This is a genomic window from Microcoleus sp. T2B6, from assembly GCF_036700475.1.
Lineage (GTDB): Bacteria > Cyanobacteriota > Cyanobacteriia > Cyanobacteriales > Microcoleaceae > Microcoleus.
In genome coordinates this window covers 1-43,437 of record NZ_JAUBOZ010000066.1, presented here as the reverse complement: position 1 = coordinate 43,437, position 43,437 = coordinate 1, and the positions used below count along the sequence as shown (strand labels likewise).

40 protein-coding genes and 1 other RNA gene are annotated in these 43,437 nt (G+C 45.9%); 19 read left to right on the top strand and 22 right to left on the bottom strand.

The features are described 5' to 3' along the window. Nucleotides 1-330 precede the first annotated feature (330 nt). Both QUA00_RS24495 and QUA00_RS24490 read left to right on the top strand, forming a co-directional pair. Nucleotides 331-474 carry a hypothetical protein gene (locus QUA00_RS24495; RefSeq protein WP_333103829.1) on the top strand — a complete coding sequence of 48 codons (144 nt, stop codon included), beginning with the start codon at nt 331-333 and terminating at the stop codon, nt 472-474. Between the two features lie 360 nt (nt 475-834). Beyond that, on the top strand, nt 835-2,880 hold the full coding sequence (locus QUA00_RS24490) for a sensor histidine kinase (protein ID WP_333411435.1): 2,046 nt from the start codon (nt 835-837) through the stop codon (nt 2,878-2,880). Nucleotides 2,881-2,918: 38 nt separating this feature from the next. On the opposite strand, the gene QUA00_RS24485 is transcribed toward QUA00_RS24490, so the two are convergent. The 3 genes from QUA00_RS24485 to rnpB form a co-directional block, all read right to left on the bottom strand. Next, the gene (locus tag QUA00_RS24485; protein WP_333411434.1) at nt 2,919-4,166 is read right to left on the bottom strand and encodes a Gfo/Idh/MocA family oxidoreductase; all 1,248 of its coding nucleotides are present in this window, start codon (nt 4,164-4,166) and stop codon (nt 2,919-2,921) included. Between the two features lie 219 nt (nt 4,167-4,385). After that, on the bottom strand, nt 4,386-5,090 hold the full coding sequence (gene rnc / locus QUA00_RS24480; protein WP_333411432.1) for a ribonuclease III: 705 nt from the start codon (nt 5,088-5,090) through the stop codon (nt 4,386-4,388). Nucleotides 5,091-5,382: 292 nt separating this feature from the next. Further along, nucleotides 5,383-5,816, bottom strand: an RNA gene (gene rnpB, locus QUA00_RS24475) — RNase P RNA component class A. A 147-nt stretch (nt 5,817-5,963) separates the two neighbouring features. Between rnpB and QUA00_RS24470 the strand changes: the two genes are divergently transcribed. Continuing rightward, complete coding sequence (locus QUA00_RS24470) at nt 5,964-6,128, top strand: hypothetical protein (protein WP_333310120.1); 165 nt, start codon at nt 5,964-5,966, stop codon at nt 6,126-6,128. Nucleotides 6,129-6,264: 136 nt separating this feature from the next. Here the strand turns inward: QUA00_RS24470 and corA are convergent, their stop codons facing one another. The 3 genes from corA to QUA00_RS24455 form a co-directional block, all read right to left on the bottom strand. Beyond that, on the bottom strand, nt 6,265-7,446 hold the full coding sequence (gene corA / locus QUA00_RS24465) for a magnesium/cobalt transporter CorA (RefSeq protein ID WP_333411430.1): 1,182 nt from the start codon (nt 7,444-7,446) through the stop codon (nt 6,265-6,267). Between the two features lie 76 nt (nt 7,447-7,522). Beyond that, entirely contained in the window at nt 7,523-11,758 is a 4,236-nt protein-coding gene (locus tag QUA00_RS24460; RefSeq protein WP_333411429.1) for a PAS domain-containing protein, read from the bottom strand. A gap of 10 nt (nt 11,759-11,768) precedes the next feature. Then, nucleotides 11,769-11,897: a hypothetical protein gene (locus QUA00_RS24455; protein ID WP_333411428.1), complete on the bottom strand. Its 129-nt coding sequence runs from the start codon at nt 11,895-11,897 to the stop codon at nt 11,769-11,771. Nucleotides 11,898-12,467: 570 nt separating this feature from the next. Between QUA00_RS24455 and QUA00_RS24450 the strand changes: the two genes are divergently transcribed. Both QUA00_RS24450 and hemG read left to right on the top strand, forming a co-directional pair. Beyond that, nucleotides 12,468-12,593 (top strand): hypothetical protein, encoded by a 126-nt coding sequence (locus tag QUA00_RS24450; RefSeq protein WP_333146462.1) that lies wholly within the window; start codon nt 12,468-12,470, stop codon nt 12,591-12,593. 25 nt (nt 12,594-12,618) lie between these two features. Further along, nucleotides 12,619-14,079: a protoporphyrinogen oxidase gene (hemG, locus tag QUA00_RS24445; protein WP_333411426.1), complete on the top strand. Its 1,461-nt coding sequence runs from the start codon at nt 12,619-12,621 to the stop codon at nt 14,077-14,079. A 118-nt stretch (nt 14,080-14,197) separates the two neighbouring features. Here hemG and QUA00_RS24440 read toward each other — a convergent pair whose 3' ends face one another. The 5 genes from QUA00_RS24440 to QUA00_RS24420 all read right to left on the bottom strand — a co-directional run bounded on the left by QUA00_RS24440 (nt 14,198) and on the right by QUA00_RS24420 (nt 19,617). Beyond that, nucleotides 14,198-14,890, bottom strand: coding sequence for a response regulator transcription factor (locus QUA00_RS24440; RefSeq protein ID WP_333146457.1), 693 nt, complete (start codon nt 14,888-14,890; stop codon nt 14,198-14,200). A 105-nt stretch (nt 14,891-14,995) separates the two neighbouring features. Next, nucleotides 14,996-17,266 carry a hypothetical protein gene (locus tag QUA00_RS24435; protein WP_333411424.1) on the bottom strand — a complete coding sequence of 757 codons (2,271 nt, stop codon included), beginning with the start codon at nt 17,264-17,266 and terminating at the stop codon, nt 14,996-14,998. A gap of 589 nt (nt 17,267-17,855) precedes the next feature. Beyond that, entirely contained in the window at nt 17,856-18,023 is a 168-nt protein-coding gene (gene psb34 / locus QUA00_RS24430; protein WP_333103838.1) for a photosystem II assembly protein Psb34, read from the bottom strand. A 69-nt stretch (nt 18,024-18,092) separates the two neighbouring features. Continuing rightward, on the bottom strand, nt 18,093-18,899 hold the full coding sequence (locus tag QUA00_RS24425) for a thiazole synthase (RefSeq protein WP_333146476.1): 807 nt from the start codon (nt 18,897-18,899) through the stop codon (nt 18,093-18,095). A gap of 199 nt (nt 18,900-19,098) precedes the next feature. Next, nucleotides 19,099-19,617 (bottom strand): CdiA C-terminal domain-containing protein, encoded by a 519-nt coding sequence (locus QUA00_RS24420; protein WP_333146453.1) that lies wholly within the window; start codon nt 19,615-19,617, stop codon nt 19,099-19,101. A 45-nt stretch (nt 19,618-19,662) separates the two neighbouring features. On the opposite strand from QUA00_RS24420, the gene QUA00_RS24415 reads away from it, so the two are divergent. Next, nucleotides 19,663-20,358, top strand: coding sequence for a Crp/Fnr family transcriptional regulator (locus QUA00_RS24415; RefSeq protein ID WP_333411422.1), 696 nt, complete (start codon nt 19,663-19,665; stop codon nt 20,356-20,358). A gap of 255 nt (nt 20,359-20,613) precedes the next feature. Here QUA00_RS24415 and QUA00_RS24410 read toward each other — a convergent pair whose 3' ends face one another. From QUA00_RS24410 to QUA00_RS24400, 3 genes are all read right to left on the bottom strand, one after another. Continuing rightward, complete coding sequence (locus tag QUA00_RS24410; protein WP_333411421.1) at nt 20,614-20,949, bottom strand: cupin domain-containing protein; 336 nt, start codon at nt 20,947-20,949, stop codon at nt 20,614-20,616. A 99-nt stretch (nt 20,950-21,048) separates the two neighbouring features. Then, nucleotides 21,049-21,828, bottom strand: coding sequence for a methyltransferase domain-containing protein (locus QUA00_RS24405; protein ID WP_333411420.1), 780 nt, complete (start codon nt 21,826-21,828; stop codon nt 21,049-21,051). 425 nt (nt 21,829-22,253) lie between these two features. After that, nucleotides 22,254-22,442 (bottom strand): hypothetical protein, encoded by a 189-nt coding sequence (locus QUA00_RS24400; protein ID WP_333411418.1) that lies wholly within the window; start codon nt 22,440-22,442, stop codon nt 22,254-22,256. Nucleotides 22,443-22,473: 31 nt separating this feature from the next. On the opposite strand from QUA00_RS24400, the gene QUA00_RS24395 reads away from it, so the two are divergent. From QUA00_RS24395 to QUA00_RS24380, 4 genes are all read left to right on the top strand, one after another. Further along, nucleotides 22,474-22,884: an MAPEG family protein gene (locus QUA00_RS24395; protein WP_333286386.1), complete on the top strand. Its 411-nt coding sequence runs from the start codon at nt 22,474-22,476 to the stop codon at nt 22,882-22,884. A 196-nt stretch (nt 22,885-23,080) separates the two neighbouring features. Continuing rightward, a complete protein-coding gene (locus tag QUA00_RS24390; protein ID WP_333286388.1) occupies nt 23,081-23,263 on the top strand; it encodes a hypothetical protein in 183 nt (60 codons plus the stop codon). Continuing rightward, nucleotides 23,232-23,591: a hypothetical protein gene (locus tag QUA00_RS24385; protein ID WP_333411417.1), complete on the top strand. Its 360-nt coding sequence runs from the start codon at nt 23,232-23,234 to the stop codon at nt 23,589-23,591. Before QUA00_RS24390 ends, QUA00_RS24385 begins: the two co-directional genes overlap by 32 nt. Before the next feature lie 36 nt (nt 23,592-23,627). Beyond that, nucleotides 23,628-23,828, top strand: coding sequence for a hypothetical protein (locus QUA00_RS24380; RefSeq protein ID WP_333300975.1), 201 nt, complete (start codon nt 23,628-23,630; stop codon nt 23,826-23,828). Between the two features lie 143 nt (nt 23,829-23,971). Here the strand turns inward: QUA00_RS24380 and murD are convergent, their stop codons facing one another. Together murD and glyS are read right to left on the bottom strand one after the other, a co-directional pair. Beyond that, nucleotides 23,972-25,318 (bottom strand): UDP-N-acetylmuramoyl-L-alanine--D-glutamate ligase, encoded by a 1,347-nt coding sequence (gene murD, locus QUA00_RS24375; protein ID WP_333411416.1) that lies wholly within the window; start codon nt 25,316-25,318, stop codon nt 23,972-23,974. Between the two features lie 596 nt (nt 25,319-25,914). Then, entirely contained in the window at nt 25,915-28,077 is a 2,163-nt protein-coding gene (glyS, locus tag QUA00_RS24370) for a glycine--tRNA ligase subunit beta (protein ID WP_333411415.1), read from the bottom strand. A gap of 178 nt (nt 28,078-28,255) precedes the next feature. On the opposite strand from glyS, the gene QUA00_RS24365 reads away from it, so the two are divergent. Both QUA00_RS24365 and QUA00_RS24360 read left to right on the top strand, forming a co-directional pair. Further along, nucleotides 28,256-29,383 (top strand): HetZ-related protein 2, encoded by a 1,128-nt coding sequence (locus QUA00_RS24365; protein WP_333411413.1) that lies wholly within the window; start codon nt 28,256-28,258, stop codon nt 29,381-29,383. 505 nt (nt 29,384-29,888) lie between these two features. Next, nucleotides 29,889-31,046, top strand: coding sequence for a GspE/PulE/PilB domain-containing protein (locus QUA00_RS24360; protein ID WP_333411412.1), 1,158 nt, complete (start codon nt 29,889-29,891; stop codon nt 31,044-31,046). Between the two features lie 535 nt (nt 31,047-31,581). Here QUA00_RS24360 and QUA00_RS24355 read toward each other — a convergent pair. The 5 genes from QUA00_RS24355 to QUA00_RS24335 all read right to left on the bottom strand — a co-directional run bounded on the left by QUA00_RS24355 (nt 31,582) and on the right by QUA00_RS24335 (nt 34,543). Further along, entirely contained in the window at nt 31,582-32,214 is a 633-nt protein-coding gene (locus QUA00_RS24355) for a ribonuclease D (protein ID WP_333411411.1), read from the bottom strand. After that, on the bottom strand, nt 32,180-32,389 hold the full coding sequence (locus tag QUA00_RS24350; protein ID WP_333411410.1) for a hypothetical protein: 210 nt from the start codon (nt 32,387-32,389) through the stop codon (nt 32,180-32,182). The genes QUA00_RS24355 and QUA00_RS24350 overlap by 35 nt, the downstream gene beginning before the upstream one ends. Continuing rightward, nucleotides 32,373-32,879, bottom strand: a complete 507-nt coding sequence (locus QUA00_RS24345; protein ID WP_333411408.1) for a CAP domain-containing protein — start codon at nt 32,877-32,879, stop codon at nt 32,373-32,375. The genes QUA00_RS24350 and QUA00_RS24345 overlap by 17 nt, the downstream gene beginning before the upstream one ends. Before the next feature lie 204 nt (nt 32,880-33,083). Next, the gene (gene trpB, locus QUA00_RS24340) at nt 33,084-34,322 is read right to left on the bottom strand and encodes a tryptophan synthase subunit beta (protein WP_333411407.1); all 1,239 of its coding nucleotides are present in this window, start codon (nt 34,320-34,322) and stop codon (nt 33,084-33,086) included. A gap of 29 nt (nt 34,323-34,351) precedes the next feature. Then, entirely contained in the window at nt 34,352-34,543 is a 192-nt protein-coding gene (locus QUA00_RS24335; RefSeq protein ID WP_333411406.1) for a hypothetical protein, read from the bottom strand. Nucleotides 34,544-35,096: 553 nt separating this feature from the next. Between QUA00_RS24335 and QUA00_RS24330 the strand changes: the two genes are divergently transcribed. The 6 genes from QUA00_RS24330 (at nt 35,097) to recR (ending at nt 39,567) form a co-directional block, all read left to right on the top strand. Then, entirely contained in the window at nt 35,097-35,756 is a 660-nt protein-coding gene (locus QUA00_RS24330) for a TIGR00266 family protein (RefSeq protein WP_333411405.1), read from the top strand. Nucleotides 35,757-35,792: 36 nt separating this feature from the next. Then, nucleotides 35,793-36,473 carry a TIGR00266 family protein gene (locus tag QUA00_RS24325; protein ID WP_333411403.1) on the top strand — a complete coding sequence of 227 codons (681 nt, stop codon included), beginning with the start codon at nt 35,793-35,795 and terminating at the stop codon, nt 36,471-36,473. A 123-nt stretch (nt 36,474-36,596) separates the two neighbouring features. Next, on the top strand, nt 36,597-37,427 hold the full coding sequence (locus QUA00_RS24320; protein ID WP_445305760.1) for a TIGR00266 family protein: 831 nt from the start codon (nt 36,597-36,599) through the stop codon (nt 37,425-37,427). A 68-nt stretch (nt 37,428-37,495) separates the two neighbouring features. Continuing rightward, nucleotides 37,496-38,308 (top strand): M48 family metallopeptidase, encoded by an 813-nt coding sequence (locus QUA00_RS24315; RefSeq protein WP_333411402.1) that lies wholly within the window; start codon nt 37,496-37,498, stop codon nt 38,306-38,308. A gap of 144 nt (nt 38,309-38,452) precedes the next feature. After that, nucleotides 38,453-38,821 (top strand): translation initiation factor, encoded by a 369-nt coding sequence (locus tag QUA00_RS24310; protein WP_190737631.1) that lies wholly within the window; start codon nt 38,453-38,455, stop codon nt 38,819-38,821. 152 nt (nt 38,822-38,973) lie between these two features. Continuing rightward, entirely contained in the window at nt 38,974-39,567 is a 594-nt protein-coding gene (gene recR / locus QUA00_RS24305; protein ID WP_333036394.1) for a recombination mediator RecR, read from the top strand. 101 nt (nt 39,568-39,668) lie between these two features. Here the strand turns inward: recR and QUA00_RS24300 are convergent, their stop codons facing one another. Then, nucleotides 39,669-40,781: a flagellar assembly protein H gene (locus QUA00_RS24300; RefSeq protein WP_333411400.1), complete on the bottom strand. Its 1,113-nt coding sequence runs from the start codon at nt 40,779-40,781 to the stop codon at nt 39,669-39,671. Nucleotides 40,782-41,038: 257 nt separating this feature from the next. Here QUA00_RS24300 and QUA00_RS24295 point away from each other — a divergent pair, with 257 nt between their 5' ends. After that, nucleotides 41,039-43,150, top strand: a complete 2,112-nt coding sequence (locus QUA00_RS24295; RefSeq protein WP_333411397.1) for a prolyl oligopeptidase family serine peptidase — start codon at nt 41,039-41,041, stop codon at nt 43,148-43,150. Nucleotides 43,151-43,437 lie beyond the last annotated feature (287 nt).

The window sequence follows — 43,437 nt, the reverse complement described above, 5'->3', positions numbered from 1 at the left end:
GGGATACCACCATACTCTGGGACCTGTCTGATGAGTGTGCTATATTCAGATTGTTGCCGATTGTCGGGGATTGTCTGAATTAAAAGTATCAGATATCAAATATGCGTGATGATATCTCGGACGGTTGTTTGTGTAATAATACGTATAATTGCTAAAGTTTTTTTTCATCGATTAAGCTATGGAGATTATTGCCGAGACCGCGAATTTAGGGAGCGTGGGTGCACTGTTTGGGCCAAGGTTCCCCACATTAGGGTTGGCAGAGTCGATCGACAGCTCGATCGTCTCATTCTTTTTGTTTGACCGGTGAATTATTGTCACCGAATCAATCGGATGGCAAAAGAAATCTTTGACAGGATGCCAAATCTCGCATCGCCCATCTCTGGCCCATCTCTCGAAGGCATTCGGAAAGAAAAAGTCCGATCGAGCAGAATTCTCTCTGTGTACTACCCGGAGACAGAACTTTTTGCCCGTTAATTTAGGTGTCAGAGTGCATCTATGCGATTCTAGCTTCAAGCAACTGCGGTATGTCCACCCGACGCTTTTTGCAGCCTGAAAAATTGACACCGGGGCGATGGGGCGCAAGTCGAGCCAAGAATTGAAGAGGGAAGTGTGACCTAGATCACAGGCAGTTGCCAAACAAATTGCTGAGCATCTTTAAGTCCACACACTTAGAATCGAGATTACTACAGTGGCTTCTATAATTGTGTTTAAATGTTGTTCTGAAGCTGTGTTGTCCAGTCAGCAGAGCCCCCTAGACAGATTCATGCTTTCGGTCTGGTTTATTTCACTGTAATGGTCGCTGTTGGGTGTTGCACCTTAATTTAGATATTTCCTATGGTTAAGTTAGGTCAATCCTCCTTTCGCCGTATTTTACTGTCGCGGATTTTGTTGCTCAGCGTACCGGTTCTACTGGTGGGGGAGTATGTTACCTATCGCAAGGCACGCTCGACACTTCTGGAAACTGCTCGTCAAAACTTGACAGAAAGTGCAGTCAGAAAAGCAGACACTATTGAACAGTGGGCGAAATCGCTGAAGTCGAATCTGATCGGCGCTTCCGAAAGCTCGATGTTGCAGTCGGTAGATCCGAAGGATTATCAAAAGTTTATCGCGCAATTAGGGCAGCGGTTGCCAGCGCAGGTTGATTGCTTGCAATTGACTAACTTAAAGACAAATCAAGTGATAGCAAGCACTTGCGGGCAGCAGCCGATTCAGTCGTTGCCGGCAAAATTTTGGCCGCCCGTACAGCAGCAGCAAACGCTGCTGGACGACAAGAGCGTTTACATCAGTCTGTCCTTACCTCCGCAGCGCCAGGCGACAGCAAACGATCAGAAGGTGGCTTTGGGGGCTGATGATTTTCCCGATGCGGGTAAAGAAGGCTCCGATAGCCAAGCGAGTTTGGTGTTGAGCGCTCCTGTTTACATTCGTCGGGGCAATACCCTGCAGTTGAGTTATGCTTTGAGTTTGCAGTCTGCCTTGCCTGTGCAAACCAGCGCTCCCAAGGGTTCTCTAGCCGGCTATACGGTGGCGATCGACCAAGATGGGACAATTTTGGCGCACCCTAATGTCAACCGCGTGGGCCGCAATATCGACCAAGAGGCAGATGCCGCTCGACTAAAAAGTATTGTCAAAAGGGCGATCGCCGGCGGAACAGCTTTTCTCCACCTATTTTCCTTTGAAAGAAATGGTGTAGAGTTGCTAGCAGGATACGCCGCTATCCCGAGTCCTTCAACTACACATGAGAACAGCAAGTGGATTATTTTAGCTGTCTCTCGTTTAGATTACGCTCTCTCAGGTTTGGAAGAAATTCAGCAAGTTTTATTTAATTTAATTGTAGGTTTGGTTGCTGCTAGTATCATCGCGACTTTATATCTGTCTCGCGACTTGGCGCGTCCTGTGGAAAAACTGAGAGACTACGCCATGAAAGTAGATACGGAAGCGTCGCAGACAGTGCCCCAAGATTTCCAAATTAGGGAATTTAATCAACTATCAGAAGCACTAAACAGCATGGTGCAGGGCCTCAGATCCAGGGCAAAAGCATTGGAAGTCGCCACCAAGGAAGCGCAAGTTGCCAATCAATTAAAAAATGAATTTTTGGGCAATATTTCTCACGAATTGAGAACGCCGCTCAACGGGATTATTGGTTTTATTCAAATTGTGCGGGACGGCTACTGCGATGACCGAGATGAAGAAATGGAATTTTTACAGCGCGCCCACGACTCGTCCATGCAATTGCTCAATATTATTAATGATATTTTGGACATTGCTAAAATAGAAGCCGGCACCTTTTCCATGATGTTAGAAGTAGTTGATATTACTCAGGTACTTGAAGACGCGATTGATTTGCAAGCGGCTCAAATTGAGGAAAAAGGCTTGAAGTTAAGTTTGCCAGCTCCTCACGATCCGATTATTGTTCATGCCGATCCAGAGAAGCTCAAACAGGTGTTTTTAAATGTTTTGAGCAATGCCGTTAAGTTTACAGAGTCGGGCAGCATTAGTATATCTGTGCGGCTAGAATCGAGGACTAATTCTGCTAGTTTTAACGGCAGTGGGGAAAGTAAAACGGGTCCCAGCGGTCAAAGCGATTGGGTGGTGGTGACAATTAAAGATACAGGAATTGGTATCGATCCCGAGCACCAGCAGAAATTGTTTCAACCTTTTGTGATGGCTGATGGTTCTACAACTCGCAGGTTTGGCGGTAACGGTTTGGGCTTGGCTATCTCGCGAAGGATAATGGAATCTATGATCGGAAGCATTACCCTGCACAGCGCAGGCGTGAATCAAGGTACTATGGTGATGATTTCTTTGCCTGTCAATCAGCAGTCAAATTTTTATTTTCACAGCCCGGACTTAGTAACGGAAAAGGGAAATTTCAAAAGTTGAGGACTGATTTTCCCAATCTCAAATCTAAAATCTCAAATCTAAAATGGTATTAGGGGCTGTCCGCCGAGTTCGAGGGATTTGCTCAAAGTGCTGAGAATGCGGATTAATTCGACGGAGGCCGCGCCCGAAGAGGTAAGACAGGGGGTATTTGTTTGCACGCAGTTGAGGAAGCGATCGCACACTCGCCTCAGCGGTTCTACTTGTTCTAAACTCAACACTTCGCGGTGTCTGATGCTTTTTGGCTGCGGCGCGATCCTCTTCGTTGGCGTAGCCCCCGTAGGGGCGGGCTTCGCTAACGCACTTTCAAAAGAGTTATTCTCTTCCCCTCGCCAATCTGAATTGCCGCGCTGCAAAATCAGGGAAGTTTCTGGCGACATTTCATCAAAAATCAAGGTTCCCAAACTGCCAACAACTGTTAAGCGCCGTTGTTTGTCGGGATTTAGCCAGCACAGGTGAATAAATGCTTGAAATCCGTCGGGATAGGTGAGCGTTACCCAAACTAAATCTGCTAGTTTTTCTGCAGGATTAGTAGTCACCAGTGAAGGAGCAAATTGATTTTCAATTTCTGCAGCTTCTGGATTTATTCCTTCTTCCTGGTTCGCTCTTCCTTCTTCCTTGTTCCTTCTATCCTTTACATCCGTTACATCCGTTACATCCGTTACAGAATCCGTTGCCGAACTTCCTTCTTCCTTGGGAAAAACAGTGCCGATCGCCCTTACTTCAATTGGCGTTTGTTCCAACAAAGTATTGAAAATAGCGATATCGTGAATCGCCAAGTCCCACAGGGCATCAACGTCATGGCGAACCGGTTCAAAATGGGTGCGCTGGGCGTAACCGTAGCGCAATTTTCCGAGTTGATGCTGTTGAATAATTCTTTGGCCTCGATCGACTGCTGGATGAAACAGATAAGTGTGGTCAACGAACAGTTGCCGCTGCTGTTTTTCGGCTAATTGACAGAGTTCTATTGCTTCAGTCAGGTTGAGAGCGAGGGGTTTTTCTGCTAAGACGTGGTAGCCTTGTTTCAGCGCTGCTGCTGCGAGGGTGTAGTGTGTGGAAGCTGGAGTAGCGATCGCCACAGCTTGCAGTCCCGGCAAGGCTTGCACTTGAGACCAATCGGTAGCTAGAATCACCGAGGCATCAAGATTAAACTGTTTTTGAACGGCCGCCAATGAATCTCGATTCGGGTCTACCACCGCTAAAACTTGGCTATTGGGATGTTCGAGAAAGTTGCGAATTAGGTTAACTCCCCAGCGACCGGCACCCAATACAGCTATTCCGATTTTCATTAATTATAATTTCAAAAATCGCACAGTAATTATAGCATATTTTGTTATTATTATCTATGTTTTAACTCAAAAAAATCACTGTTGACTGTTGAATGTTGGCAGTAGTTATTGGTTATTGCTTATTGGTTATTGGTAGCAGCTAACAAATAACCAATAACTGATAACACCAGTCAACAGTTAACTGTCAACAGTCAACCGTCAACAGTCAACTGTCAACTGTCAACAGTCAACTAATTTATTGAAAGCTGCCTGAGCCGCTGCTTGTTCGGCCGCTTTGATCGATCGACCTTTTCCCTCTGCTACCAACTTTCCCTGAATGAGAACTTCTGCGGTAAAACGATCCTCCCCGCCCTGCACTGTCCCGGTTTCTTGCACGCTATATTTGGGCAAAGTTTTGTATTTGCCTTGAGTCAACTCTTGGAGAGCAGCTTTGTAGTTTTGGCGGGCAGGATCGCTGCGGATTTCCGCCGCTAGGCGTTGAAAGTGAGAATCTAGCCAAGGGCGAATTAATTCTAACGTCTCGGTACTCAAATAAAGCGCAGCCAGTACCGCTTCCAAAGCATCTGCCAGCCGGGGTTCAGCGCCTGTTTTGTCTGCGGCGGCGCTGCTGGAAACAATTAAATAGCGATCGAACCCGTAACTTTCAGCGATTTTAGCAAGAATGCGATCGCTCACCAAGATCGATCGAATAGCAGCAAATTCCCCCACTGTACAGTCAGGATAAATCTCAAACAACAATTCCGACGCAGCCAGCCGCACAACTGCATCCCCGACAAACTCTAGTTGCTCGTAATTTGCCTTAGCTGACGCGCTCGCATGAGTCAAAGCTAAATCGAGGAGATGCCATTTTATCGAAGCATTCTTCGTCAGTCCCAATTTTTGAATTAATGTTTCAAGTTGCTTTTGGCGACCCGGATAAATCATACCATTTTAGATTTTAGATTTTAGATTTTAGATTTTAGATTTTAGAAGTGGGAATCACGGATGACTATCCGGGTTTGGAGCTTTTCAAAAGTTGCATTATTTTTTTAACTGGGATCAGATTCATATTAATAAAAAAAAATTAGTTGAAAAACTAAATATTCCTCCGGGTGCTTATGGTGCACCTTACCCAAAATCTTCCTCCGGCTGTGCAGTGCATACCTTGCCCAACATAAAACAGGTCGAAAGGATTTGTTGACCTGATTCCCAAGCGGTAATTTTAATTAAATGGGGGGGAAAAAGTCGGACATAAGCCGGGTTCTGTTCTCTCAACTGCAAGCAGTTTTCGAGGGCAGTTATCTATCTGGGACGCCTGTTACCAGACGCCTCAAGCGGTACCAAAAAACGGCACTGGTAAAAAACCAACCATAGTCCCTCCGACCTTGCTCCCAACTGGGGTTTACCGAGCCAGCACCTCTCGATGCTGCTGGTGCGCTCTTACCGCACCTTTGCACCCTTACCAAATTAGTGGTTGCTTCCCAGTCAAAAATCCTCAGTTACTTACTAATGACCAATGACTGCTGACTAATGACTAATTGGCGGTATCTTTCTGTGGCACTATCCTCACGATCGCTCGCACTGGGCGTTACCCAGCAAGTTTGGTTTTTCGGGAGCCCGGACTTTCCTCAGACAAGCTTTCGCTAATCCGCAACCGCCTGCGCCTACTTTTTCCCCAGATTTATTGTACGCGATCGTTCGTCAATCTATTTGGGATTTGAGATTGAATATTTTAACTTGTCGCCCACTTAATTTGGACATTTGTGTTTATTCTCACATCTGGCACTATTGTCAATAAGCTTTTTATGAACAGGCAAGATGCCTGTTCCACAAGAGATGAATTTTATTGTGGAACAGGCATCTTGCCTGTTAAGCGAGAATGGTGCAACATCTCAGTTTATTCAAACTCTTGTACGGTGGGCCCGAAAGCCCGCCCAACAATTAAATTTCCCTGCAACTCCCCTTAAAATCACTCACGGATGAATCTGGAGGCCCAAAAGTTGGGAATTATCATGCCAGGATTTATGGCAGGGATTCAACTAGGGGCAGGAAACCTTTTTACATAAAAGGATTTTGGATTTTTCAATCTTCAATCCCCAATCTCAAATCTCCAATCCGGTTACTTTAATGAGTCATCTTTCACAGTAGAAAAATTATCAAACCAGCCGCGCCGCCAGAAAAAGTAAACTAAACCAGAGGCGATTCCTACCATCACCGCCCAACACAGCGGATAGCCAAAATACCAATTCAGTTCCGGCATATTCCAAGGCGATTTCTCTGTATTGAAATTCATCCCGTATACTCCCGCCACAAAAGTTAGAGGAATAAAGATACTCGAAATCACCGTCAGCAATTTCATGATTTCATTCATTTTATTACCAACCGAAGACAAGTAAACATCCATCAAACCAGAAGACAACTCTCGATATGTTTCCACCATATCCATCACCTGCACTGTGTGATCGTAACAGTCGCGCAGGTAAATTCGCACCTCTGGACTAATCAAATCACTGCTATCTCGAATCAAAACATTAATTGCATCCCGCTGCGGCCAAATGGCGCGGCGCAGAGTCAGCAATTCTCGCCGGATTTTATAGATTTTTTCCAGGGTTTTGCGGGTGGGGTTCACCACCACTTCATCCTCTAATTCTTCAATGCGCTCTCCATAAACTTCTAATACAGGGAAGAAGCCATCTATAATCGAATCTAACAGAGTATAAGCCAGATAATCGGCTCCGTGTTTGCGAATAGTTCCTTGTCCTTTACGAATGCGATCGCGCACGGGTTCAAAACAATCATAGTCCGGTTCTTCCTGAATAGTTAACAGGTAATGTTTCCCCAAAATTAAACTAACTTGTTCTTTATGAAAATTCTCTGAATTCGGCTTAAGTATCACCATCCAGGCAATGATTAAAATGTGATTTTCGTAATCTACAACTTTTGGGCGCTGTGGTACATTAACCACATCTTCTTGAGCCATAAGATGCAAATTAAACACTTTACCCATTTGGCGCCAAGTTTCTTTGTTTCCTAATCCCAACATATCAACCCAAGAAACAGATGCTGTATCTAAATAAGCCGAAGCGTCTTGAGGATTTGCCAATTTACCGCGAGTTGCGGCTGTTTCGCAATAGTCAATTAATACAATCTCGGGAGGCGGCGCATCGGGTTCTAAGTCGAGAGTTCCCGGCGGAGCCCCCGGATCGTCATAAAAATAGTCAACGTAGGAATCATCATCATCGTCATCATCTTTAATTGGTTGTGCAACTGCATTAGAAGTATGTATGCTTTTGTATACCATGCTAATATTCCTGACTTTTACAACCTTTAATTAGATTATCATTTTTATGGTGCAACTACCACTTACCAATGACTCATTACCTCTGCCGAATTGGAATCTCGATCGCAAATTCAGTTCCCTCTCCCGGCGCGGAAATGCACTGCAGCGTCCCTCCGTGTCTTTCCACCACAATCTGATAGGAGATAGACAGTCCCAAACCTGTACCTTTGCCTACTGGTTTAGTAGTAAAAAACGGGTCAAATACCCGACACTTAACAGACTCTGCCATTCCCGACCCGTTATCGGAAATTACGATCGCAACCCGATTATTCTCCAACACCTCCGTGCGAATCCGAATCCAAGGCAATGTGTCGCAACTTAAAGGTAAACTAGCAACATCTTGCCCTTCCTCTTCGACATAACTCGCCAATTCCAACTTCCTCTGCCTGACATTCGCTAAAGCATCAATAGCATTATTTAAAATATTCATAAACACTTGATTTAACTGTCCCACGTAGCACTGTATCTGCGGCAATTTTCCATATTCTTTAACTATTTGAATAGGACGATTTCTACCATTTTCTTTAATCTTGTGTTGCAAAATTAACAGAGCACTCTCTATTCCTTCGTGAATATTAACACGCTTAAGATCGGATTCTTCCAGGCGGGAAAAGTTACGCAAAGACAGAACTATTTGGCGAATTCGATCGGCTCCAGTTTGAATTGAAGTCAGCAGGTGCGGGAAATCCTCTTTCATGAATTCTAGTTCTATTTCTTCTACCAAATCTTGGATAACAGCAACAGGTTCCGGGTAGTATTCCTGGTACAAACTGCACAGTTCCAGCAAGTTTTTGGCATACTCACTAGCGTAAGTGATATTACCGTAAATAAAACTGACAGGATTATTAATTTCGTGAGCAATTCCCGCCACTAGCTGTCCCAAACCCGACATTTTTTCCGCTTGAATTAGTTGAGCTTGAGTCCTGCCTAATTGTTTCAATGTTTGCTCTAGCTGGCGATTTTTATGTTTTAATTGAGCTTCGGCTTGTTTGCGCTTGGTAATATCACGGGCGAGAATAATAATCTGATCTGAATTAAATGGCAACAGTCGGGCTTCATAAGTTTTTTCTCCTTCCGACATGGAAAGCGAATATTCTATATCGATTGAATTTCTTGTTTCGGAAATTTCAAAGATTGCTTGGGCAAATTGACCGGCGACATTGGGTGGCAATATGTCTGTGATTCGTTGACCAATAAAATGTCCGGGAGGTACGTATAAACTCGAAGAAGTTCCTGACAAATAATCCACGATTATACCGTCAGCATCTAGTCGAAAATACAAATCAGGCAAAGCGCGAAAAACAGCTTCTAACTCTAAAGTTTTTTGGCGCAATGCTTCCTCGGCGTAGTACCGATCGCTAATATCAAAAATCACCCCGTCCAAATAGCAAACGTTTCCATCTGCGTCGAACACAGGAGAACCTTTATCCCACACCCATTTAACCGTGCCGTCTGCTGCTAGCAAGCGGTATTCCAAGTTATAAGACTCTTTGTTTCCTATGGCTTGCCGAATAGTTGCTTCTACTTTGGCCAAATCTTCCGGGTAAATAATGCTAGCAAAAGTCCGGCATCTCCTGTCCAAAAGCCAAATAAAATCTGCCGCATGGTAGCCCGTTAATAAGTAAACGGCATCGCTAATAAAATTAGTCGAAAAATCGCACCTCCAGCGATAAACCACTCCGGGAATATTAGCTACCAAAGACCTAAATCTGGATTCACTTCTACGCAAAGCTGCTTCCGATTCATGTCGTTCGGTAATATCGTGAGCGAAAGCTAGCACTGCAAATACATTACCTTCAGCGTCGCGCAGGGGAAGTTTTTGGGTATCAAAAATATGTACTGAACCGTCAGCAAGAGTTGCCGGATCGCAGGGATTGTGGATGATTTCGCCGGCCAGTACAGCAGAGTCGTCTGTGCGGAAGCCTCGGATATTTCTGGCCCAATTCCCAAACACGAGTTCTTCTGAAAATCCTAATTCTAAATCAGATTGGCCAATTATCTCTTCGACTGTTTTGCCGATCGCTTGAGCGAAACTCCTGTTGGCCAAAATACAGCGAAAATTTTTGTCTTTGGCCAAAATCCAGTCGCTAGTTTTGTCTATTACTGTACGCAGGAGTTGTTCTGAACGTTCGGTTTTTTCCAAAGACGCCTGCAGTTCTAGTTCTAGGCACTTGCGACCAGTAATGTTTTCAAAAGCAACACCGACGCAGTTGTTGGGTAATGGAAAAGCTTTAATAGAAAAAGCGCGAGTTATTCGACCCCCTTCATCGCACTCAATATCTTCAAGTTCTACGGCTTTCTGGGTGCGAATTACCGAAGCAAATGCTTGGGGAATATTTTTCGCTCGCAGGTGGGGAAAAATCTCGTCGATTGTCATACCCAAAACATCCGCCATTTCTAATCCGGTAAATAGGGTAGCTGCAGGATTGGATGCGATCGCCCTGAGAGTGCTGTCATCGTCTATATTTTCTAAATGGTAGACGTACAAACCAATTTGCATATTCTCGACAATTTGGTCGTAGAGGCGCACGCTTTCGTCTACCTGCCTGCGTTCGGTAATATCTTCAGTAATCCCCAAAACGTACTGAGGACGGCCTGCAGCGTCGAGAATTGGCACTTTGCGGGTGTGCAGTATTCTCATACCTTTGTGGCGAGTTTGGATCGGCTCTTCGCCTATGTCTTTAACAGTAGATTGGTTGTGCTCACCGGTCAATATTTCCCTGTCTTGAGCAGTAAAAACATCAGCTTGTTCTTTGGGGTAAATATCGTAGTCATTTTTGCCGATCGCCTCTTGAGAGGTAACACCGGCGATCGTTTCTCCCGCTTTATTCCACAGCACAAATTTCAGCGAAGAAGCATCTTTAGCAAAAACTCCCACCGGCAGATTTTCTACTACGGAATTGAGGAAAGCTCTAGCTGATTTTAATTCCGATTCTGCACGCTTGCGTTCGATGCCTAAAGCAATGACATCCGCCACCGATGCTAAAGTTTCCTGAAACGGTGCTGTCAGCGGCTGGCTGCTGATAATTACCATTACTCCCACCAGCCGTTCTTCGACTATTAAAGGGTAGCCGGCGAAGGTGAGAATTTGCTTGGGTATTGGGCAATTTGTCTGCTTTTGACTGGCATTGATAATTGCTACTTCGGAACTTGGCGCCTCTGTTGCTTTTGCGGATTCTTCCTCTGGGAGTCCAAAATTGTTCAGTTCAAATCCGCAGTCAAATTCCGGTTTTTGCTGTTTGGCTATAAAGTTAACCTTACTTTCAATAAACCTAGCCCGATCGTCTGTGCGACTGTAGATTCCCGATGCTGCTTGCAATTGGCAAACATTATGTTGAGAGTTGAAAGTCCAAATTTCAGCCGAAGCGACATCGAGATTTCGCACCATTGCCTCGCAGCAGGGAAGCAGGATATCTTCAGGGTGTTTGGTGAGGGCAATACCCACATCGGCTACCATTGCTGTGAGGCGAGAAGCTTGGGCTTTTTCTGCTTCCAACCGTTTGCGATCGGTGATATCTTCCACCAAAGAAAGCACGGTAAAAGTGTCGCCACTGCGAATAATCGAGTTGAACCAGCGACACCAAATTACCTGTCCGCTTTTAGTATAGTTGCGGTTAATTGAAGTATTGCCGTTGCCAGTGGCTAGTTCAAGCTCGATCGCGCTTACAGCCTCTCGATCTTCCTCGCAAATCAAAGCCAAATCGCCGAACTGCTTGCCCATCATATCATCGGATGTCCAGCCAAAGATTTCTTCGGCACGTTTCGACCACTGAACTATCCGAAAATCTTCATCCCAGCCCACCATTGCCAGGGGACTGTTAGCTGCATTCAACCACAGTAAATGGTTCGATCGGCGTAACTGTTGAGTTTTCTGCTGCTGCCAGCGGTAATGCCTGGTGATATCTCTACCGACGCCCAAAACCCGCATCTGCTTGCTAGAGGCATCCACCGCTGGCGTGTAAGCAGTTTCGTAAATTTTAATCCCGCCGTCTGCCGTCGTCACCTCATGAATTGCCAGCCTTGTTTCCCCGGTTATAAATACTTGTTGCAGGCAGGAATCAATCTGCGAAATTATATTTTTGACAGCAGCATTATTGGGATATAATTTTAATAATTCCTGATTAGTTTTGTTGACTATTTCAGCCGGCTCCAATCCCATCCAAGCAGCAGCGACTGGATTTATCGATAGGTAATTTTGCTGTCGATCGCACTCTAGGAAAGCATCAACAGAGTTAGAGAAAAAAGACTGAAACGAGTTGATAACTTCCTGCATGGGTATTTTTTCATGAGAAAAGCTTAGTATTGTGGAAACCTCGTGTCTTTAGGCTCATCTGTTGCACCATTTTCAATAAGCTTTTATGGGCGGGCGGATGCCCAACCCACAAGAAATTAAATCTTTGTGGAACAGGCATCTTGCCTGTTCTTGAGAATGGTGCAAGATGTGAGTAGACCGATCGAGGAAAACACTCATCAGGCAGTTTTAACCGCCTTGAATATTGATTATTGCTAGAGGGGGCTACTTCGACACTTGGTACTTTTATGATCTACTTTCAACGGAAGAATTACCGTTTCAAATATTTCACGCGCGATCGCCTAGCAGCTTGGGCTTACACCCATATTTTTGATAACGTAATCAGTTAAGACGATCGCTGGTCAACTCTCTCTTTTGATTAGGGCATAAAGCCCCATCTGTTGAGAGCGGGGTGCTGACTTGCTTAAGCTCTAAAATTTTCCTAAAGTTAGTTTAACCCACTCAAATCTTTTTGGACACTTTACTACTGCGTTTCCCAGTGCAATTTTCGGCGCTGTTCCCTATAATACAAAAATTTTAAATAAATAGTATTTTTGGGAATATAGCTTAATAACAGCAGATGGTCTTTTTTTACACCAGACCCAGCGGATACAAAAGCGAGATGGATAGACGGGGAGACGGGGAGGTGGGCAGAGGTTAATCCACAACCTGCGAGAAAAATCCTTAAGAAATGCCCGACAGCTTAGTGATTCCCAATTCCCAATTCCCGATTCCCAATTCCCAATTCGGTAATCTGAAAGCGGTTTGGCAGTACCCGAAGCAAAGAACGCAAGCCGTGCAAAGCCATGTAACATAAAGATTGCGATATTTTTCTATGTAATATGGAACTATTAGATACCTTGATTGTGGGTGCGGGTATTAGCGGTTTGAGTTTGGCGCACGCACTTCACAAGGAAGCAACGAATCCATCCTCGCTAAAGATTTTAGTCGCTGAGAGTCAGGGACGTGTGGGCGGGAACATCACCACTGTGACAGCGGGGGGGTTTCTCTGGGAGGAGGGCCCGAACAGTTTTTCGCCGACGCCAGAATTGATGAAGTTGGCTGTAGATGTGGGATTGAAGCAGGAGTTGATTTTTGCCGATCGCAAATTGCCTCGTTTTGTGTATTGGCAAAAAAAGCTGCAACCGGTGCCGATGACTCCACCGGCGATGATTCAGTCTCAGTTGCTGAGTTTTCCGGGGAAACTGCGGGCGTTGTTCGGGGCTTTGGGGTTTGTCGCGCCGGCAATGGGCGCTGGACTTTCGCAGCAGCGTGACGAGGAAACTGTTTCTCAATTTTTCCGCCGTCATCTGGGGCAGGAAGTGATGCAGCGGTTGGTGGAACCTTTTGTTTCTGGGGTTTATGCGGGCGATCCGCAACAACTTAGCGCGGCGGCGGCTTTTGGCCGGGTAGCAAAGATGGCTGATCTGGGTGGCGGGCTGATGGCGGGGGCGCTGCTTTCTGCTAGGAAAAGACCGAAGCAAATGCCTGCAGACCCGAATGTGCCTAAGACTAGGCCGGGGGAGTTGGGTTCGTTCAAACAGGGGTTAAAGGCTTTGCCAGAGGCGATCGCTGCTGAATTGGGCGATCGAGTTAAACTCAACTGGCACTTGACTCGCCTCCAGCGTACACAACGCGAAACTTACATTGCTGTATTCTCGACGCCCGACGGACAGCAGGAAGTTGAGGCGCGTACCGTGGTTTTGACCACACCGGCTTATGTTACAGCCGATTTGTTGCAGCCTCTGCAACCAGAAGTTAGCAGCGCTTTACAAGCTTTTACTTATCCTACGGTTGCCTGCGTGGTAGTAGCATATCCGCATTCGGATGTCAAGGGTAAATTAGTAGGTTTTGGAAATTTAATTCCGAGGGGGCAGGGAATTCGCACTCTGGGGACGATTTGGACATCCAGTTTATTTGCCGATCGCACGCCTGCGGGCTGGCACACTCTCACCAGTTTCATCGGCGGGGCTACAGACTCGGAAATTGGCAATCTCGACTCAGAAGAAATCGTTCGGGAGGTGCACCGAGATTTGTCTCGGATTTTGCTGAAACCAGATGTGCCGCAGCCAAAAGTTTTAGCGGTGAATGTGTGGAAGCGGGCGATTCCTCAGTACAATTTGGGGCATTTCGATCGCCTGCAACAAATCGATCGAGGTTTAAAATCCTTGCCTGGGGTGTATTTGTGCAGCAACTACGTTGGCGGCGTAGCTTTGGGAGATTGCGTGCGAAGGGGTTTTGATGGTGCACGAGAAGTGGGCGAGTATTTGCAGAACAAACAATCAGATACTCGATCGATCTGAATTATTTTGTGGGGAGGGCGGGTTTACAAATATCGAGGATGTGAATCAGAGATATTGGTGAACCCGCCCCTATACAGCCTTCTGCCTGGTGTTCCGGCGGACATGCCAGCGAATGCTACTAGGTTGTTGGCTCAAACTTGTAACCCACCCCCCGGACGGTTTGAATCATCGATATTTGAGTGGCATCTGGTTCAATTTTGCGACGAATTTGACCGATATGAACATCCACCACGCGATCGGCTCCTACATACTCGTAGTCCCACACTTCATGCAGCAATTCCGATCGCCTCCACACGCGACCGGGTTTGCTGGCCAAACAGTACAGCAGATCGAATTCTAAAGCAGTCAAAGCAACTATCTGACTGCCGAGAATTACCTCGCGGCGAACCGGATCTATTAGTAGCTCTCCAAAAGTAAGACTTTGTTGTTCGGCGGGAGTAACTATGCGTTTGCGCTTCAAAATTGCTGCAACGCGAGCTCCAATCTCTACAAGACTAAAAGGTTTAGTAATGTAGTCGTCAGCACCTTCGGCAAACCCTTTCATTTTGTCAGCTTCATCGGTTCGGGCAGTCAGCATCAACACAAACACGCCCGTGCGTCTTTGCATTTCTTGACACAGTTTGTAACCAGTTGTATCAGGTAAATTTACATCTAGAACTACTAAGTCAGGATTGAGTTGCTCAAATAATTCCAGACCCGTCTCACCGTCCTCGCCAGACTCAACTTGATAACCTTGCTGGCTCAAAAAACGGTGAATTAAATTTCGGATTGCCGGGTCGTCATCAACCACAAGGATTTTTACAGGGGCCATGACCACAAGTTTGCTTGAAGAATTAGGCAAGAAGATTCAGCCATAATAATAGAAAACTGGATACAAATCTCGAAAAAATTGAGCTTTTAATAGTTATAGCCATATTTATAACCTACGCAAGATTTCGGGCAATAAATCTCCGGGAACTTTGGATAAGGCTAAATTTTGGCCTGGCAGCCCACATTCACTATAGAAAGCTCTAATCGTTTTGACAATATAGCTCAATGCTGTTTGCCGGGAATCAGCAGCTTGGGAGTTTGCCGGGGCTTGCAGGTTGAGTTTATCCCCATATATTAACCCTTTGTCATTGAGATGTTGTCCCCATTCGGCGCACACTTGCAACTGGTGGTGCAGTGCTGCTTCTAGATGGCTTGTCTGTGCGACTTTGTTAGCGGCGAAATCTGGGTCGGTGGCTAGTTGATAGTGGGCTAGTCCGAGATTGTTACGGGCGGCCAAGGCGTCAAAAGTGAGTTTGGTTCGATCGATCTCTCCGGCAATATCCAGGGCGGCTTCGTAGGCGGTAATCGCCTGCTGCAATGATTCCGTCCGCGCCTGTTTCTGCTGGAAGTGGTTCGCCAAATGCCAATAAGCGGTACCGAGATTATTGTAGGTGGCGGCTGCTGCTGCGGGTACTAATTCTCTGGTGCGGTATTTCAATGCTTCGCGGTAGGCGGAAATCGCCCTGACTAGCAAGGGTTCTGAGGGTTGGTGCTGGGCGAGGTTCCAGCAGGCGGTACCGAGGTTGTTTTGCACTCCGGCATAGTTGAGGGGTTCTCGTTCGGGACTGTAACAGGAGAGGGCTTGGGTGTAAGCTGCGATCGCACTTTGGAGATATACGATCGGCTCACCATCTTGAGCTAAATTCCAGTATGCTGTCGCCAAATTATTCTGAGCAGCAGCGTACTGCTGAGGCTCCACGGCGGGGTCTAGATCCAGCAGCGCTTGTTGGTAAGCTGCAACTGCGTGCTGCAAGTTCTCTGTCTTGTCTCGATAGCGGGCTAAATCGGCCGAGGCGATTCCCAAATTTTTGTTTAATCTAACGCGGGTTTGGGGTACGGTTTCGGCATCTGTTCGGTTCAAACCTTCAAGGTAGAGGGCGATGCTGCGTTCAAGGCTGGATACTGGATCTGAGGCGTTGAGGGCATTGGTGCGATCGCGCGACAGCATCCAGTAGAGAGTACCGAGATCGTTGAGCAAATCGGAAATTGGCGGTAGGCTGTTGGACTCCTGGGCGTACTGAGTTAAATTTTCTGTCAATTGGGCAATCAGCCGCGCGCATTCCTCAGTTAGTGGTTGATTTTGCTGCGAGTTACTGTCAACGTCGAGATAGGCAATCACTTGTTCGATCGCGCGAATGGCGATTGTCAGGTTTTGCTCTGAAACGTCTCCGCCCAGAATGCGATCGCGGTAGTAATTTCCCAAACCGTGATAAGCCAAAGCCAATGCTTCGGAACAACACTGATGTTCTTGCAGCAGTTCGATGTATTGCAGGGTTTGCAGCGGCAGAAAATTCTCCTCTGATGCAGCATCATTTTCTGCTTCCAAATCCTCAGAAGCCGCTGCTAGCACCAAATCTGCCAGTTGGACGGATTTAGAATCTGGCGCTGGGGAGGGGGGATGGGAAATTGGTGGGGATTGTTCCTCATCTGTCAGTTGGACGGATTTAGAATCTGGCGCTGGGGACGGGGGATGAGAAATTGGGAATTGTTCGTCGGGAATTGGGGATTGTCCAGACAAAGAAGATATTAAAAGTTTGTTACCAAAGTCTCCGCTGTCCCGCAAGTTTCGCAAGTCTCCTGAGTTCCCGAAGTCCTCAAAGTGCCCGAAGTCTTCCTTAGCTGGAGTTGGTTCGCCTTCAAACTCAAATACTCCGGTTCGCCAGTGCCAAAATTCTGGTGCCGATTGCTCGATCGAACTTAGCCAGGGCCGCGACACCCACAGCAACAGAGCAGACTCGCACAATTGCAGGTTTGCTTCAATGTCCCTCAAATAGCTCAGGAACGACCACTGCACGGCTGCTGACTGCCTGGTCAGGTGTTCTGCCCCGATAATTTGAAATCCCGGCAAACGGCTGTAGCTGCCTCTGTTTTGTGGCGGTGGGTGTTGGGTCAGCCACGCGGCGATCGAACCCCAAGGATTTGGATCGCTCAAGTCGAGTTCCAAACTGACAAATCGGGGGTAGTCGATCCGAGGATCGGAGCCTGCGCTCTCTGCGACTAATTCTGTGTGCAAGCGGGCTGCCAGACAGTCCCGCAAGCACAAGTCGTCGCAGGCGGCGATAAAAATTTGACGGCGTAAATTGAGGTCGATCGCCTGTTTCAAGCGTTGGTAGATCAGCTTGTTCGAGCTAGAAACTTTTTGGGAAGGAATAGACATCAGGATCAGCCGATTTTAGATTTTAGATTTTAGATTTTAGGTTTTAGATTTTGGATTGTAGATTTTAGATTGTAGAGTTGAGAGTTGAAATCTCGATCGCTCATAACTCACAACTTGCGCCCCGAAGGCAGTCAATCGATTTGAGATTTTAGATTTGAGATTTTAGATTGAAGCCTTGACCGCACGGATAAATTCGGGGGCTCCTTTATCGGATACAGGTTTTTTATTTCTGGGCCCTGAGTCTGCTTTCGGAATGAATCCGGGGGCTTGTATCCTGGATGCTTGATTGTCAATCGCACCGTTGATGACTAAAGGAGTGTAGATTTTCAATTGGCAATTTTATGTGGGTGGCAAACCAGTGTGATTAAGTGCAACCCAAGTCCCTGAACCCGACAGCCGAGAGGAAAACACCAAATTTATGCTGGTCTTATTTAGCTTTCCAGCTCGCTCGGCACGCTTCAGGATTGTCGCAACTCCCTGCTTTGTATTGAAACACAAAAACCATGTTGCCTTGGGAAAGGAAAACATGGTTTCTCGAAGGATTATTTAAAATTGCGATTTGAAGCAGCTTTGAGTCTCAGGCCAGTTTTCAGACGGAGGCAGCCACGTACACCAAACCGGCGACTAACATGGCTGCTGCAATACCCAGGATGATGTAGTTGCGTTGCTGATTTTTGTTGGGAGGTACGGCTTCATACACCTTCGGCTCTTTAGCAAAGTTGTTCAGGCGTCCATCGTCATCTTTGATGTAAGGCATCAGTCACAATCCTTAATATTTTTGATGTTTACAACTCTACCAAAAAAGCGCCCAGGAAAATTCAGGAATTTATTTGGATGTGACAGTGCCTGTTTGCGGAGAAGAGGCGATCGCGTAATCTTTGATCGGCATTCTGCCTGCTAAGTACGCCATCCGCCCCGCTTCTGCCGCCATTCCCATTGCTTTTGCCATTGCTGGGGAATTTTGGGCATTGGCGATCGCGGAATTAATCAACAGTGCATCGGCTCCCATTTCCATTGCTCGGGCTGCTTCGCTGGGCGTTCCGATCCCCGCATCGACAACCACAGGAACATTTACCGTGTCAATAATTATTTGAATGTTGGCTGCATTGTTGATCCCTTGCCCTGAACCGATGGGCGAACCTAAAGGCATGACTGTCGCACAACCGACTTCTTCTAGGCGTTTTGCTAGCAGGGGATCGGCATTGATGTAGGGCAAAACGGCAAAACCTTCTTTAACTAATTGTTCTGCCGCTTCCAAAGTGCCGATCGGATCGGGCAGCAAATATTTAGCATCGGGAATCACTTCTAATTTGACAAAATTATTGTCTTCTTGCCCTAAAAGTTTCGCCATTTCCCGGCCTAAACGAGCTACTCTAATTGCCTCATCTGCAGTTTGACAACCGGCAGTATTTGGCAGCATCCAGATTTTAGTCCAATCGAGAGCCTCTGCCAATCCTTCATGACCCGGAGCATTTGTTTGCACTCGCCGCACAGCCACGGTAACAATTTCGCACCTGCTAGCGTTGACACTTTGCTGCATTTCTGCAATGCTGCGATATTTTCCCGTCCCCGTCATCAAGCGAGAATGAAAAGTTTTGCCAGCAATAACCAGAGGTTTGTCTAAAGATGGCATTTCTGTATCTACTGGATAGCCAAAAATGCTGTACTCAAGTGCCTCTTCCCAGTTTTTTCTGCCTCCCAGCATTGCTTCAAGCTGCCAACCTTCTTTGATAGTTAGATCGTCGCGGGTAACAGCATATAAAATTTGCCCTACAGTAATTAATTTAGCATCTCGCGGCATATTATTTTTCAACCCGCACTCTACGATTTCTTTAAATTCGCTGAAATGGTCTTCCATTTTGCCAGTCTTCCCTTGTAATGAGTTGAATTTGTTTGCTGTTGGCAACAAAAAATATTTGTTGAATCTGATTTTGGGTATCCCAAAACAGACCTTGTTTGATGCCAGCGTTGATTTTCCAGACATCGTAATTTTCTCGGTTGATGTGAAAAACAACTACTGATGCACCTTGATTTTTGGCCCTGCTGATTCCTTCTTGAACTCGATACCTGATGTTCCTCGTAGATTCTGTTAACTCCTTAAATTCGCAAATCTCACCGTCTATCTCAGCGTCTGGCGTTCTCACACCCTCTGCTGCTTGCTCGCTCAACATTCTAACTCTCTTCCCTATTTTAGCCAAAACTTCAGCAAGAAAGATTTCCGAATTATTAAGATTATGTTGTTGGTGAATTAGCACAAATCCGCCAGCTATCTCATCAAAATAATATCGCCGATATTCTGGTTCTGCATTTTCGTAGATGGCTCTGCTTGTTTCGATATATTCTGAATTCACCGTTACTATACTCTCAATGGACTCGGATCGGGTAGAGTTAAAGGTATGAAAGCAAATGTTGAGCAACTGGCTAAAATTGGAATATTTACCAGCTTAAACCAAACTGAATTAGAGCGATTGCAAGAACATACAGCAATTCGCACTTACGGACAGGGAGAAGTTGTGATGTATGAGGGCGATCGCATCCCCGAAAAATTATACACTCTTTTGAGCGGTTCTCTGCGGGTTGCAAAAACAGCGGCAGCGGGCAAAGAAACAATTCTCCGCACTTTGTTTCAGGGAGATATTTTTGCCGCACCTGCTTTGCTAGGCAACGGCATTGCCCCCGCAACGGTGACTGCAGAAACTGATGTGGAAGTTCTTACCACAGAACGGGAAGTTTTGCTAGCAGCAATTCGGGAAAATCCTGAGATTGCCTTGCGAATATTGGCGGTGTTTAATCAGCGGTTGCAGCAACTGCACGAGACTGTGCACGGTTTGGTGTCGGAAAGGGCGATCGTGCGGCTGGCCCGATTTATTCATTACTTTGGCGTCGAGCAAGGTAGGAAGATGGCGGATAATAGTGTATGTTTAGAAAAACGTTTTCCCTACTATCAAATTGCTCGCAGTATTGGCATTACCTACGAAGAATGCGTGCGGTTGTTTAAAAAACTCAAGCCTTTGTCTCCTACAGTCGAGGCGGTAAAATTATTGTATTGGATTGGGAAAAATTGGAGGATATCGCCTCTGGAGATGAAATAGACTAAATGTTAAAATCCCAATTCTTGTAGTGCGGGTTTTACCAACAATTTACGTCTCAAACTAACAATCTCGTAAACCCGCCCCGCCCCAACTGATGATGCTACGGGACATGATTTCACAAACAATATTTGACTGCCACTCACTATCTATATAAACCCGCCCCGATTCACGGGTTGTGGGGGGCGGGTTTATGAGATTATTGATTTTAGGCAAGTATGGTTGGTAAAACCCGCCCCTACAGCAATATTTATGGGATTAATGAGGCTCGGAAAGTGTCAAAATAAACGCCAAATTTTCTTCGGCTTTCAAAGCGTGAAGAGCGTGACCGGGCATGAAGACAAATACCCCCGGTTCCAAAACAATATCCTTGCCTTCCAAAGTCAAAATACCTTTTCCTTCGATGACATTAACTGTGGCATTCCGTGCCGAAGAGTGTTCCGAAATTTCCGTTCCTGCCGCCAGACAAAATAAACTGTACTGACAATTTTTGTCTTTGACTAAAATTTTGTTCAGCACTCCGGCGGCGGGATATTCAATTGCGTCTCGGAGTTGGATTGCTGAAGATTGTAGCGGTAAAAGAGTAGTAGTCATAGTTTTTGACAATTAATTAATTTGGTCACAAGTCTCGAATTTATCATTGGCTTCACTTTCTTCCATCGAAAATCGAAAATCGAAAATCGATTGAGTCGGTTAAGATTGTTTTTTGGCAGAGATAACGATGTAGCCTAGATCCTGTTGGTAATGCTGGAAAACTCGACGCATTGCTAAGATACGATCGCGAATTTGCGATCGACTTAATATATTCCACAAAATCCGCACAGTACCAACAAACCCTTCATCTTGCAGCATTCGCGACAAGTTGAGGAGCCCCATCGCCCCGGTTTGAGACTTTTCTACTTGCAAACCCGCGTTTTGGTAAACAGCAATCCAGCCAGACTCAGACAAAGGCGTTGAATTAGCCCGCGTCACTTCTGATAAAGCTTTGTGAATTTCTGATTCTCGGTTTCTAGCTAAAAGTTCGTGAGAGAGAAACTTGCCGCCTGGTTTTAAACGATCGCAAATTCCCGATACAATTTTAGCTTTCCCCGACGGGGACTGCATTGTCAGGATAGCTTCAGCCAACACCCAATCAAACTGTTGGGAAATCCGATCCAAGTGAAAAATATCTCCTTCCACAATTTCCACTCGATCGCTCAAACCCGCTGCTGCAACATTAGCACGAGCGCGGGCCACACTCTCTGGATTTTTCTCCACTCCCACTACTTTTACGCCAAAACGTTCAGCAAGGGCGATCGAACTATATCCAAAACTAGCAGCCAACTCCAAAACAGTCTCCCCAGGCTGAAAATCCGCCCATTCAAATAACTGTTCCGTAGCAAGTTTTCCCCCCGGCCTCAGCATTTTCTTGCCAGCCGCCGCGAGCACTTCATGTCCCGGTGCAGTCTTAAAATTCAGAGCAGTATTGGTCATTGAATTGACCTCCTATTTAACCTTACTCTCAGTTTGCCAAATTTTCTCAAATCTTTCTATGATCTAGCTCATATTCAAATTATCCTAGGCTGACGAACCCTACAATATCAGGAATTATACCATGTCCGCCCCTCAACAATTCGGACTGTTTTTGATGGCCAACAAAGCTTTCAGTCGAAAGCACAAAACCCGTACTCGTTGTAGTAGAACTTATTGCTGTTAATCCTGCCAACGAATTCGATCTAAATAATTAACTTTTGTTGCGGTGGAACAAGCCTATGCAGGTGCAACCCGTCGATTTGAAATTTAAGATTTAAGATTTTAGATTGTAGATTTTAAATTTGAGATTTTAAATTTGAGATTTGAGATTTGAGATTTGCTCTACAGATGAATCTGGGAGGTTGAATAAGATTCTAAAATTTGGGCTACTCACGACAAGAGTCGCGGGTTTGTATCCGTCGGCAGGTGCAATCAAAAACAATCAAAATCCCAGCCAGCAAGTTTTCGAGGATGTCCCGGAACTCTAAAGCAATTGCCGCGCCACTAATACCCAGCAGTTGAATCAAATCTCCTGCCTTGAATGACGCGATCGGCAATAATTGATTTATAATCAAGATATATACTCCACCCCAATCATACCGAATCATGCTCGCAGAAGCAAACGCCACACTTTGGCCTAGTCTAATTACTGTTTCAGCATTAATTCTCTACTTCGTTGTTACCATCAACGTCGGCAGAGCTAGATTCAAATACAAAGTTTCTCCCCCGCAGGTGACAGGAAACCCAGACTTTGAGCGAGTGTTGCGAGTTCAGCAAAATACCTTAGAGCAAATGATTCTATTTTTGCCCTCGCTGTGGCTGTTCTCGCAATTTATCAGCCCAATTTGGGGCGCAGGTATCGGCGCAGTTTGGATAGTTGGACGCATTTTGTTTGCTTGGGGTTACTATCAAGCTGCCGAAAAAAGAGCGGCAGGATTTGGCATTAGTACCTTAGCTACTTTAGCTTTGCTTGGTGGTTCCTTAACTGGCATAATTATGTCGCTGCTGAAGGTTTGAGCGTAGCTTCCGATAGACATAATTGTTTTTCTACTCGTTTTACTCGTTTCCAGGCTCTGCCTGGTAACGCAGATCCGGAGGCTCAGCCTCCAATTTTCCTGCTGAAAAAGCGAGGCAGAGCCTCTCGACAGCGGTTCCCTGGCAGAGCCTGGGAACCAGTTAAATCCAAGTCTTTCAATCGCCTTCAGGAGTAAATATGTCAGAAACCAACAAACCCGTATTTGAAATTAACCCGAAACTTTTTCAGCAGCTTGTCGAGTGGCAAGAAAAACTTGAACGAGAAGATGAATTAGCAAGCGAGTCAGAAAACGAGAAACTAACTCAGGTAATAACTCCTCCCCACAGTGATGAACAGCATTCTCAAACAGATAATTTCTAGCTGGTGGCTAGCAGCATCTTTGGGATTTCCGGCTGCTGTCTCGGCTCAATCGCTGACGCCTAGCCAAATTCAGCAAGTCAATAGCGGTTTGTTTCGTTCTAACTCTCAAGATTTCTTTCAGCAAGGCTATCGCCAACTGGAAAGGGAAATCGCTACTTTGTTGCAAAAAAATGGCACTTCCCAAGGCAATATTCTGGAGATTGATGAAAAATTGCGCTCTCAGCTTTGTAGCCAATTTAAAATATCGTCGTCGCATTCTGATACAATAAGTGCTGCTCAAAGTGCTGATTTCCAGAGCAAATTAAAAGACATTTGCAGACACAATTAAAATGACAGTGAGGTCAATATTCAAACTTTAGTGCGAATGGATAAGGAGGCAATGGCCAAGTTAAAAACAGCCATGCTGGAAGCGGAAACCGCTGCTCATTTGGCAGCAATCATTATTGATTATACTCATGAGGAAATAATGATAGTTTTTTCTGAGCTAGAATGGGAACAGCAGGCGAGAATTAAGGATATTTGGAAGACAGTATGGACGGGGGGGGTTTATGAAGATTATGGTTAGCCAATTAAAGATGTTGGTGAACCCGCCTCTTGTATCTTGAAAGCGGTAGATTGTGATTGACAGTTGGGTGGGGGCGGGTTTACGAGATTATTGGTTTTAGGCATAAATTGTTGGTGAACCCGCCCCTACGGGATTGGTGTCCGTTAAATCAGGGATTCGAGGCATATTTGGCGGAAATGATCGCCCCGTTGCTCGAAGTTTTGGTATTGATCGAAGCTAGCACAGGCTGGGGAAAGCAGCACTACTTTAGCGTTGTTCTGTTTGCCTAATTCTGCGGCTCGCGGGATCGCTCGTTCCATTGTTTCGACAATTTCCCAAGCGTTGTAATTTGCTTGTGTGAGCCGATCGGCAAAAAGACTCGCCGCATCCCCAATTAGCAGCACCGCAGCAGCTTTCGCCTTGATTGTATCAATCCATGCGCGATCGTCCCCTTCTTTGGCGTCGCCGCCCGCAATTAAAATCGCCGGTGCGCTCACAGAAGCCAACCCGACTTGCGCGGCGTCATAATTAGTAGCTTTGCTGTCGTTGATGAAATCTATGCCTTCCCAAGTGCAGATGTGTTCGAGGCGGTGCGAAACTCCGGGGAATTTAGCGATCGCCCGGGCGATCGCACTTTTATCTATCCCCGCCAAATTAGCTGCCGCCACCGCCATTAACAAATTCTGCAAATTGTGTTCTCCCACCATCCGCAAAGAATCAGCAGGCAGAATTTTCTCGCTTTGAGCGATTACCCAACCATCTTGAATATAGGCTCCAAAATCTGTATTTCCCAACAAATCTTTTTTACCTTTGACACTCGTCCAGCACGCATCCGGCCAAACGTCAACTCCTTGCTGCCGCAAACAAGGATCGTCGCCGTTAATTACTTGCAATTCCGACTTTTTCAGCAAATGGGCTTTAATGTTGTAGTAATTTTCTAAAGTTTTGTGGCGGCTGAGGTGATCCGGCGTCAAAGTCGTCAAAACTCCGATGCGTGGCGCTACAAACGGCGAGGATTCTATCTGATAGCTGCTGATTTCTGCGATTACCCAATCCGGCTGTTTTTCGGCTAAAGCTAATTCGCACGCAGCATAGCCAATATTGCCGCAAGCGGGAGCATAAAGCCCGGCCTCTGCAAAAATAGCAGCAATTAAAGCAGTAGTAGTAGTTTTGCCGTTAGTGCCGGTAATTCCCACCCAAGGAGATTTGAGGTAACGCCACGCGAGAGCCATTTCTCCGATTGTTTCAATGCCTAACTCTCTGGCGCGCACTAATGGTGGACTGTCCCAGGGAACACCCGGACTTACTACTATTAATTCTATAGATTCGACTGGTTCAAAAGATTTACCTAACTCCACATGAATTCCTTCGTTAGCGAATTCCTGTTGCTGTTCGAGCAAGTTTGGGGAAGATGAGCGATCGCTCAGCGTTACTTCCCATCCTTCGCGTTTGAGCAGTCTGGCGGCGGCAATTCCTGATTTTCCTAGTCCAATGATATGAGCTATCGGCATAAGCTGTGTGTGTGATGGAGCGAACTTCCCTGGTTTTATAAGTTTATATCTTAACCTTGAATTGGTTGTTGACTATTGGCCATTTAGCTTATTTTTTAAGAGAGCGATCGAACTCTGCCCAGACGCGCGCGGTTCGGCAATAATCCTAATAGATTTACTCGTTTTATTGGTAAGCTTTAATGTTATTGGGAGCGATATTTTTAACAAGTAGGTTTCTCAAGTTGGTTTGCCTACAGGCTCGCCCGTTGCCTCCCAAGGCCCGCCAGGGGTTGAAAACCCCTGTCTAACAGCTAAAGTCAGTTAAAACTGAGATATTGCACCATTGTCAGCAACAGGCAAGATGCCTGTTCCACAAAAGATAAATTTTCTTGTGGAACAGGCATCTTGCCTGTTCACAAAAGGCTATTTGAGAATGGTGCAACATAGGAGTTAAAACTGACGGAAAAGTCTAGTATGTGTGGGTTTCAGTCCTCTTAAGAGGACTTTCGCTTTGAGACGGGGGTTTCAACCCCCGGCGGACTGAAGCGGAGGTTTTCAACCCCCGGCGGACTGAAGCGGAGGTTTTCAATCCCCGGCGGACTCAAATATTGTAAATTCTAACTTTTCACGATCGCCCCAAAGTCAGCCAACACCCGCGCGTGATTCCGCAGCAAACCCAGTAAATTCAACCGATTTTGCTTAATTTCCGGGTCAGAATCCATCACCAAAACGCTTTCTGGCCCGTCGAAAAAGTTGCTGACAGTCGGAGCAATCTCAGTCAAACTATCTACTAACTGCTGGTAATCCCGAGTTTGTTTGCATAGCAGCGTTTGCGGCACTAACTGCACGACTGCATCGTAAAAAGCTTGTTCAGACGATTTTTGAAATAACTCTGGTTTCACCGCATTTTTCGGTTCCAATTCTACTTTATCCAAATCACCTTGAGCCGCCAAACGAGTTGAACGATTGACTGTTTCGTAAATTAGATCCAAAGTCTGGTTATTGCGGATTTGTTGTAGGAAAAGTGCTCTTTCCAGTGCGTCCAATAAATCTCTCAATGCTCGTTCAGTATATTCTGGGTCGTTTTCTCCCAAAACTGCATTTACCAAATCATAATCTACATTTTTTTCTTCTTGCAACAAAGTCCTAATTCTTTGTAAGAAAAACTCGTCTAATTGCGATAGCAACTCCCCCGGTGTTTCTGGGCGCGCTGCGGTAAATTCGGCAACAACTTGTGCGAGCAACTGGTGCAAGTTGACTGGCAACTGAGCCGCCCAAATAATGTTAGTTATTGCATTAGCGGCCCGGCGCAAAGCGAAGGGATCGGATGAACCAGTCGGCAACATTCCCAAGCCGAAGATGCTGACTAAAGTATCTAATTTGTCGGCTATTGCGACAACTTGACCTGTGAGAGTTTGGGGCAAATTGTCGCCCGCACCTTTAGGCAAATAATGTTCAAAAATCGCTGTGGCTACTGCTTCCGATTCGCCACTTGCTAAGGCGTATTTCTGCCCCATGATTCCTTGCATTTCGGGAAGTTCGTAAACCATTTGGGTTACGAGGTCGGCTTTGCAAAGTAAGGCTGCTCTGGCTACATCAGCTTGCTCTTCCTCTGTGATTTGCAGTTGATTGACAATTAAACTGGCAATCTTGCACAGCCGATCGACCTTTGCGCGTACTGTCCCCAAATCTTCCTGGAAAGTAACTGTTTCCAACTTGGGCAAATAATCCTCTAGAGGCTTTGCCAAGTCTGCTTTGTAGAAAAACTGACCGTCTGCCAATCTTGCCCGCACTACTCGCTCGTTACCGGCGGCAATAATCGCGGCTTTAGCCGGAGATCCGTTGGAAATTGTAATGAAATAGGGCAGAAGTTCGGGATAATCGGGGCTTTTGAGGATGGGAAAATACCGCTGGTTTGTAACAATAATTGTGGTGATTACTTCCGGCGGCAATATCAAAAATTCTTCGTCAAATTTACCGACAACTGCGTTCGGCCATTCTACTAAGTCGGTGACTTCTTCTAACAAATCTTCGGTAATGTCGGCATAACCGCCTTGTTTTGTCGCTGCGGCTTCTACTTGTGCTTTAATTTGATTTTTGCGCTCGGTTCGATCGACCTCTACGCAAGCAGCCCGCAGACACTCCACATAATCCTCGGCTTGGGGGATCGAGACCCCTCCCAGCGGTGTAGGGGGGGTGTATAACACCCGGTGTCCTTGGGAAATTCGATCGCTCTTGACCGTATCCGAACCGCTCACCAATGTAATTGGCAGTACAGTATCATCCAACAGTGCCACTAACGATCGAATCGGGCGCGGAAACTTCAAATCTCCATCGGCCCACCGCATAAATCTTTTGCCTTCTAACTTGTTAATCCACTGCGGCACAAGTTCTGTCAAAATATCCGCTGTCATCCGCCCCGGAATCTTTTTGAGCACAAACACAAAATCGCCTTTATCGGTAGCGCGAACTTCCAAAGCATCAATTTCTACGCCCTGCTTTTTCGCAAAACCTTCCGCTGCTTTCGTCGGTTTGCCATCTTTAAAAGCCGAACTTGCCGGCGGCCCTTTTACCTCTTCTTCTCTATCTAATTGCTGAACTGGCAGTCCTTTCACGAGAACGGCCAAACGCCTCGGAGTAGCGTATACATTAATAGAGTCATTTGTCAAGGATTCTTCTGCCAGCGTTGCAGGTACAAGTCGCTGCCACTGCTGGGCGCTGCCTGAGACAAAAGATGCGGGCAATTCTTCTGTACCGAGTTCTAATAAAAAGTTAGGCATATCGCACCGTAATGGAATTTTGTTTAGGGTAATTTAAGGTAATTTATCCGATCGCGCGTTGGCGTTAGCGAAGCGATCCGAAGGAAAGCCCTCGAAGAGGATCGTATATCTGAAAAATACTCAAAAATCCAGGATACCACGTAAAATCGGGGGTGAAAGACAATATTCTCGGCAGCCCATGACCTTGGCCCAAAGACTAGGACAAGATTGGAAGTCTCGACTCGAACAAGATTGCCCGCAGGAGAGTTCTAGCACTCGCGAGAGTGTTGTCCGCTGGCTGTTGGGAGACAAGCCCGAAAGATTTGACACTCTTAGCCCAACTCAATTGTCTGTCGCCTCCGGCGCGATCGACTTTTTATATCGAATTTTGATTTCTCGGTATCTGGGAGTACCGCCAGAAAAAGCTTACCGCAACTTGATCGGGCGACTCGGCGGTTTGGTTGTGCTCCGGCAAAAAATCCAAGCCTGGGTTTCCCTGAGTCGCGACAGACAGCGGAGTGCGGTGGAGGTACTACAAGAAGTGATTCAGGAAATGCTCAATTCCGATCGCTACCTGCAGCAGCAAGTCGCCTGGATTGCCGAATGCACCTCAGACAGACGCCTGCGAAATGCTTTGCTGCTAGCGAGCACAGAAGAATACTGCTTGCGGCCGATCCGCAACCAGCCGCTGCTGGTGTACCGTTTTGTCAACTACCTGCGGCGTGCCCAGCGCGGCGGGTTGACCCAAGTGCCTGCGGGAGACTGGGTGCGGCTGGTGTCGGAACAGGTTCTACCCGACGATACAGACGAACCGCTCAGCTTGTTAGACGAACAGGCCATGTCCGAGTATCGAGAAAATCAAGCTTGGGAAGAGCAGCAAACTCAGCGGCAGATTGTCCAAAAAGAATTTGAGAATTACTTGGCTGCTGAAGTCGATCCGCTGGCTTCCCGGTGGCTGCGGCTTTACCTGCAAGGTCGTTCCCAAGAGGCAATTGCCGAGGATTTGAAGGTTCCAATCAAGCAAATTTACCGCTTGCGAGAAAAAGTCAGTTATCACGCGATTCGGGTTTTTGCGGTCAAACAAGCACCGGAATTAGTCGCCAACTGGCTGGAAACTTCGCTCCAAGAACACAGTTTGGGCTTGACTCCGGCTCAGTGGCAGCAATATTTACAAGACCTCACGCCGGTGCAGCGGCAGTTGGTAGAATCGCTGAAAGCAGGGAAAAGTGTAGAGACGATCGCATCTGAATTAAAGCTGAAAACCAATCAAGTCATCGGCGAGTGGAGCAAACTCTATTTAGCAGCTCAATCTCTCCGCAACGAGTAGATTGGTAATGGGTGGCAGGCAATTGCTAATTGTTAATGGGCGGTAGCATTTTTCAGAATCCGCGCTACAAATCAATTCCCTCACAGCCACAGAGTTCTGCGAGTTTCCCCGTGGAAAACCGCGCGATGCCCTTTGTATCAATTCAGGTTAGATTAATCGGGCTCTTGTAGCGCTGGCAGGACGATCGCGCTCCGAGACGATCGCAGTCAACTCTCTGAGGTAAGATACTAGCAGCACGATCGACTTTTCAGGATTTTTTAACCAATCCTAAATTCAGCGGTGGCCCGTAAATCATCGGTTGTGGTGCATCTATAATACTTGTGCATTAAAGACATAATTCTGTCGTTGCTAGCCACGGGAATCAATTTCGGGCGATCGATGATAGTGGGTCTAGACTGCGCTAGTCATCATCTAGCTCTCAATCTTTTGGTAGAATTTGAGGCTGCAATACAGAAGGGAGAAAATTCTGGGACTAAGAATTTTTATTTAAGAAAAGCTTCCGGTTGTGAGGCCAATTCCTCCGTCAGGGAAGTTGCAGCGTTTAATTTTATCGCATCAGGTTGGTGCGTCGCGCTCGATCGCGCTTCCAACTACAAAGCAGCTAATGGTACATACATCTTCAACAGACTCGGCAGCTACAATGGACTCCGATCGAATATTTCAACTAATCGACACAGTTGTCCCCTTTGAAGCTTGCCTTTACTATCAAGTTTTGCCTTTATCTCTAGAAGGTAATCGGTTTAAATTGGGCGTAGTCGATGCCCAAGATGACTCCGCCTTGGACTACGTGCAGCGGATTTTAGCTTACATGAATTGCTCAGTCACAACAGAGCCAATTGCCTCGGAAACTCAGCGCTCGATGCTCTCAGCTTACTTGCTGCACGGGAGCCAGCTTCGAGAACCCAGCCAGACAGAAACCGCAGCAGCCCCAACACCCAAAAATCCCCCACCAGCAATTTCAGCCCCCAAAGCAGAAACGCTGCTGTCTGTGCCAGAACCCTCGATGCCCGATCGTGAGCAGTTTAAACCTGCTGGCGCCGAGGTTCCCCCGACACCGACACAGCTATCGGTTTTGAATGTCGAGGCCTTGCACTTGTCAAGCCCAGTCGAAGTTTTGGCAACTTTGCCCGCGCCCCAACTGCTGGAAGAATTGCTCGGTAGAGTGCTGCGAGAGGGTATCGGCCGCCTGTTTTTTGAGCGGCATCAGTCCCAAGGCCGGATTCTTTGGAGTCAAGACGGCGTTTTGAAATCGATGCTCGAAGGTATCGATATCGTCCTTTTCCAAGAGGTCATCGACGAGTTGAAGCGGCTGACAGATATGCCTGTGTGCCCGGTGGAACAGCCCAAACAAGTCGAAGTTGAGCGCATCTATCAAAACACTCATTTGCTGTTGCGCTTGCGGGTAATGACGGTGGGTGGCAAGGAAGAAGCCACCCTGCAAGTTTTGCGGGGGGCAGCTTTGAGGTTTTACCAGCAGCAGCAGTTGTCTACTTTGAGTCGCGACGCGCTGCGGCTGGCCGAAGAATTGCAGCGGAAAGTGAATCAAATTCGCGATCGAACTCGCCTTTCTCCTGTGCCTTTAGAGGGGTTGCCGGCTTTGGAACAGGTGATTAGAAATGTTGACGACCAAATTGAAGCATTGATGCACGAACACAATCCCTAGCAGCCCTACTTAGCAAGAGATCACTGTTTTGAATTTTTTTTTTACTCATATCGTTTCCGGTTGTATCGGAATGATTTAACCGCAGAGGGCGCAGAGAACGCAGAGGGAGAGAATACAGAGAGGAATATTTCCGATGCTACCGGATTTGATATCACATCAAGTCCGGTGAAATAATAATAATTACGTTTGTAGTGAGGACTCAAGTCCAAGCGAGTTTTATCATAACTCAAGTTTTCACTACAAAACAATTTGATGGCAGTTCTGCCAGGTGATATCTAGTCCGGTCGATTCCCTTCGCTTCGCTTCGCCCGAAATCAGGTAGGGGCGGGTTAACCAATAATATCTGCCAATAATTGACAATCTCAAAAACCCGCCCGGCCGGGATATTATGGTCAATCGATCGGACATAATATGACACAAGATTATACCAGTTCCCTAAAAGAATGGAACTGTATGCCCGTGCTCTAAACCCTGGTACTCATCAGTCATTCCCAATCTAAAATCTAAAATCTAAAATCTAAAATCTAAAATGGTATTAGCCATGCTCAAAAACATCCTTGTACTGCAATAAATCCAAACTCACAAAAACGGGCAAACACTGAAAACATTGCTGTGCAATTTCCCAGCGTTCTTCTCGCTGCAACATAGCAGTCAACTTTTGTTTAGCGCTCAGCAAATAGCGGACATCATTAGCAGCATAATTTAGTTGATCGTCAGAAAGATTAGTCGCATTTCCCCAGTCGGAACTTTGAGATGTTTTATTTAATTCTACCTTTTCAAGTTCTAGAATTAATTCTTTCAATCCGTGTTTGTTGGTATAAGTTCTAGCAAGTTTACTAGCTAGCTTGGTGCAGAAAACTGGTGCAACGTCAATACTTAAATTGTAACGCATTGTTGCCAGATCGAAGCGCGCAAAATGAAATACTTTCTCAATACTTTCAGCTTCCATTAACTTCTTTAAATTCGGTGCTGCTGTCTGATCTTTGGCAATCCGCACCACTGCAACTTTACCTTCTGGATTGCACAACTGCACCAAACACAAGCGATCGCGCCAGGGTAGCAAACCCATTGTTTCCGTATCAACGGCGATCGCCTCTGCTGTCAAATAGTAAGATAAGAGAGAATCGGGAATATCACGATCGCACACTTGAAAATCTGCAACTTCCATTATTAGTAATTTTTGACTGTTGACTGTTAACTGTTGACTGTTGACTGCCTTCTTCCCTCTTCCCTCTTCCGGCTTCCATCGGACTGACATCCGTTACATCCGTTACATCCGTTACATCCGTTACAGAATCCGTTGCCGAACTTCCTTCTTCCTCCCGCTTACCGACTGCGGACAAAAAGCTGAGTAAAATAATACTCGCCTTTGGCATTTTTCGCAACCCCAATACCGGTCACATTAAACTGACCTTCCATATTCTTACGGTGGCCGTCACTTTTAATCCAACCCTCAACAGCATTGCGTACCGGGTCGCTGTAGCCAAAATTATAAGCAAGATTTTCAGCTACACTTTGATAAGGAATCGTAATTGCTTTCGCCCGCCCCTCAAATCCATCGTGGCTGAAACGTACTTTACCGTTAGCCATATTTTCGCTGTGAATTCTTGCTATCTGACTGATTCGCGGATCGACACTCAGCGGCGGCAACTTTTTAGATGCTCGGTATTGATTGATCTGTTGGTTAACCGCTTTTTCTAAGTCAGTAATAGCACTCGAAGCAACATTAGTATTCATGGGAGTTTGTGGCAGCGATCGCGTAGGAATGGAGGTATCACACTTAGGCAGGATTGTCAACAATCCCAAGCCCATTAAAATCAAACCTTTGGACATGAAATCAAACGAAAAATAAAGTTAATTGTTACTCCTATGTTGCACCATTCTCAAGAACAGGCAAGATGCCTGTTCCACGACGGACTTTTGTTGTGGGGAGTAGGGGTTGGGCATCCTGCCCGCCCGCAAAAGGCTTATTGAGAATGGTGCAATCTTTCAGTTGTTACCGATTCCTACAGAGCGATCGCCCCAAATTCCGCCAAACTAGATATTCAGAACTTTTGCCACAGTGTTCACGTCTTTGTCGCCGCGTCCCGAACAGTTAAGCACAATGCGCGGCTTGCCTGTTAGCTGCGGGCACAGAGTCTCTAAATAGGCGATCGCATGAGAAGTTTCCAAAGCTGGAATAATCCCCTCCAACTGCGAAAGCCGCTGAAATGCTTCCAGCGCTTCTGCATCAGTTACGCTATAATATTCAGCCCTGCCCGCATCCTTCAAATAACTGTGTTCCGGCCCCACACCCGGATAATCCAAACCCGCACTAATAGAATGCGGCTCAATCACTTGACCTTCATTATCTTGCAGCAAATAACTCATTGCCCCGTGCAGAACTCCCACACTTCCTTTAGTCAAAGTAGCAGCGTGCTTATCCGTCTCCACACCTTCGCCCGCCGCTTCAATACCAATCAATCTGACAGTTTCTTCCCCGACAAACTCGTGGAAAAGACCCATTGCATTAGAACCGCCGCCGACGCAAGCTAATAAAATATCCGGCAAACCACCCCACTTTTCCTGACACTGAGCCCGCGTTTCTTCACCGATTACCGCATGGAAATCGCGTACCATCATCGGGTAAGGATGCGGGCCCGCTACGGAACCGAGAATGTAATGAGTTGTTTCGACATTTGTCACCCAGTCGCGAATCGCTTCGGAAGTCGCATCTTTCAGCGTTCCCGTACCTGCAGCCACCGGCCGCACTTCGGCTCCCATCAAGCGCATTCTAAACACATTTAAAGCCTGTCTTTCCATGTCGTGAACGCCCATGTAGACAACGCATTCTATACCGAAACGAGCGCAAACTGTGGCAGTAGCAACGCCGTGTTGACCGGCACCAGTTTCAGCAATTACCCGCTTTTTGCCCATACGTTTTGCCAGCAATGCTTGAGCTAAAGCGTTGTTGATTTTGTGAGCACCGGTGTGGTTTAAATCTTCGCGTTTGAGGTAAATTTGCGGGCCAGTTCCGTCTGCTTTAGCGTAGTGTTCGGTGAGGCGTTCGGCGAAATACAAAGGGCTGGGGCGGCCGACATAATCTTTGAGCAGTTGTTGGAGTTGCTGTTGAAATTCCGGTTCGCTGCGGTATTTGTGGAAAGCGGCTTCTAGTTCAAATAAAGCGGGCATCAGGGTTTCGGGGACGTATTTGCCACCGAATTTGCCGAATCTGCCGAGGGAGTCGGGGCGTTGGGAGTTGGTTTCGGTGGTGAGATGCAGGGGGGTGACTGTCATTTGATTTTAGATTTTAGATTTTAGATTTTTTAGATTGGCGGGTAAGCTAGAGGCGGGCGTGTCGATCGCGCGCTTAGTCGATCGTACCAAATTGCTTGGGGACTTGAGGCGATCGAACAAATTTGATTTTGACATCCTCCCCAACCGTACCGCAGGATGCCTAAACCTCGCCCGGAAATGTTCACTTCACAGACTAGACTTATTGAAAAAGTCTTTTCCATCAAACAAATTTTCGGACTTGGCGCCGATCTGATGCATAATTATTTTTAAAATTCAAGTCTACTGACTTAGGGCTATGCCACCATAATATTCTTAATTGCCTTGAGATTTCGGTCATCGTTAACCATGCTTATAACATTCTCACTAGCGCCGATCGAACTGCAAATTATCGACTCTACGACCAGATTTTCCACCTTTTTAATTTAAATATTTAAAGCAAAGTTATAATAATTTTAGCACAATGATTGCAGTAAACTCATCTCATACTTCTTGTGCGATATGTTACATTTCTTGAAGAACGCAACAGCTTGCTAATTCAATCGTAGTAAAATAAAAGCATAGACCTACAATCCTACTCTCTCATCCCGGTCTACTGGTAAAACTCAATAACCTCAACCCCAAATCCACCTCCATAGAGGGCGAGGGGTAATAAAAAAATTATTGTTCGCACTGTTCCTTCTGGGCGCTCCTTCCAGCAAATTATAGGTTAAATTGAGTAACCATTAGCAGATTTTACTTGTTTCAGTTATTGTTACCAAACAGGAAACCAAAATCGTGGATATCGACATTCGTTATAAACCTTCCTTTGCCACAATTTTTCTTACCCTCGAACCTGGAGAAAGCATTATTGCTGAATCAGGAGCGATGATAGCAATGGATGCAGCACTCACCATGAAAACAGAATTTAATGGAGGTTTTTTGTCAGGTGTATTGAAAAAGTTTTTTGGTGGTGAATCGCTGTTCGTCAATCGATTTACAAATGCAACACGGCAGTCTCTCCAAGTCGTTCTTTCTCAATCGACAATCGGAGATATTGCCGAAGCTCAAGTCTACGAAAATAACCTGTGCTTTCAACCCGGTGCTTATATTGCCAGTACCCCCGATATCAAATTAGGCGTGCGCTGGGCTGGATTGGCAAGTTGGTTTTCGGGAGAAGGCTTATTTAAATTGCAAGCCAGCGGACAGGGAACGGTATTTTTTGGCGCCTATGGTGGTTTGACTCGCAAGAAAATTAATGGTGACTTTATTGTCGATACAGGGCATTTAGTAGCTTACGAGTCGGGAATAAAAATGTCGGTAAAAATGGCAGGCGGATTATTAGGTTCGATTACATCCGGGGAAGGGTTTGTGAATAAAGTCACGGGCAAGGGAACAATTTACTTGCAATCCAGAAGTATCGATGGTTTAGTTCAATTTTTGTCGAGTAAAGTTTGAGTTGCCAGCGAATATACCCATTACCTACTACCGAATATGAAAATTGAACTTTTACAACAACCCGACAGCACGATCGCCCGTGTCACCCTAAATACAGGTGAAGAAATCGTTGCCGAGGCAGGTGCAATGGTGGCAATGAGTGGCTATCTACAAGCAAGTACGACATTGCGCCAAGGCAAAGGTGGCGGTATTCTCGGCGGACTCAAACGAATGATTGGTGGAGAGTCGCTATTTTTAAGTGTATTTCGCTCGCCCACACCGGAAAATACACTATTTTTAGCGCCCAAAATGTTGGGCGATATGCTGCACTATAAAATGGGCGCAAGTGGCTTAGTAGTACAAGCAGGTTCTTATTTAGCTAGCACATCAGATGTCAATATTGACTTGGGTTTTCAAGGCTTCAAATCGCTGTTTTCTGGAGAAAGTATCTTCTGGCTGGATATGGGCGGTCATGGAGACGTACTATTGAGTTCCTTCGGCGCAATTTACGAAGTTCCTGTCAAAGGAGAATATATTGTTGATACAGGTCATATTGTCGCCTTTGAGAAAACTTTAAAGTTTGAAATTACCAAACCTCCCGGAAGTAGTTGGTTGAGTGCATTTATCGGCGGAGAAGGTTTAGTTTGTCGCTTTAAAGGCAACGGCCGCCTGTTCTGTCAAACCCACAAGGCCCCAGCATTCGGTCAAGCCGTCGGCAGTCGTTTACCTCCGAGGTAGCAAGAGAGGAAGACGAAGAGAATGGAACAAAAAGGAGACCGATAAAGTTCTTATTAAGCTGTCACGCATTTAAATTGCATATTCAGGGCGGGCGAGACACCCCACAAGACGGCGAATTGTTTGTTGGCATTCTATTTAAATGCTGAACAGCTTACCTATTCTCTGTTTATTGTCAACTCCCAACTTTCAACCATCAACCATCAACTCCCAACTCTCAACCATCAACTGCCAACTGCCACCTATCAACTGTCAACTTATATGCCTAGCAATATCTCATATACAATCGAGCATTCTCCATCATATGCCCAACTAAAACTCAAAATTCCTGCCAACGAAACGGTGTTGGTAGAAGGTTCGGGCATGGCAGCGATGGATAGTCACATCACCCTGAAATCAAAAGTCAAAGGAGGTTTAATGAAAGGCCTCACGCGAATGTTAACAGGTGAGTCTTTGTTTATCAGCGAATTTACTGCCCCCGAACGTTCTGGAACACTTTACATTTCCCCTGGACTTCCCGGCGATATTCAACATTATCACCTCAAGGGAAATAGCTTGATGCTGCAATCTTCTGCGTTTGTGGCATCGAGTTCTACTGTAGACCTAGATAGTAAATTTCAGGGTTTAAAAGGTTTTTTTAGTGGCGAATCTCTGTTTTTTCTGAAAGCAACTGGAGAAGGCGATATCTGGTTTAATTCCTATGGCGCCATCCTGGAAATTCCAGTCAATGGAAGTTATATCGTCGATACCGGTTATATTGTCGCCTTTGAGGATACGCTGAAGTATAATGTTGAAGTTATGGGGGGGTTATCCTGGACAAACTTGAGGACGGGAATTTTAGGTGGAGAAGGCTTAGTTTGTCGTTTCAGTGGAGAGGGTAAACTGTGGATACAGTCTCGCAACCTGTTTCCTCTGATTAATTTTTTAAATCCCTTCCGACCGACAAAGAACAATTAGTTCGGTGCTTTTATATAACTTGTAGGATGCGTTAAATTATCACAACGCATTCTACCATCATACAATAATTGAAAAACCTTATGAGCGATCGCAATCCACCCACAAGTAACAGACAACTGCTAACCCTATTTGGGATTTTTTTAGCATTAGTCTGTTTATTGCTTTGGGGAAGCATCAAACTGGTAGATGGGCTAATTTTATTAATTCCCCCCGAACTCGAACAGCGTTTGGGGGCGTTAGTTATCCCAGCTTACGAACGTCTTGCGAGCTCTTCTCCAGCACAAGATACCCTGAATCAACTCCTGAATCGCCTGGAAACTAAATTACCTAAACAAAAAAATATCGATCGCAATTATCGCCTACTTTACATTCCCGATGATACTGTAAACGCGCTAGCCTTACCTGGAGATACAATTATTGTTTATCGGGGTTTAATACAGCAATTGGAATCGGAAAACGAGTTGATGATGATCTTAGGTCATGAGTTGGGTCATTTCGCCTATCGCGATCATTTGCGGGGAATTGGGCGGGGATTGGCGCTACAATTTGTGGTAGCGGTGTTCGCAGGCGATGGAGGTGGGTTGCTGAATGTTGGCGCTGCGATCGCTTCCAATTTAAGCAAAGCCCAATTTTCTCGCAATCAGGAAGCCCAAGCCGATGAATTTGGCTTACAACTCCTGGTTTCCCATTACGGGCACGCAGCAGGCGCAGCAGACTTTTTCCAGCGATTAGCGCGACAATCTCGTTTAGATATTGCTTTGTTATCGACTCATCCGGCACCAGGCGATCGCAGTTTAACGTTAACACAAACGATCGCCCAACGTCGCTATCCGATTCAAGAGCGATCGCCTTTACCCGCAACACTCAAAAGCGATCGATAATAATAAGACACTTAATAATTCCCTGAACCCTTGATCGGCTAATACAATAGGTATAATATCAGGGTTTAAACGAGCGATCGCCACCTTACACCCAATCCGCTAAAACTAGAAATACCAGTAAAAAAAGTTCAAGCATCTTAACCTATGGCAGCATCCAAACGCAAAGATTCTGACAGCAAAACAACCGAGGGCAAACGAATAGTTTACTCCGAGTTTGGCAACGTTGACAACTCGGCCGCCCTCCAACGGGGAGTTGCCGAAGTTCCCCCCAATCAACAAAACCTCAAAATCGAAGCATCCCGAAAAGGACGCGGCGGCAAAACAGTTACAGTCATCAGCGGCTTTCAGGAAAAACCCGAAACATTAGCAACTTTAGCCAAGCAGCTAAAAGCCCAATGCGGTACTGGCGGCACAGTCAAAGATAATGAAATCGAAATTCAAGGCGAACACAAGCAAAAGCTGCTAGAAATTATCACAAAGTTAGGCTACAAAGCTAAAATTAGTGGAGGGTAAATTAGTCAATATTCCTCAGTGTATGGGCGGGGCGGGTTTATGATATACTTAGTTTTAAACATAGATGGTTGGTAAAACCCGCCCCTACATCGCACAAATTATATTGTCGCGAATCAACCAGAAATGATATTACCAATTACCGCCAATTTTTAATGTACACTCGACCTTTAGCTCGTTTAATCGAACAATTGCAGCGCTTGCCCGGAGTCGGTCCAAAAACAGCTCAGCGGCTCGCTTTACATATTTTGAAGCGACCGGAAGAAGAAGTGCAAGCCCTAGCTAAATCTTTGATTGATGCCAAACAGCAAGTAGGTTTCTGTCAAGTATGCTTTCACTTATCTGCTGACCCTGTTTGCGAAATTTGCCGCAATACCAACCGCGACACTCATACCATTTGTGTAGTGTCAGAATCCCGCGACGTAATCGCTTTAGAAAAAACGCGGGAATATATGGGTAAATATCACGTTGTTGGCGGCGTTATCTCGCCGATGGATGGAATTGGCCCGGAACAATTGAACATTCAACCGTTAGTGCGGCGCGTCAGCCAGCAAAAAGTTAAGGAAGTAATTATTGCTATTAGTCCCAGCGTGGAAGGCGAAACTACTACTCTTTATATCGGTCACTTATTAAAACCTTTTACCCTAGTGACGCGCATAGCTTTTGGTTTGCCGATGGGGGGAGATTTGGAATATGCCGATGAAGTTACATTGGCTCGTGCTTTGGAAGGAAGGAGGGAGTTGGATTAGTTATAAGTTGTCCCGCATCTAAATTGTGTTTTCTGGCGGGCGGGACGCCCAACCCCTACTTTCCACAAGAACTCGATCGAGCTTAATCGCTCTTTTTTTACTCAAACGGAAGAGTTTTCTAATCTAGCAATTAGTTCTTCTATTGACAAATCCGGGAGTTGTGACAGCAATAGCGATAAATTTTCGGCCGACACTGCGAGCAAATTTGGGATGAGATTGACGGTGTTTACTTCTAATTGACCAAAGCGCTTTCTCAAGACATTTTCGGCGATTAAAGTTTGTACTTGTTGTCTATCTGCTTGGGCAATTGGCAATGTGGATAATTGCACTAACAACATAGTGAATTCACCAACAGGTAAAGCCGAGACAGAGGCAAAAAAGGCAATTGTCTTAGCGTCTAAATCCCCAAATCTGACTTGCAGAAAGTTTTGCAAAATCAACCGCTGTGCTTCTTCTCTTCCTTCTTCTCTTCCTTCTTCTCTTCCTTGTTGTGTGGCCTCATCTATTTTTTGTTGTAACAGAGGTACGAGCGCCATAACTAACTCCTTATCTTCCTGATTTCCTGGGGTACTAGCTGCTAAATTTACTTGCAGATTCGCTTGCAGGTTGTACAATAATTCTAGCGTACTAGCTCGTAAGGGACTATCAACAGGCAATCTTGTTAATTCCGCGATCGCCCCTTGCTGTACTTTACCCTTACCTAAAATCCGCAACCACATCGTTTCTGGAACATTCGGTAGCTGGTGAATAGCTATCAATCCTACTCGCCAAACTTCCGATAGAAAATAAACCCCCCTCCCCCAACCTTCTGACTCTTGGGGAAGCATAAAATTAAAGCTGCTTAACAAAGCCTCCGAAGCTGTGGGAGTCAGAATCCACAACCTGGGTAATTGCTGGGATTCTAAACGTTGCTCTTCTCGATTAGCTCGGCGCAGTAATTCTGCCCTAGTATTTAAAAGTTTGACAACACAACTGAAGATATCCTCTGTATTGACGGCATTGCGAAATGGTTCGATCGCAGCCACAGTCGCAGTCATTTGACCTAACAAACCTAAATTCTCTACGTATTCAGGCGATACAGAAGTGGGTTTAAACCAGATATCAATTTCTCGAACTTGAGCAGAAACATCTTTACTGGTTTCTACTTCTCCTAGAGGTGACAATAACTCTCTTAGGTATTCTTTGGCAAACTGGTCATGGGGAAATTTAGTCATTCTTGGGAAGCACGTTATCCGAAAAAAACTAAATTAATTATATCTCATTTTAAAATAGTATTTATTGGCGATATCTTCTATGTTATACACCCAATATTTTAAAGGATTCAGGTATCAAAGTATTCTGTTTTTTGAGGTGGGGTTACTTATTTAACCCAGATTTAGGATAAAATCTCAAATCCAAAATTGAGCGACTCTCCCCTGTCACTGCCGCGAAAGGGTAAACTGGAAAAAGTTACCGAGAGTAGTAAAAAATCATGACCAAATTCGATCGACCTTTAAGCTACCCCACAACCCGCAAAATCGACCAAACAGACGACTACCACGGCGTCAAAGTATCTGACCCCTACAGGTGGCTGGAAAATCCCGACTCTGAGGAAACCCAAGCTTGGGTGGAAGCCCAAAACGCAGTCACTTTTGCCTACCTCAACGAAATTCCGGCGCGGGAAAAAATTAAGCAGCGCCTGACTCAACTTTGGGATTACGAGAAATACGGCATACCTTTCAAAGAAGGAGCTCGCTATTTCTACTACAAGAATGACGGCCTGCAAAATCAATCCGTACTCTACACATTAACATCCCTCGACGACGAACCCAAAGTATTAATTGACCCCAACACTCTCTCAGAAGATGGAACTGTTGCTTTGGGTGGGATAGCTATCAGCGAAGACGGCAAATACATGGCTTACGGTTTGTCAACTTCCGGTTCCGACTGGCAAGAATGGAAAGTCCGCGATATCGAAACAGGTGCAGATTTATCGGATCATTTAAAGTGGGTGAAATTCTCAGGCGCATCCTGGACTCACGACGGTAAAGGCTTTTTTTACAGCCGCTACGACGAACCCAACGAAAAAAGCAAGCACGAAGACGTTAACTATTACCAAAAACTGTTTTATCACAAGTTAGGAACAGCCCAATCAGAAGACGTATTGATTTACGATCGCCCAGACCAAAAAGAATGGGGATTTAGCGGCGGCGTCACTGAAGACGGCAAATATCTAATTATATCAGTTTGGCAGGGAACTGAAACAAAAAACCTGATTTTCTATAAAGACTTAACAGCCCCTGAATCGCCTGTTGTAGAACTCATTAACGAATTCGAGGCAGAGTACAGCTTCATCGACAATGAAGGCCCTCTGTTCTGGTTTCAAACTGACTTAAATGCACCTTGTGGCCGGGTAATTGCGATCGACACCAACAACCCACCTCCCTCATGTCTCGGTGGTGACGAAACCCGCCCGTCGCCCAGGGAGGGGGGGTTCACAGAAATTATCCCCGAAGCAGCCGAAACCCTCCAAGGTATTGGCATCCTCAACAATCAATTTGTGGCTTCTTATCTGAAAGACGCCTACACCCAAATTAAAATCTTCAACTTAGACGGCTGTTTCGCGCGAGAAATAGCTTTGCCGGGAATCGGTTCGGTGGGAGGATTCGGCGGCAAGCGCCACGACACCGAAACCTTTTATGCTTACACCAGTTTCACTGCGCCAAACACCATTTATCGGTATAATATGGTGACAGATGAAAGTACGATTTATCGGCAGCCAAAGGTCGATTTTAATCCCGACGATTACGAGACAAAACAAGTATTTTACCCAAGCAAAGACGGTACGCAAGTACCCATGTTTATCACCCACAAGAAAGGCTTGCACTTGGATGGCAATAACCCCACCTACCTTTACGGATACGGTGGTTTTGGTATCTCGCTAACTCCGAGTTTTTCTGTTAGCAGGATAGTGTGGTTAGAGATGGGCGGAGTTTATGCGATCGCCTGTTTGCGGGGAGGTGGCGAGTACGGCGAATCATGGCACCAAGCAGGCACAAAGTTGAATAAGCAAAACGTGTTTGATGACTTTATAGCTGGCGCTGAATGGTTGATCGAAAACAAATACACCAAACCTGCCAAATTGGCGATCGCAGGTGGTAGCAATGGCGGTTTATTAGTGGGGGCTTGCATGACTCAGCGGCCGGAATTGTTCGGTGCAGCATTGCCCGCAGTCGGCGTTTTGGATATGTTGCGCTTCCACAAGTTTACCATTGGTTGGGCGTGGACTTCTGAATACGGTTCGCCGGAAAATCCCGAAGAATTTTCCACAATTCACGGCTATTCTCCGTTGCACAATCTCAAACCGGGAACGGCTTATCCGGCGACAATGATTACAACTGCCGATCACGACGATCGGGTGGTTCCGGCCCACAGTTTCAAGTTTGCTTCTGCTTTGCAAGAAACCCACGCGGGAGAAAAACCAGTGTTAATTCGCATTGAAACTAAAGCGGGACACGGGGGCGGCAAACCCACTGCGAAAGTCATTGAAGAATTGGCAGATGAATGGGCTTTTTTAGTGCGGGAACTCGATATTGACGCTTAACAAGCCGCATAGGGCGTGCGCTCGACGTAGTTTCATGATTTAGATAGAAAGAGGGTGTAAAGGGCGATCGTTCTTTTTTAATGGAAGGGCGATCGTTCTTTTTTGTCACCGCAATCCTGGTATTAATATATAATTTGTCAAGTTTTTTTGTTAAGTTTTGTAGCCTTAAGTGGCTATTATTACATGGCTGTGAGTTTACTGCACACCAAATTAGGATCGCGAATTAAATAACTTACAATTTTAATTGTTATTGTGGGATGGGCGTCCCGCCCGTCCAAAAAGGACGG

Excerpts from the sequence above, each read along its gene's own strand:
- QUA00_RS24440 (WP_333146457.1), bottom strand. The coding sequence starts at position 14,890 with ATGGCCCCTGTAAAAATCCTTGTGGTTGATGACGACCCGGCAATCCGA.
- murD (WP_333411416.1), bottom strand. The coding sequence starts at position 25,318 with ATGCCGATAGCTCATATCATTGGACTAGGAAAATCAGGAATTGCCGCC.
- QUA00_RS24490 (WP_333411435.1), top strand. The coding sequence starts at position 835 with ATGGTTAAGTTAGGTCAATCCTCCTTTCGCCGTATTTTACTGTCGCGG.
- QUA00_RS24470 (WP_333310120.1), top strand. The coding sequence starts at position 5,964 with ATGCCTGTTCCACAAGAGATGAATTTTATTGTGGAACAGGCATCTTGC.
- QUA00_RS24355 (WP_333411411.1), bottom strand. The coding sequence starts at position 32,214 with ATGGAAGTTGCAGATTTTCAAGTGTGCGATCGTGATATTCCCGATTCT.
- glyS (WP_333411415.1), bottom strand. The coding sequence starts at position 28,077 with ATGCCTAACTTTTTATTAGAACTCGGTACAGAAGAATTGCCCGCATCT.
- psb34 (WP_333103838.1), bottom strand. The coding sequence starts at position 18,023 with ATGCCTTACATCAAAGATGACGATGGACGCCTGAACAACTTTGCTAAA.
- QUA00_RS24495 (WP_333103829.1), top strand. The coding sequence starts at position 331 with ATGGCAAAAGAAATCTTTGACAGGATGCCAAATCTCGCATCGCCCATC.
- QUA00_RS24395 (WP_333286386.1), top strand. The coding sequence starts at position 22,474 with ATGCTCGCAGAAGCAAACGCCACACTTTGGCCTAGTCTAATTACTGTT.
- QUA00_RS24460 (WP_333411429.1), bottom strand. The coding sequence starts at position 11,758 with ATGCAGGAAGTTATCAACTCGTTTCAGTCTTTTTTCTCTAACTCTGTT.
- QUA00_RS24485 (WP_333411434.1), bottom strand. The coding sequence starts at position 4,166 with ATGAAAATCGGAATAGCTGTATTGGGTGCCGGTCGCTGGGGAGTTAAC.
- QUA00_RS24345 (WP_333411408.1), bottom strand. The coding sequence starts at position 32,879 with ATGTCCAAAGGTTTGATTTTAATGGGCTTGGGATTGTTGACAATCCTG.
- QUA00_RS24310 (WP_190737631.1), top strand. The coding sequence starts at position 38,453 with ATGGCAGCATCCAAACGCAAAGATTCTGACAGCAAAACAACCGAGGGC.
- trpB (WP_333411407.1), bottom strand. The coding sequence starts at position 34,322 with ATGACAGTCACCCCCCTGCATCTCACCACCGAAACCAACTCCCAACGC.
- QUA00_RS24415 (WP_333411422.1), top strand. The coding sequence starts at position 19,663 with ATGAAAGCAAATGTTGAGCAACTGGCTAAAATTGGAATATTTACCAGC.
- QUA00_RS24365 (WP_333411413.1), top strand. The coding sequence starts at position 28,256 with ATGACCTTGGCCCAAAGACTAGGACAAGATTGGAAGTCTCGACTCGAA.
- QUA00_RS24335 (WP_333411406.1), bottom strand. The coding sequence starts at position 34,543 with ATGGAAAAGACTTTTTCAATAAGTCTAGTCTGTGAAGTGAACATTTCC.
- QUA00_RS24435 (WP_333411424.1), bottom strand. The coding sequence starts at position 17,266 with ATGTCTATTCCTTCCCAAAAAGTTTCTAGCTCGAACAAGCTGATCTAC.
- QUA00_RS24410 (WP_333411421.1), bottom strand. The coding sequence starts at position 20,949 with ATGACTACTACTCTTTTACCGCTACAATCTTCAGCAATCCAACTCCGA.
- QUA00_RS24390 (WP_333286388.1), top strand. The coding sequence starts at position 23,081 with ATGTCAGAAACCAACAAACCCGTATTTGAAATTAACCCGAAACTTTTT.
- corA (WP_333411430.1), bottom strand. The coding sequence starts at position 7,446 with ATGGTATACAAAAGCATACATACTTCTAATGCAGTTGCACAACCAATT.
- QUA00_RS24380 (WP_333300975.1), top strand. The coding sequence starts at position 23,628 with ATGGATAAGGAGGCAATGGCCAAGTTAAAAACAGCCATGCTGGAAGCG.
- hemG (WP_333411426.1), top strand. The coding sequence starts at position 12,619 with ATGGAACTATTAGATACCTTGATTGTGGGTGCGGGTATTAGCGGTTTG.
- QUA00_RS24425 (WP_333146476.1), bottom strand. The coding sequence starts at position 18,899 with ATGCCATCTTTAGACAAACCTCTGGTTATTGCTGGCAAAACTTTTCAT.
- recR (WP_333036394.1), top strand. The coding sequence starts at position 38,974 with ATGTACACTCGACCTTTAGCTCGTTTAATCGAACAATTGCAGCGCTTG.
- QUA00_RS24405 (WP_333411420.1), bottom strand. The coding sequence starts at position 21,828 with ATGACCAATACTGCTCTGAATTTTAAGACTGCACCGGGACATGAAGTG.
- QUA00_RS24300 (WP_333411400.1), bottom strand. The coding sequence starts at position 40,781 with ATGACTAAATTTCCCCATGACCAGTTTGCCAAAGAATACCTAAGAGAG.
- QUA00_RS24295 (WP_333411397.1), top strand. The coding sequence starts at position 41,039 with ATGACCAAATTCGATCGACCTTTAAGCTACCCCACAACCCGCAAAATC.
- QUA00_RS24455 (WP_333411428.1), bottom strand. The coding sequence starts at position 11,897 with ATGCCTGTTCCACAAAGATTTAATTTCTTGTGGGTTGGGCATCCGCCC.
- QUA00_RS24325 (WP_333411403.1), top strand. The coding sequence starts at position 35,793 with ATGAAAATTGAACTTTTACAACAACCCGACAGCACGATCGCCCGTGTC.
- QUA00_RS24385 (WP_333411417.1), top strand. The coding sequence starts at position 23,232 with ATGAACAGCATTCTCAAACAGATAATTTCTAGCTGGTGGCTAGCAGCA.
- rnc (WP_333411432.1), bottom strand. The coding sequence starts at position 5,090 with ATGATTTATCCGGGTCGCCAAAAGCAACTTGAAACATTAATTCAAAAA.
- QUA00_RS24450 (WP_333146462.1), top strand. The coding sequence starts at position 12,468 with ATGCCCGACAGCTTAGTGATTCCCAATTCCCAATTCCCGATTCCCAAT.